Origin of the sequence: Acetobacter fabarum (genome assembly GCF_040702925.2) — a bacterium.
GTDB lineage: Bacteria > Pseudomonadota > Alphaproteobacteria > Acetobacterales > Acetobacteraceae > Acetobacter > Acetobacter fabarum_B.
Window position 1 is genome coordinate 1 of the sequence record NZ_JBFCXX020000022.1, and the last position, 40775, is coordinate 40775.

Below are 40775 nucleotides of genomic sequence, written 5' to 3' on the forward strand. Positions count from 1 at the left end.
AGCAGGCGCTGGGCGGGGGCGGGCAGGCCGTCCTGCTCAAACGCCAGCCCGGCACTGGCCGCAGCCTGCTTGGCTTCCCACAGAAAGGAAATGAAGGACGAATCCCACGCCGTAATGCCTGTCGTATCCATACTCAGGCTGGTCGCGCCCGGTGGGGAGGGCGGAATATCCGCCGCCGTAAAGGGCATGACCCCGCCGTGGGGCACAGTCCACGCCCCCCGCACGCTCAGGCAGGGGCCATGCGGCCCGGTCTGCAGGGACCATGCAGGGCGCGCGGCAGGGTCTGCCGGGGCGGTGGGGGAGGAGGGGTCTGTTTGCTGGGTCATCGTTTGGGACAATGTTTAAGACACGCCACACCGTGCTGACTAGTCCCGACATGGTGAGTGCTGGCCCGCATGGTACGCTGTGCGGATGATGTGCGCCGCCTTGGTCTTGAGTTTGCTAATAATTTCCATGGTCAGGCATTTTCGTCAGCCCAGCATTGCATGGGCGCATTGCAGGGGGGCGCATGCTCGGCTAGATGCAGCCCTTGGTATGCGCCGGGTGGGTCCGGGGCGGTAACCGGGAGCTGCGCAGGCCAGCATGGCGCGCGCTCCCCCGCATACGGGAGTTGATATGCGACGCAGACGCGGGCGGCCACTTAACGGCTGGCTTATAGTGGACAAGCCCTCGGGCATGACCTCCACACAGGTGGTAGGGCGGGCCAAACGGCTGTTCGATGCGCAGAAGGTGGGCCATGGTGGCACGCTGGACCCGCTGGCGACCGGGCTTTTGCCGCTGGCTTTTGGCACGGCCACCAAAACCGTGCCTTATGTTATGGACGGCACCAAGGTTTACCAGTTTACCCTGCGCATGGGTGACGCGCGCGATAGTGATGACGCCGATGGCGCAGTGACCGCCACATCGGATGTGCGTCCCACGGATGAGCAGCTCCGCGCGGCGCTGCCTGCGCTTACGGGCGACATCATGCAGGTTCCCCCGGTGTATTCCGCTCTCAAGGTGGCGGGCGAGCGGGCCTATGACATGGCGCGTGATGGCCGTCCGCCAGAACTGCCCCCCCGCCCCGCCCGTGTGGACCGTTTTGAGCTGATCGCCCGCCCCGATGCGGATACGGCGGTGTTTGAGGTCGAATCCGGCAAGGGCGTGTACATGCGCGCACTGGCGCGTGATGTGGCGCTGGCATGTGGTACTGTTGGCCATATTGCGGTGCTGCGCCGCCTGCGCGTGGGGCCTTTTACCGAGGCCGATGCAATTATGCTGGACAAACTCGCGCCAAACGACGACAACGCGCATGCTTCTGCGGAACTGCTTCTTCCGGTCGAGACCGCGCTGGCCGACATCCCGGCGCTGGCCCTGACTGAGGAGGAAGCTGTTCTTCTGCGCCACGGGCGGGCTCTGAGCCTTCTGGATCTGATGGGACGTATCCCCCAGACCGATGCCTCGGGGACCGTGCGTGTCATGGACGCAGGGCGTGTGCTTGGCCTTGGCCGCCTGGAAGATGGGCAGCTCAGGCCAGTACGCATTCTATGACATTTTTCTGATGGAGACATGTGATGTCGATTACCGCTGAACGCCGCACCGAGGTTATTGCCGAATACCAGACCGCCCAGGGCGATACGGGTTCGCCCGAAGTGCAGGTTGCAATCCTGACCGAGCGCATCAACAACCTGACCGACCACCTCAAGACCCACGCGAAGGACTTCCATTCCCGCCGTGGTCTGCTGATCATGGTTGGCCGTCGTCGCCGTCTGCTGGACTACCTGCGTGGTAAGAGCCAGAGCCGCTACGAAGCGCTGATCGCGCGTCTGGGTCTGCGCCGCTAATTTCCGGTTTTTGTCCGCCAGTCCGGCATCCTGTCGGGCCGGGGGGCAGGCCGGGTGGTCTGTGGGGGTTTTTGTGCTGGTCATATGGCCGCCAAACCCCCATATACCGTTGTATGCCACAGGCTTTGGCACGCGGGCTCTGATGTTCCGGGTAAGGCCACGGCGTTTCCGACCACATGGCGCCTGGGCGGTGCTGCCGCCAGTCTCCATGCCGTCCGAGGCGCTGTCCGCCATTCGGTTCTGTCCCGCTGTTTGCCGTGGTTTTGAATAAAAACTGTGTCAACAGAAGATGAGAAGACAGAATGTTTAACTACTTCCGCAAAGAAATTGAGTGGGCAGGTCGTCCGCTGGTGCTCGAAACCGGCAAGGTTGCCCGTCAGGCCGACGGCGCGGTGCTGGTCACGTATGGCGAAACCGTGGTCCTGTGTACCGCTGTTGGCGCGCGTGACGTCAAGCCGGGGCAGGACTTCTTCCCCCTGACCGTCAACTATCAGGAAAAAGCCTACGCGGCAGGCAAGATCCCCGGCGGGTTCTTCAAGCGTGAGGGTCGTCCTTCCGAGAACGAAACTCTGGTCTCCCGCCTGATCGACCGCCCCATTCGCCCCCTCTTCCCCGAAGGGTTCCGCAATGAGGTGCAGGTCATCGCCACGGTGCTGACCCACGACATGGAAAACGACCCGAGCATTCCCGCCCTGATCGGCTGCTCGGCAGCACTTACCCTGTCTGGTATTCCGTTCTTCGGCCCCGTGGGTGCTGCCCGCGTTGGCTTTGCGGATGGTGCGTTCATCCTCAACCCCACGCTGGAACAGCTCAAGGAAACCGACCTTGATCTGGTGGTGGCCGGGACCGCCGAAGGCGTGCTGATGGTGGAATCCGAAGCATCCGAACTGTCTGAAGACGTGATGCTCGATGCCGTGACCTTTGGCCACACCGCCTTCCAGCCCGTGCTGGACGCCATTATTGCGCTGGCCGAACACGCCGCCAAGGAACCGTGGGACCTGCCGAGCGAAAGCAAGGAAGAAGCCGCTCTGCGCAAGCAGGTGGACAAGCTGGGCCGTAAGCTGATCGCCGATGCTTACAAGGAAAAGCAGAAGCAGACCCGCTACGAAAAGCTCAAGGCCGCGCGTGACGCCATTGTGGAAAAACTGACAGCCGCCGAGCTGGACGTGTCCGCCGCCAAGCCCATGATCAAGGACCTTGAAGCCGATGTGGTCCGCACCTCGGTGCTCAAGACCAGCAAGCGTATTGACGGGCGTGATCTTGTAACCGTGCGCCCGATTGTGCCCGAAGTGGGCGTGCTGCCCCGCGTGCATGGGTCCGCCCTGTTCACCCGTGGCGAAACGCAGGCTCTGGTTGTGACCACGCTGGGCACCGGTCAGGACGAACAGGTGATTGATGCGCTGGAAGGCGAATACCGCACCAACTTCCTGCTGCACTACAACTTCCCTCCCTACTCCGTAGGTGAGTGCGGTCGCGTAGGCTCCCCCGGCCGGCGTGAAATCGGGCATGGCAAGCTGGCATGGCGCGCCCTGCACCCGCTGATGCCCAACCGCAAGGAATTCCCCTACACGGTGCGTGTTGTTTCCGAAATTACGGAAAGCAATGGCTCCTCCTCCATGGCGACCGTTTGCGGTAGCTCGCTGGCCCTTATGGATGCCGGTGTGCCCCTCAAGCGCCCTGTGGCCGGTATTGCCATGGGTCTGATCAAGGAAGGCGACAAGTTTGCCGTCCTGTCCGACATTCTGGGTGATGAAGATCATCTGGGCGACATGGACTTCAAGGTCGCCGGGACCGAAGAAGGCGTGACCGCGCTGCAGATGGACATCAAGATCACGTCCATCACGCCCGAAATCATGAAGATCGCTCTGGGTCAGGCGCGCGATGGCCGCTTGCATATTCTGGGCGAAATGAGCAAGGCGCTGACCGAAAACCGCACGGCTGTCGCCACCACGGCGCCGCGCATCACCACCATGAAGGTGCCGCGCGAAAAAATCCGTGATGTCATTGGTTCAGGCGGCAAGGTTATCCGCGAAATCGTGGAATACTCGGGTGCGAAGGTGGATATCGGGGACGATGGGACAATCACCATTGCCGCCACCGCCGAAGACCAGACCAAAAAGGCGCTCGAACGCATTAACGGCATTGTGGCCGAGCCCGAACTGGGCCGCATTTACGATGGCAAGGTCGTCAAGACCGCCGACTTTGGCGCGTTCGTCAACTTCCTTGGTGCGCGTGACGGGCTGGTTCATATTTCCGAACTGGCGCAGGGTCGCGTCGGCCGTACTTCCGATGTGGTCAAGGATGGCGACGCCGTGAAGGTCAAGGTCATTGGTTTTGACGATCGCGGCAAGGTCAAGCTGTCCATGCGCGTTGTTGATCAGGCTACGGGTGCCGATATTACGGAAACCGTAGGCGAAAAACCTGCCCGCGCACCGCGCCGGGATGCCGAATAAGGCGCTTCCTCTGTGGAGGGGGCTTCCGCACCCCTCCACGTCGCGGACCAGATACAGGTATCTTAGAGAAACGACAGGATAGTCATGAAGGCGATTAACACGCTTCGCATGGGAGGGACGGATGTTCTGCCGCTGGTAGAGGGCGGTAAGGGCGTTTCCGTTTCCACAGGTGCATCGGCCGGGGCATGGGCGGCTGCGGGGGGTGCGGGGACGATCTCCATCGTCAATGCGGACAGCTATGACGAGCAGGGTCACCCGGTGCAGCAGATTTACCATGGCCGCACCCGCCGGGAACGGCATGAGGAGCTTGTGGACTACGCCATTCGTGGCGGCATTGCGCAGGCGCGCATTGCGCACGAGGTTTCTGGTGGCAAGGGGCGCATCCATGCCAACATCCTGTGGGAAATGGCTGCCTCCGAACGGGTGATTACCGGCGTGCTCGAAGGAGCCAGGGGTATGATCCACGGCCTGACCTGCGGTGCGGGTATGCCCTACCGTCTGGCCGACATTGCCGCCCAGTTTGGGGTGTATTACTACCCTATCGTTTCTTCCGCCCGGGCCTTCAATGCGTTGTGGAAGCGTTCGTACAGCAAGGCGTCCGACCTGCTGGGTGGCGTTGTGTACGAAGACCCCTGGCGTGCGGGCGGGCATAACGGCCTGTCCAACACCGAAAACCCCTTTGCGCCGGAAGACCCCTACCCGCGTGTGCTGGCCCTGCGGCAGGCCATGCGCGGCTTTGGGCTGGACAATATCCCCATTATCATGGCCGGTGGCGTCTGGTGGCTGGAAGAATGGCAGGACTGGATTGACAGTGCAGAACTGGGGCCGATTGCCTTCCAGTTTGGTACACGTCCGCTGCTGACCACTGAAAGCCCGATCCCCGAGGCGTGGAAGCGCCGGTTGCTGACCCTGAAAAAAGGCGATGTGTACCTCAACCGCTTCTCCCCCACGGGGTTCTACTCCTCCGCTGTGAACAACGGCTTCCTGCATGAACTGCGCCAGCGCACTGAACATCAGGTTCCGTTTGCAACCGAAGCGACGGATGAACTGACAGCGCCTTACGGTGTTGGCCCCCGCAAGCGCGAAGTGTTCCTGAAGCCCGAAGACGTGGCGCGCGTGCAGCAGTGGGAAAGCGAAGGCTTTGTTGAAGCCCTGCGCACCCCCGATTCCACGCTCATTTTTGTTACTCCCGACCGGGCTCGCATGATTGTGGCGGACCAGACGGACTGCATGGGCTGCCTTTCGGAGTGCAAGTTCTCCAACTGGAGCCAGCGTGGCCCGAGCTACAGCAACGGCCACCGGGCGGACCCACGCTCCTTCTGTATCCAGAAAACGCTTCAGGCCGTGGCCCACGCCTCCGGCCCGGATGCGGACAAGGTGATGGACGAAAACCTGATGTTCGGCGGCACCAATGCGTGGCGCTTTGGCACCGACCCGTTCTATGCCAACGGGTTTGTGCCCACGACCAGACAACTGGTCGAACGGATCATGACCGGCAGGTAAGGCCATCCCTCTGCTCCGGGCGGAGGGGTGTTCCGGGGGCATGGGCCGTTTGGCTTGTGGCCCCGCCGTTTTCCAGAATCCGTTGCGCAGACCGGGCCGCGCTGTCCGGTTATTCCGTTTTTGCAATAAGACCGCGCCTGCCAGGAATGGGGCAGGAAAACGCAGCACGTTATCTATATTCCATTGTATATATACGCCGTCTTCATTATGTTCAGGACGCTGATCTGGCATGAGCGGATTGAGGCAGCTTGAAGCGTGGCTGTATGGAGCAGTTCCGGCCGGGTCATTGCGGGCATTTCAGCAGGAATGTTGGGAAAATATTGACGCAAAAGGGTGTCGCGGATCCATGGGCCATCATTATCTGGAATTACGCCGGTTTTTTTCCGGCCACCGTCTGGGCGGTTTTCTGGTTTCGCCGCCTCTGCTGGTCATGCTCATGGGAACTGGCCATGCCCAGACGGACCCGGCGGTGGAACATATTACCGTAACCAGCCCGCTCTCCTCACGCGTGGCGGATTACCGGGTTCTGTCCACAACGCTGGACCCTTTTCACAGCGCGTCAAAGGTTGAGGTACCGTACGCAATTGATGCGGTGCCAGAGGCGCTCGCCCGGAACCAGTCCTTGCTGGACGTGCAGGAGGTGTTCAGGTTCATTCCATCCGTTCAGGGCGAAAACATCCGCCCCCAGTCACGGGGTATGCAGGCCGGGGTGGTGCAGAACACCTTTATAAACGGGCTGAACATTGCCGCGACGACGGATTACCCCATGGAGCAGTTTGAACGGATAGAGGTTATGAATGGCCCCACCAGCGGGCTGTTCGGGGCGGCCAGTCCGGCGGGTACGTTCAATTATGTGCTGAAGCGGCCGACCGAAAAAAGCCTGCGCCGGGTGCGGGCGGAATATCTGTCACGCGATGACTGGATGGGCCACATTGACCTTGGTGGTCATTTTGACCATGCGCACCGTTTTGGATACCGGCTCAATCTGGTTGAGCAGGACGGGACATATTACGCCAAAGACAGTCAGCTCAAGCGCGAACTTGCAAGCCTTGATCTGGATTTTCACCTCACACCCCAGACCACGCTGGAAGTGGACACCAGCGCCTACCATTATGTTGACAAGGGGCTGCCCGGCACGTTTGCGCTGGCAACGGGGGTGGTGTTCCCCAGTGCCCCATCCCCCCGGACGGTGGGATATGGGCAGTCCTATGCCGGGGACAATAATCTGACGATCCTGACCCAGGGGCATATTACCCACAAGATCAACAGGGACTGGACAGTCTCAGCCGGAATTCTGCACGAGACGAATGACCGCGCCTCCACGGCGGTGACCAATACGCTGCTGAACAACGCAGGGCGCTACCGCACGACGGCTGCCAACACAACCTACAGTCTGGATGCGGTTCTGAGCAATAATGTCTATCTCAACGGCCGCGTGCGCACAGGGCCTCTGGTGCATGATCTTGTTGTGGGGACAACGGGTTTTTCGTGGGATAGATATACGCCCTACAAAACGGGGGCCATTACGCTGGGTACTGCATCCCTGTCTGACCCGGTGGCGTTCGCGGAGCCGGATTTTCCGGATTTCCGCAATCGGTACCGCTCTGTCCATACGTTCCAGCAGTCCATTACATTTGGCGATAAAATCAGTTTTGGTCGTCACTGGAGTGTGCAGGCAGTTGCAAACCAGAGCTGGATAGACACCAGCAATTATAGCAAAACCGGTGTGCGCACCAGCCGCTACACGGCCAGTGGCATCAGCCCGACAGCGAGCCTGATCTACAGGCCGACCGAGAGCATGAGCGCATATTTTACTTACGCCAACAGCCTGCAACAGGGGGATAATGCCCCTGCGGGTTCGGCTAATGCGGGGCAGAGTCTGGTCCCCTATCGCAGCCAGCAATGGGAGCTTGGCTATAAGGTCCAGCTTGGAAAAGTTGACCTGCGCACGGCCTTTTACCAGATCGAGCGGCCTTACGCCTATATTGGGGCCAATAACGTGTTTGCCCTTCAGGGGAACCAGAAGAACCGTGGTTTTGAGGTCATGGCCAGTACTGTTATTGCGCGGTCCCTGACCCTGTTTGGCGGTATTGCGGTGCTGGACCCACGCCTGCACGATACGGGCTCCGCGGCGACGGAGGGGCGGAAAGTGCTCGGTCTGGCCCCGGTGGTTCTGAATGCGCTGGCGGAATACAACCTTCCGTTCTACCGGCCGATAACCCTGACTGCCGATGTCAACTATTCCGCGCGGCGGCCGGGCAACTATACAAACACCATGTACGCATCGGGCTACCTGATCGGTAACATGGGGCTGCGCTATACACGCCCTATTCTGGGCAGGACGGTAGTCTGGACGCTTAATGTCAGGAATATCAGCAACGCCAGTTACTGGGCGAATATTACCCCAAGCAGCCAGAGCGGCTATAACAGTACGGGGAGCGGCACAGGAACACTGGGCGCACCCCGCTCCATAAGGCTTTCCGTGCAGGTGGATTTGTGATGGCTCATTTCTCTCCTCTCCGGCGTTTTGCAGGCCGGGCCTGTCTGCTGGTGGGCGCATTGTGCGCTTTTGCGCCTGCCCGCCCCGCACGGGCGGATGCGGGCGGGCCGCTGGCTATTGCCGCCGCAGGCAGCCTGCGCGGGGCGCTGGATGATATTGCGCGGGAGTTTACGCAGCGCACGCACGTTCCGGTCAGGCTGACTTATGGCCCGGCAGGCCAGCTCAGCCGCCAGATTGCGGGGGGAGAGCATGCCGACATGTTCCTTTCCGCCGATACGGCGTATCCGCGCCAGCTTGTGCAGGCGGGGCTGGGGCGGGCATCTTTTGTGTTTGTCAGAAACAGCCTGTGCCTTATCGCGCCAGCGCAGTCGGGCCTGACAACGCGCAACAGTGCTGCGCGCCTGCTTGATCCGGCGGTGCATATTGGCATTTCAACACCGGGAAATGATCCGGGGGGAGATTACGCCTGGCAGGTTCTGTCCAGACTGGAGCAGGTCGAACATCTTGCTCCGGGTTCTGTCCTGTACAGGGCGCGCGCGCTGGTGGGGGGAGCCGTGGTACCACCCGTACCGCCGGGGGCCAGCCCTGTGGCCTATTACCTGCGCTCGGCGCAGGTGGATGTGTTTCTGGCGTACTGTAGCCAGCATTCCTTAAAGCCGTCGCCCGATCTGTCCTACACGCCCTTGCCAGACAGGCTGAGCGTGCCCGTGGAATATGCGGCGCTCATTCTGGATAAAACCCGCCACAGAGCAGAGGCTGAGGCGTTCGGGAAAACTTTGCTGTCACCAGAGGCGCAACGTATTTTCCGGCAATATGGATTTATCAGTCCCGGCAATGCTGTGGCGGGGCAGGGGATGCCCTCCGTCTCCGGTCCATACGGAGGAACTCCCTGACTCTGGCTCTGGCGCGTAGCTAGCGCCGTATGCGGGCGATTTTCTGGTCCGTTGTGTACTGGCTCAGCGCATAAACCGACCAGATGGCCGCCGGGACCCAGCCAATAAGCGTGACCTGCAACACAAGACAGGCAAGGCCCGCAAAAGGGCGACCAATGGTAAAGAACTGCAACCACGGCAAAAGCAGGGCAAGGATAAGGCGCATCGCGTGCAAACTCCATGTGATGGGCCATGATGGGCACAGTCCCCCGCAAGGGGCAAGGGCGTGTGTGGAGGTGGTGGTTTTATGCGGGGCAAAAAGCTGCCCGACGCTAGGAGTTTGCGGGGTTTGGTGCTAGAAAATACACCGCACCGCGGCAACCGGTGTTCAGGTGGATTTGGCGGGGCGTGCGGGCACTAGCCCACACAGCCGCGCAGCATGACAGAACGGATGAACCTTGACCGAGATTTCTGACCAGACCGGATCACCGCAGCCTTCAGACCTTGTGCCCGTGACCATTGAGGAGGAGATGCGCTCCTCCTACCTTGCGTATGCGATGTCGGTCATTGTCAGCCGTGCGTTGCCTGATGTGCGAGATGGTCTCAAGCCCGTGCACCGGCGTATTCTTTACGCCATGCACGAGAGCGGCTTTACCCACGACAAGCCTTACCGCAAGTCCGCCCGTGCAGTGGGTGAGGTCATGGGTAAATATCACCCCCATGGCGACAGCTCCATTTACGAAGCCATGGTGCGTATGGCGCAGTCCTGGTCCATGCGCGTCAAGCTGATCGACGGGCAGGGTAACTTTGGCTCGGTGGATGGGGACAGCCCCGCCGCCATGCGTTATACCGAGGCGCGTCTGGCCCGCTCCTCCACCTTTCTGCTCGGTGACATTGACCGCGATACGGTCGATTTTCAGCCCAACTACGATGAAAGCGAAAACGAACCCACGGTTCTGCCCGCCGCTTTCCCCAACCTGCTGATCAATGGCGCAACCGGCATTGCCGTGGGTATGGCCACCAACATTCCCACCCATAATCCGGGGGAAGTGGTGGACGCCACACTGGCCCTGATCGCCAGACCGGACATGACGCTCGAAGAGCTGATGGACATTGTGCCCGGTCCGGATTTTCCCACAGGCGGCACCATTCTGGGGCGTTCTGGCATTCGCAGCGCCTATGCTACGGGGCGCGGCTCCATCATCATCCGCGCCAAGGCCGATATTGAGGAAATCCGCAAGGACCGCAAAGCCATTGTGGTGAGCGAGATCCCCTATCAGGTCAACAAGGCCACCCTGCAGGAGCGTATTGCCGATCTGGTCCGCTCCAAGCAGGTGGAAGGCATTGCCGATATCCGCGACGAGTCCGACCGCTCGGGCATGCGCGTGGTGATTGAAATCAAGCGTGATGCCACGCCCGAAGTGGTGCTGAACCAGCTTTACCGCTTTACCCAGCTCCAGACCTCCTTTGGCGTGAACATGCTGGCCCTTGATGGCGGCAAGCCCCGCCTGATGGGCCTGAAGGATGTGCTGGAGGCCTTTATTGCCTTCCGCGAGGAAGTGATTCTGCGCCGCTCGCGTCATGACCTGAACAAGGCGCGCGACCGGGCCCATATTCTGGTCGGGCTGGTTATCGCGGTTGCCAATATTGATGCCGTTATTGCCCTTATCCGCGCAGCGCCAGATGCCGCTACCGCGCGGGAGTCGCTTATGGCGGCGCAGTGGAATGCCGCGGATGTGGAGCCCCTGCTGGCCCTGATCCACGATGAAGGCAACGTGGTGGTGGATGGCAAGGTCCGCCTGACCGAAGCGCAGGCGCGCGGGATTCTGGAGCTGCGCCTGCAACGCCTGACCGGGCTTGAGCGGGACAAGATCCAGAACGAACTGTCCGAAGTGGCGGTGCGGATTAACGAACTGCTCGAAATTATCAGCAGCCGCCCCCGCCGCATGGAAGTGCTGTGCGAGGAACTGGCCCGCGCCCGCGCCGAACTGGTAACCCCGCGCGTAACCGACATTACCGATTATGACGGGGATCAGGATGATGAAAGCCTGATCGAACCCGGCCAGATGGTTGTGACCATCACGCGGGAAGGCTTTATCAAACGCACGCCGCTGGATGTGTTCCGCGCGCAAAACCGTGGTGGCCGTGGCCGCACCGGGGCAGGAACCCGCGGGGATGATATTGTGGTGCGCTCCTTTAACGCGCACACGCATCAGTGGGTCATGTTCTTCTCCTCCGGTGGCAAGGTGTACCGCCAGAAGGTGTGGCGTCTGCCAGAGGCAGGCCCCGCCGCCAAGGGCCGCGCGCTGGTTAACCTGCTGCCCGACCTTGGAACAGACACCATTACCGCCGTGCTCCCCCTGCCGCAGGATGAGGAACTGTGGGAAAGCCTGCACCTTGTCTTTGCCACCGCCAGCGGGGGTGTGCGCCGTAACCGGCTGAGCGACTTCCGCAATATCCGTGTTTCCGGCATGATCGCCATGAAGCTGGATGACGGCGACAGCCTGATCGGCGTTGCCACCTGCCGCGACGGGCAGGACGTATTCCTTGCCACCCGCAAGGCGCGCTGCATCCGCTTCCAGATTACGGATGAGACGGTGCGTGTGTTCGCCGGGCGCGGGTCGTCGGGTGTGCGCGGGATCCGTCTGGCCGAGGGCGACCGGGTGATCAGCCTTGCCGTGCTCAACCATGTTGAGGCCACGGTGGAGGAACGCACAGCCTACCTGCGGATGGCCAACGCCAAACGCCGGGCCGAAAATGCAGCCGACACCGAGGATGATGCCGACATATCCGTGGTGGATGGGGATGAGGATGAAGGTGCAACCGGCACCGAAGCCCTGACCCCCGAACGCTTTGCCCAGCTTGAAGCGGCCGAAGAAGTGCTGCTGATTGTGAGTGATGGCGGATTTGGCCGCCGCTCCTCCGCCTATGATTACCGCGTAAGCGGGCGTGGCGGGCAGGGCATTACCAACATGACCTTCTCTGCCAACAAGCGCGGGACGGAGGTTTCGGCCACCCTGCCGGTGTTGCCGGGTACGGATGTCATGCTCGTGACCGATGCTGGCCGCCTGATCCGCGTGCCGGTTGATCAGGTGCGTATCATGGCCCGTCAGGCCAGTGGGGTGACCCTGCTGCGCCTGAATGATGCGGAACGCATTACCAGTGTGTTCCCGGTTATGGATGATGGTGAGGACGAAGCAGGCGAGGCGGAAGATGCGGCCCCCCGGCAGTCCTCGGATGATGGTGCCGGTCCCGCAGCATGAGCAGCCCTGCTGCCGCACCCAAACGTGTCGGGCTGTACGCTGGCACGTTTGACCCGGTAACAGTCGGCCATCTGGACGTGATCGAGCGGGCAAGCAGGCTGGTGGACCGGCTGATTATCGGGGTTGCCCGCAACCCCGGCAAAAGCCCGCTCATGCCGCTTGAAGAGCGGATCGAATGTGTGAGCGAGGCCCTGCCTGCCATCAAGGCGCGTACAGGGGGGGAGATGACGGTTGTCTCCTTCCACTCGCTTCTGGTGGAGGCGGTGCGGGCCAATGGGGCTACGCTTATTTTCCGTGGCCTGCGCGTTCTGTCCGACTTTGATTACGAAGTGCAGATGACGGGCGTAAACCGGCGGCTGGATAGCGGGATAGAAACCGTGTTCCTTATGGCGTCGGAGCGCACGCAGTTTATTTCTTCCCGTATGGTGAAGGAAATTGCGAGCTACAACGGCGATATTTCGGAGTTTGTAACACCCTATACCCAGGCGCGCCTGCTGGCCCGTCTGGCTGAACGCACGGGCTGAACCGCGTATTTGGGCGGGTGTTGCCTTAACAGGAGAGTTTCTGATGTCCACAGAAGATAAAAAAGACCTGATTTACATGGATGTGCCCGCAGGCCGCGTGGTTATCCGTCTGCGCCCCGACCTTGCCCCCAAGGCCGCCGAACGCCTGCGCACGCTGGCCGAACAGGGTTTTTATGACAACGTGGCTTTCCACCGCGTTATCCCCGGCTTTATGGCTCAGGGCGGTGACCCCACGGGCACAGGTATGCACGGTTCCGACCTGCCGGACCTGCCTGCCGAATTTACCAACAAGGCCAAGTTTGAACGTGGCACCATTGGCATGGCGCGCACGTCTGACCCGAACAGCGCGAACAGCCAGTTCTTTATCATGTTCGAGCCCTCCCCCCATCTGGATGGCCAGTACACCATTGTCGGTGAAGTGGTTGAAGGTATGGAGAACGTGGACAAGATCAAACGTGGCTCCGGCTCCTCCGGCGTGGTGAACGAGCCCGACCGGATTGCCAAAATGGTCCCGGCGGACAAGGCGGAAGCCTGATCCCACGCAAACGGCCCGCCCTGACCCGGCGGGCCGTTTTTGTATGAGCCCTTGCGAGACATGGCCGCTCATTGCGCCCGCGATAGGTCTGATGTGGCACAAAGAGGCGGAAAAATGCCTTTGTGTGCTTGACGCAGGGGGTTAATCCGGTTAGGAACAGCCCCATCACGCACGGTCTCTGACCGCCCGCGTGGTTTCATGTGTGAGCCGGTAGCTCAGCCGGTAGAGCATTCGACTTTTAATCGAATGGTCGAGGGTTCGAGTCCCTCCCGGCTCACCATTTCTCCCCAAAAAGCGCTAAAAACTGCCAATCCGCTCCGGGTTATAAAATCGCGCTGGTGAACGACCCACCTTTACATATCTGGGTCCATCTCTTTTCCCGCCTGCACCTCGGGGTCATTTTCAAAACTGTGGAGGACGGCAGACCAGAATGCCCGCAGGGTTGGAAAATTGCCCCAGTCAGGTGGTTCTTCAACCTCTTCAGTGGGACTTATGGCGATCAAAGCAAAGCTCGCATGATTGAGTTCCGCATCATTGCAAGCCAGTAAATTCTTTAATTCGTTGACTGTTTGTTGTTTGAACAGCAGGTCATGACCTTGTGGTGCATTTTCAATAACTTCTGCCAACGTATCGCCAAAGATATCAGCATCCTCGCCGAAGGAACCGGCGCCAAGATTTTTTATACGCGGGAATATGTCGCGAATATCATTATTTGTACATTCTAGCAGTTTGGACATAGTAAACTAACCCATTATGTTCTTTTTTGATAATTGTAATGCGAATATACCGTGCAGTCTTACGCAGACGATCGGCTTTTTCAATGACAACAGTCCCCATTTCAGAGATATTTTGGTCAAGCAGCATTTCCACTCCATCTTTGGCATTCCTGAGCCAGGTATCAATCTTGGAGGCGTTATTTCTGAGTACTTTGTGAATAATACGTTCGGATGCTTCCTGTGTAGTAAAGAATGAAACTACTGGAAGTTTTTCCTTTGTAAACCGACGTTCAATATATTCGTCGGTGAGAGCGGCGTGTTTTCGTAGTATATGGCCACCTACCTTGAGATTATGCGGTCGTGATTCATTACGGTCGCCATCAAAACATACTTGGGTCAATCTCTTTTCCTGCCTGTACCTCGGGGTCATTTTCAAAACTGTGGAGGACGGCAGACCAGAATGCCCGCAGGGTTGGAAAATTGCCCCAGTCAGGTGGTTCTTCAACCTCTTCAGTGGGACTTATGCGGATCAAAGCAAAGCTCGCATGGTCGAGTTCTGCTTCATTGCAAGCCAGTAAAGTCTTTAATTCGTTGACTGTTTGCTGTTTGAACAGCAGGTCATGACCTTGTGGCGCATTTTCAATAACTTCTGCCAACGTATCGCCAAAGATATCAGCATCCTCGCCGAAGGAGCCGACACCCAGATCGGCTAGACGCGGGAATAAGTCAATAATATCAAATTTAGTCAAGTCTAGCAGTTTGGACATAGTAAACTAACCCATTATGTTCTTTTTTGATAATTGTAATGCGAATATACCGTGCAGTCTTACGCAGACGATCGGCTTTTTCAATGACAACAGTTTCCCTTTCAGCGATATTTTGGTCAAGCACCATTTCCGCTCCCTCTTTGGTATTTTTGAGCCAGGTATCGAGCTTGGAAGCGTTATTTCTGAGTACTTTATGAATAATACGTTCGGATGCTTGTTGTGTGGTAAAGAATGAAAATACTGGAAGTTTTTCTTTTTTAAACCGACGTTCAATATATTCGTCGCTGAGAGCGATGTGTTTTCGTAGTATATGGCCACCTACCTTGAGATTATGCGGTCGTGATTCATTACGGTCGCCATCAAAACATACTTGGGTCAATCTCTTTTCCTGCCTGTACCTCGGGGTCATTTTCAAAACTGTGGAGGGTGACAGACCAGAACGCCCGCAAGGTTGGAAAATTGCCCCAATTAGGTGGTTCTTCAACCTCTTCAGTAGGACTTATGGCGATCAAAGCAAAGCTTGCATGGTTGAGTTCTGCCTCATTGCAAGCCAGTAAAGTCTTTAATTCGTTGACTGTTTGCTGTTTGAACAGCAGGCCATGACCTCGTGGTGCATTTTCAACAACTTCTGCCAACGTATCGCCAAAAATATCAGCATCCTCGCCGAAGGAACAGGCACCCAGATCGGCTAGACGCGGAAATATAGTGCGAATATCATGGTTTGTACATTTTAGCAGTTTGGACATAGTAAACTAACCCATTGTGTTCTTTTCGATCATTGTAATACGGATATACCGCGCAGTCTTGCGCTCCATCTTGGGCATTCTTGAGCACTTTGTAAATAATATGTCCGGCGGGCTTCCTGCATAATAAAAATGAAATGACTGGGTATTTTTCCTTTTTTAAACAGACGTTCCATATATTTGTTGGTTGGAGCGGCTTATTTTAGGAGCATATAGTCACCCACACTTGAGAGTGTGCGGTCGTCTTCTGAGGGGGTATCCCTCGTGTTATGGTCAGGTTTGCGCGGTGGGTATTGTTGCTGGGATGTGTGGCAGAATAAAAAACAGTGTTTATGCGCGCAAAGTGTGGCATAGGTTTTTTATCGTCGCCTGTTCTGCGCCCTTTGGGGCAATGCCGTAGCGTTACGCCAGACACGCAAGACACCCCTTTTACCCCTGCCGCTTTATACCCCTTGCTCACCTGTTCCTGCCTGTCAGGGGCAGGTTTTTTGTGTTCAGGGTATGGAAGAATTCCATGCGCGGCATGCGGGGTGTGGCCTTGGGTCTGGCGGGCAGTGGGCAGACGATCAATCCGTCAAATGGAGGTTCTGAGCATGGCCGATACAGGCCACAATGTGCCCGCTATGGGGTCCGTCACGCGCAATACAGCCAAGGTTGCTGCGATTATTGCTTTTATTCCCTCGTTTTTTTCTGTTCTGCCACAAAACGTGGCGCTTGTTATCTGCGCAGGTATGGTCACCTGTGCGGCCATAACGGCTGCTGTGCCCGCCCCCGTGCACGGGCGACTGCTGGTTGCGCTGTACCAGATGGTGCGGGTAACAGGGCTGGGAGTGCAGTACGCTATGCCGTATATGGCTACTCATCTGGTCAAGACCCCATCTGCCAGCGAGCCCGCTGCGGAGGCTGATGCTGCGGCCACGGAATGTGTGGTTGCAGAGAAAACCACACCGTAAAAATTTTCCTTTCAGGAACAATAAGTATGAAAAATCATGTCAAAGCGGGCAGCCTTGTGGCGCTGTGCCTGCTATGTTCGTGCGCGCAAACCGCGCAGGGCAAGCTGCGTCAGGCGGTGTATGATACGGCCAGTGCGTACCACCTGCTGGCCAGCCCCATGCCCGATGTTATGGCAGGGCATGTGCCCGGCGTAAACCTGAGTGCCGGGCAAAAAGCCCTTGCCCGCAAGGCCAGCCAGAGCGTGTTGGACGAACTGAGCGCGCTTGAGCAATCCATACAGGCCGGGAATACGCTGGCCGAAACAGCCGTTGCTGCCCTGCAGGCGGATTTTGCCGCGTTTTCCACCTGCTGGAGCGGGCTTACCGGGGGGAGCACTCCGGCTGCGTGTACTATGGCCACGACTACAGGCACGGCAACAGACACGACTACCGTGACGACAACCACGCAGACCGATGCGGATATGTCCGTATCCACCAATGGGAAGGAATGAGCCATGACCGCAGCAGAAATTAGCGTCATACTGGGGATTGTGGGGACTGTGGTCTCTCTGGCAGAAAAATACGGCCCCGAAGCGTATGACACGGTTTTGAGCGCCATTGAGCAAAGCAAAAGCGGTACAGGCCCGAGTGATGCGGATATTGCGGCGCTCTTTGCCAAATGTCAGGCTGACAACACGGCTATTCAGGCATCATGAGTGTGGATTTTGAGTGTGGCATGATGCTGGGCGGGGGGCTTGTCGGGCTGGTGGGGGTTGCGCTGGCCGTAACACTGCGCCTGCTCGCCCAGCGTGAGGATAGCTGGCCAGATTAGGTGTTTAGTCCCGGGTTTTGTGCTGGAAGGGCTGTCTTGGCGCGTGAAAAAACATCCGCATGAATGGCCGCTTATCGATAATTCCATGCAGAATAGATCAATTTTGCGAATGTCCTTTCAGGAGGATGAGTGTATGCCTTGGGAATATAGCCACTCTACAGATGTTCTAAATTCAACAACACCATGACTGTTGGTGGTCATGCAGGCATAGGAATAGGAAAAAAACCAGCCAGACAACGAGGCGGTTCATAACACTGGTCCTATTCCTTGTGGTCCGTACTCCATTGGGAAGACATTTCGTCAGGCGCATATAGGATGCGCCTGACTCCTATAAACGGCACCAATGTTTACGGAAGAACGGGATTTATGATCCATGGAGAGAGTGCAGGTCATTCTGGAGAAGCATCAAATGGATGTATTATCGTCAAACCTGATTCGTGGCAGCGGATGTGGAGCAGCAATGATCATATTATAAGAGTAGTAAGATGAAATATTTATACTTGTTTCTGTCTTTCGTATTCACAAATTATGCTTATGCTCAATCCCCACCAGCTTGTGAGCATTGGCCAAAAACTATGGCCCTTATGGGTATGAAGAATGCAGGAATTGTTGATCCAGATAAGATAAATGAAGATAGGACAAAAGTTGTTCTTTTTGCATACTAAGATATACTAAACTGTATTTTTAAAGTAATATATAATATCACTTATTTTTTCAATGATGGGAAGCATATATTTGAAGTTATTACTTCGCGTGAATCTTCTTACGAAGAGTGTTCTATGTCTGATGTTACGACATTTCTTATTGCTGGACACATAGAGTGATTCTTGGCCGGTTCGTCAGTGCAAAGCGATTGGGTTGACGAAGATGGTCCCGCTTAATACGCAGCACTCATCCACGCGAGGCTTCGCGTGGCGTTACCTCAAAGGCTGTTGTTGGCGTTCCAGCAGGTCACGCACGGTTTGTACGATCTCGCCTATGCTTTCCTCGCAGTAACGGTGCTGGTCGGCGGCAAAGGTGGTGTTGGTGTAAAAAGGCCATTGCAGGCTGTGGCTGGCCGCGCGCAGGTGCAGGATGGCCTGCTCGTAACGGGCGAGTTCCTGCGCCGTGGCGCTGGGCAGCGTATCGGTGCTGAACAGGCCGCGCCGGGCAGCATGGGTATAGGCATCGACCTGCGCCGCGTGGCGGTGGTCGGGGCAGGGCGTGTGCGGCTCCAAAGTGTTCTCCCTCAACAACACGTGGTCAGTATGTGCGTAATAAACGCACAACGCAAGACCTGATAACACGCATATGTGCGTGGGGGAGTGCGCGCTTATGGGGGGCTGAATGTTACTTCCATGTCCATTTGCCCACAACGCGGCCGTTAATGCTGATTTCGTCCAGTGTGAGTTCGTAGGTGGAGTAGGCGCTGTTAATGCTCATGATCCGCACCCGCCGGGGCTCCTCCATGCCGGGGATCAGTTCCAGACGTTTGAGCACAAGGCCAAACCCGTCCCATAGAACGTACACTCCGGGAGGGGAGGGAATACGGTGGGCTGTGTCCACCAGCACCCTGTCTCCGGACTGGTAATCCGGCTCCATGCTGTCCCCTGCCACGCGTACAATGGCCAGCGTGTCTGGTGTTTCGGAAAAAGCCGCAACGTAGCCACGTGGCAGGGTCCAGTGTTCCACCGGGCGCAACCCGTCCTGCGGAGCGCACAGAACCGGCACACAGCCCGGCCCGGCCGATGTGATGACATCATATTCAGGTATGGCAATGCGGCCGGAGCCCGCCGGGGGCCGAGCATCGGGCTGGGGGGGGGCTGGTGCGGGGGCAGGCTGGGGAGCCACTCTGGCTACAAGGCCGGCTTCTCCCATGCTCACCCCGGCAAGGCTCCATACCTCGTTGGCGGTAATGGGTGGGTCCCCCCGGCCATTTAGCAGCGGCACCATGGATTTGACCATGGGTAAGGGCAGCACATCCTTTTTGTAGGAGGTCTCGTACATGCGGTAGGAGGAAAACTTCTCTCCGTACCCCAGGTTGCGCGCAAACTCACGAATCGTATAACCGGCGCGCTCGCGCAGGGTTTTAAGCCTGTCCGTGATCCGATTCTGGTTCATGTCTGCATTGTGGTCAAAAGTGTCGTGCATGTCAGTGCGTAAAAACCGCTTGCAGTTTGTATTTTTAATACGCACATTATGTGCATGAACAACGCACATATCAGTCTGCCGGATGTGGTGCAAGAGCCGCCCCGGCCTTTTCCCGCCCCAATGACCCCACCGCAGAGTGATTTGCGGGGTCTGCCCTTTATGCCGCTCGATACCTGCCGCCTGCTGGATAGCGACCTGTTCGCCCTGAGCACGGGGGACGGGTTTAAATGCGCCGTAGCCCTGTGGTGCAAGGCATGGCAGCAGGTGCCCGCGGGCAGCCTGCCGCATAACGACCGGGTTCTGGCGCATCTGTCCGGCGCGGGCGGGCGGTGGCCCACGCTGCGCACGGTGGCCCTGCATGGGTGGGTCGTCTGCTCGGATGGGCGGCTGTATCACCCCGTTATTGCGCAAAAAGCCAATCAGGCCTGGAAGGCCCGTCTGGCGCAGCGTGCCCGTGCGGCCCGGCGCTGGGGGCATGCGCCGGACGAGAGTGCATTCCCCATACCGGCTCCCGCATGCCACGGCACAGCCCACGCAGATGCAAGGGAGAGGGAGAGTGAGAGGGAGAGCAAGAGTCGCTCACTCCGTTCGCGGGGAAGTAATCAGGCGGATTTAGCGCGGGGGCGTGCCAGCAGGGCGCATGTGCCACACCCGCTGGAGGAGCAGGCCGCGCGGTTGAGGCAGCGTAGTGCGGCTCGCAAACAGGGGCGGGAGGCAGCGCGTAACACGCCGGAGGCGCAGCCCCAGATGGCGGGTGATGACAAACCCGGTAGTGCGGAATGTTGAGCCTGAACGCGCAGGGCCACGGCATGGCGGGCCTGCCCCGGCCCAGTCCCGCACTGGCTGGTCAGCTGGAGGCGTTTCGCCCCGGAGGGTTCGCTCCCCCCGCAGTCCTTGTGGGCGAGGCACGCGCCCTCCTGCCAGCCTATACCCGCGCCCTGTCCCCTCTCCCTGAGCTGGAACTGACCAGCAGGGTAGAGGAGTTTGCCGAAATGCTGAACGCAGGCGTGGTTAACCCATTGCCCGGCGTGGCCCTGCAACTGCGTTGCGTGGCGCTGGTTACAGCCTGCGCCACTGTGCCTGCACTGGCATGGAGCGAGGCCACTGTGCGTCGTGCCCTTGTGGCGTTTACGTTTTTTCCATCCGCGGCACAGTTGGTGGCGCTGCTGGAGGCACAGTGCGGCGAGGCCCGCGCCACGCAGGGCCGGTTGCGCCTGATGGTGGCAGAGGCCGACCGGCGCATGGCGCGCGCACAGGCGCAGGAACTGCGCTGGGCACAATGGGAGCAGCACCATGCGCCACAGCCTGTGTACAACCCTGTGGATAATGTGGATTGTATGCAAAATCAGACCTGATTGCGCACCACTTTACAAAAAATTGAACAGTTTATGGCCCGTTTTCCCCAAAAAGGTGGAAAAGGCAGGGCAGGCAAGGATTTTATGCAAATGAACGCATCCTACACGCAGGTTTCCAAAAAGCAGGGTGGTGTACCGCATGCGGGTCTTTTATCCGCGCAGGCAGGGTGCCCGCCCACGGCCGAGCGGATGGAAAAATCCGTATTTACGGTGGACACGGCAACGCCAGGCAATCCGTTGCGGGTGCTGGGTACGGTGCAGGCGCTGCTGAATGCGCGTGACATTACCCAAGATGCCGCCAATGCAGCGGAACGCTGGTATAGGGACTGGGTGTTTGCCTATGTAGGGCATATTGAATACCCCGCAAACCATACGCCCAATACCCTGACCCGGCATGATGATGTGTCCTGGCAGATGACGCGCGCCCACGCCGCTGGCCGTCTGGCTGATGTGCGCCACGCCCTTGGCCTGTGTGCTGATGTGCGGCTTAAACTGATGCTGGTGGATGAGCTGTCATTCATGCAGATGGGGCGTGTGCTTTTTCCGCATCTGTCAGATGCGCGTGCGCGGCTCAAGGTTTCTGCCCAGTGCGCCATGCTGCTGGAGCAGCTTGAAGGGTTTTATAACAGCCTGCGCCGTGCAAACCAGAACCGTAAAAAACCGCCTTCCGGTGTGGCGGCAGGCTAGGCATGTCGGGAAAAAAGCCGGAACAGGATATGGGTTTGTAAAAAATATGCACAATGTGCGTTTTTTTAACTTGCCATGTGCGCGCAGCCTGCGTATGTAAATACCTACATTGGAATTCCTGCGCCAGACCGCAGCAAGCCGCCCCACCGGGCGGCTTTTTTTATGGGCTGGGCGCTACGCGGTACACAGGACCGTATTCCCCATTTGTGGAAAAATCATGATCCAGTCAGTCAGCTATGCCGATGTGGTGCGCCTGCACCGCACGGATGCCGTGTGTGTTGGCCTGCGCGCGGGCCTGCCCTTACTCTGCTTTTTGGTGCCCGAGTCGGAAAATACACGCCACAGGGCCGATGTTCCCCTTTCGTGGTGCGAAAGTGCGCAGGCCAATCTGCCGCCAGAGGTGCGCGTGCGCTGTGTGGTGCGCGAGCGGGCGGTGCGTGGGCCGGTTGTGGGGCAGCTTCCCCAGCCTGCCATGCAGCGCATTCACGCCATGATCGCGCGCGAGCGTACCAGCCAGACGGTGGAAGGAGGCTGGCCGCACAGGACCACGCCCCACAATAAGGCCAGCACCCATGCCTGCATGCAAAAAAACACCAGCTCCCGGTACGGCACTGCCCGAACCGGCTATTACGCCTGAGGTCTGGGAGCATATCTTCAGTCAGGCGGAGGAAGGCCATACCCTGCGCCAGATCAGCACGGGGGAGGGCATGCCAACATGGGAGCATATGCGCGCCAGCCTGCGTGCAAGCCCCACACTGGCCAGCCGCTACGCCCGCGCCCGGGTGCTGGCGGCAGAAGCGTTTGAAGACAGGCTGTTGCAGGAGGTTCATAGCATTAGCGGGGAAGATACAGCCGCCATGCGCCTGCGGATTGATACCCTCAAATGGATCATGTCCAAGCGTGCGCCCGGCCGTTACGGCGAAAAAGCAGCAGGTGAACCACAGGAGCCCCCCGCAGTCCGGCCCGATGGCAGGCCCCGCACCATTCGTCGTGTGATTGTGGACCCGCAGGTGCGAGAAGCAGTAAAAAATGAGCAGACCAAGCCTTAAAATTCCCACGGCAAGGGTGTTCGCGCCCCTGCTGGCTCCATGTCGTTACAAGGGCGCTTATGGGGGGCGGGGGTCTGGCAAGTCGCATTTTTTTGGCGAATGCGTGGTGGAGGAGCATCTGCGGCTGGCAGGGCACCGCACGGTGTGTATCCGGGAGGTGCAGAAATCCACCCAGTTGTCCTCCCGCCAGTTGATTATTGATAAAATCAGCCAGTTTAACCTGCAACAGTATTTTGATGTGCAGGACAGGGCCATTCGCACACCGGGGGATGGGTTGATTGTGTTTCAGGGCATGCAGAACCACACGGCAGAAAGCCTGAAGTCGCTTGAAGGGTTTGACCGGGCATGGGTGGAGGAGGCGCAGTCCGTCTCCGCCCTGAGCTGGCGCATGCTGCGGCCCACTTTGCGCAAAAAAGGGGCGGAAATCTGGGCATCATGGAACCCTCACGCCCCAACCGACGCGGTGGATGCGTTTTTCCGGGGTGCAGGCTCAGACCGGACGGACCTTGTGGCCGTGCGGGCCAACTGGTCGGATAACCCGTGGTTTGATCAGGGAACCTTGCCAACAGAGCGGCTGGAGGACCAGCGTACCCGTCCCGATGAATACGGGCATGTGTGGGAAGGGGATTACCAGAGTTTTTCCGCGGCCCAGATTTTTGCAGGCCGGGTGCGGGTGCAGGACTTTGCCGTGCCGGAGGGTGCACGGTTTTACTACGGTGTGGACTGGGGTTTTGCCAAAGACCCACTGGCCGCCCTGCGCTGCTTTATTGCGGGCAATATAGTGTATATCGACCATGAAGCCGGAGGCATTGGCGTGGAGCTCGATGCCATACCCGCCGTGCTGGGGCAGGTTCCCAATGCCGGGCAATGGCCATGGAAGGCCGATGGCGCCCGGCCGGAAACCATAAGTTTTCTTGCCCGCACATATGGTTTTCGCATCAGTGCCGCCAAGAAATGGCCCGGCAGTGTGGAGGACGGCATAGCCCGGCTTAAAGCGTTTGACGCCATTGTGGTGCACCCGCGCTGCAAACGGGTTGCGGAGGAATTTCGTTTGTATTCCTACAGAATAGACAAGGACACAGGGGATATTCTGCCCATTGTGGAGGACGCGCATAACCATTGGATAGATGCGCTGCGCTATGCGCTGGACGGGGTTATTCACAACCGGCGCACCATGCCCCGCTTTAACGCCGGAACGCTCCGGCACATTCTGCACGCCAGCAGGGACGGAAAAAACGGATGACAAACTGGTTGGCCCGCCTGCGTGGGCATTCAGGCGCAAACCCTGCGCAGGGTGGGGGAGTGCGCGCGCCCATGGCGGCGCAACGGGGCAAGGCGGGACGGATGGAGCCATTTTTGCCCCATAACCGGCCTGCTGCGACCCCGTTGTCCCCCCGCGCGCCCACTCGCCCGCACACAGGGCATGGCGGGGGTCAGCGGCGTTTGGGTTTTAGTGCCCTGTCTGGCTTTGGTGGCCACACTCTGGAGGAGCCCACCCCCACCTTACAGGATCGGGCGGCGGTACTGTTCCAGCCCTACCAGCCTCCACGTGGTGTGCGCGGGGCAGGGGCGGCTGCTCTGGCCATGGATGAAGGGCTGGGGGCGTATGCCAGCGCACAGTATGGTATGGTCTCGAGCTTTGTGGAGCAGGGGCTTGCCTTTAAAGGTTACCCCACTCTGGCCGCCATGATGCTGCGGGCCGAGTTTAGAAAACCCGTGGAAATTATTGCGCGTGAGGCAACACGGGCATGGATCCGCTTCCGGTGCAACGGCGTGCAGGCCGATGCCGCCCAGACAGCCGAGCACCTGCGTGCGGTGGAGGTGGAGTTCCAGCGCCTGCATGTGCGCGATGTGGTGCGCCGCCAGATTGTGCATGGTCTGGGCTTTGGCGTGGGCCATATATGGATTGGCCTGCGCGGCGTACCCCTGAACGATGCAGGGCAGGCCGTGCCCTTGTGCCTAACCCCGCATGGCATGGCGCGTGGCCAGCTTGAGCGGCTGGTGAACATAGACCCCATATGGACCACACCCAACAGCTATAATGCGGATAACCCGCTGCGGGCGGATTACTACCGCCCGGCGGACTGGTGGGTGCAGGGGGTGCTGGTCAACAGCTCGCGCCTGCTGAGCGTGGTGCCGTTTGAAGTGCCGGATATTCTCAAACCCGCCTTCAACTTTGGCGGTCTGGCCCTGCCGCAGATGCTGGAAACCTACGTGCACAATTTTTTGCGCACGCGGCAGTCGGTATCGGACATGGTGAGCAACTTTGCCACCAAGATTCTGAAAACCGACATGAGCGGCACCATGCAGTCCGATACCGGCGTGCAGTATGCCGATATTGATGCCCAGAGTGTTACTGCACGCGTTGCGGCCATGAATGCCTGGCAGAGCAACAACGGTACGTTCGTGCTCGACCGCGAGAGCGAGGATTTTGACATCAAGTCAGCCCCGCTCAGCGGTCTTGCGGAGCTTCAGGCCCAGTCGCAGGAGTTCATGGCTGGTATTCCCGGTATTCCGCTGGTCAAGCTGTTTGGTATCCAGCCGCAGGGTCTTAACGCGTCCTCGCAAGGAGAAATCAGGGTTTTTTATGACGAGATCGCAGCTTTTCAGGAGGCGCACATGGCCCCCGTGCTGCGGGCTCTGTTTCACCTTGTCCAGCTTAACCTGTGGGGGCGCATAGACCCCGATCTGGATTTTGAGTTCGTTCCCCTGTGGCAGATGTCCGAGCAGGAAGCCGCCGCGGTGGAAAAAACCAAAACCGACATGGACACGGCCAATATCCTCTCGGGCAAGATCACCCCGCACGAGGCCCGTGCGCGTGAGGCGGCGGATGCCCGGAGCCTGTACCGCACCGCAGGGCTTGCCCAACCCATGCCCGGTGGTGGGCCGGATAGGGATTTTGTCAAAACGCCACAGGCAAAAAGAGCAGAACAGTATGAATGACACACTCGCCCATGACCGCATGGGCTCGGTCCGCATGACCGATGAGGACGGACGCCTGCATGTGGCCGCAACCCCCATAAGCAAAGCGTGCGTTAACGCCTATTACGGGCGTGAAATACCCGGTGCGGATGCGCTGGGCCTTGCCCCGGACAGGCTGTACAACCTGCTGCGTGACCCTGCGGAACTGGCCCGCGCAGCCTCCAGCTTCAATGCTCTGCCGGTGCTGGCCGAACATGCCCACGTTACCGCCGCCGCCCCACGGGCCGATCTGGTTGTGGGCACCACGGGCACCAATGCGCGTTTTACCAGCCCGTATCTGACCAATTCCCTGGCGATCTGGAATGCCGGGGCCATTCATAACATCCGCTCGGGCGCGCAGCGCGAACTTTCCTGCGCGTACCGCTACACGCCGGTCATGGAGGCAGGCCAGTTTGAAGGCCAGCCCTATGACGGGCGCATGACCAACATTCGCGGCAACCACGTGGCCCTTGTGCCCAGCGGGCGTGCCGGGCCGGATGTTGTGGTGGCGGATGCCAAACCAAAGGACATTGCTATGGTTCAAACACACGCAGCCCCCACGGCGGGGCAGGTTTTTGCCCGTCTTGGCACGGCTTTTGCCACAGGCGCACTGGCCATGACCGCAAGCCTGAACGAGCTGGAAACATGGCTCAGGCACACCGGCATGGCCAGTGCGCAGGGTATGCCAGAAGGGGCGGCCCCCCCGGTGCCGCCGGATAATGGCGAAGCAGAGGCAGGGGGGAGTGGTACTGGCCACGCAGCCCATACCACCGCAGGCAGCACCTCCTCATCCCCGGAGCAGATGCCCCTCCGTTCGGTCACCGAGCAGGACCGGGCGGCACAGCCTGCCACTGCGCAGGACAGTGCGGTGCAGAGTGCCGTTGCCGCGGCTCTGGCCGCCGAGCGCACCCGTGCCGCAGGCGCGCAGGAAGCCCGTAGCCTTGTCCGCCCGCTGGTGGGCGATGTGCTGGGTATGGACAGTGCTGCCGATATTCTGCGCTACGCTCTGGCCGAACAGGGTGTGGGCACGGAGGGCGTAAACGAGCCGGGGCTCAAAGCTCTTGTGCTGGCCTGCCTTGGCACGGCGGCTCCCCCCGCCGCATCCGGCATGGGGGACCGCGCGGGGTATGCGCTGGGCGCGGCCGATCATGCGGCCCCCCATGCGGCGCATCTGGCAACCCGCTTTGGCGTGCCTGCGCCGCGCAAACTTTAAAACAGAAAGGAAAAAGCAATGCCTTTTCCCAATACAGTGCATTATGGCTGGCCTGCCGGGTTCCCCGGTGCATGGGCCAGCCAGAACCCCCAGCGCATGGTTGTGCCCGGGGCTAACGGGTTTTGTGCCGGGGCGGGGGGTGTGGTTGTGGCCGCCTTTGCCTGGGTACAGGCTGACGGCACCACTGTGCTGAACAAGCCTGACCCGACAAACCCCAAGGCAGCACCAACAGGTTTTGTTGTGCGGGCCCAGCAGGGGCAGGCCACACAGTACATGCAGCAGAACACCATGACCATTGCGCAGGGCTTTATGGTGGGGCTGGCCGAAGGGGGGGATGTGTTCGCTCAGGCGACTACGGCCTCGGCCACGGGGCAGGCGGTTTATGCCTCCCTCAGTGATGGCACGCTCCAGTGTGCGGCCGCAGGGGCAGCCCCTACCGGTACGGTGGATACGGGCTGGTCGGTGGCGCAGGGGGCGGCTGCGGGGCTGCCGTTCATTATCACCGGCCCACTTGCGGGTGCGCGTAGCGCGCTGCCCTCCACCTCTGGTACAGGGAACTAACAGGGTATGAGCACTTTTTTCCGGAACGATGCACCAGCCCTTGCGCGGGACTGGGGGATCCATCTTGGCGGTGTCAGCCGCTATTTTTCCGAACTGGCGCAGGATGCGGCCTTGCCTGCCAATATGGCGGTGACCGCGCCCAATAGCGGTATTCCCGCCCTGTTCACCACTTACACAGACCCGGTGGTTATTCGCGCTCTGGTAACGCCCACCCGCTCGGAGGCCATTTACGGCACCGCCCGTAAAGGGGACTGGACAACCGATACCGCACAGTTCCCGGTTGTGGAACTCTCCGGTTATGCCGCGGCGTATGATGATTACAGCCCCGCGGGCACGGTGGATTCCAACGCCAACTGGGTGCAGCGCCAGTCTTTTTATTACCAGACATGGACCCGCTGGGGCGAGCGCGAGGTGGAGCGCATGGGGGCCGCAAAGATCGACTGGGTCAACCAGAAAAACCTTGCCTCTGCCTCGGTCCTGAACCGTAACCAGAACCAGATCAACCTGTTCGGCGTTGCCGGGCTGGAACTGTATGGTGCGCTTAACGATCCCAATCTGCCCCCCGCCATTGCCCCCACGCCCAAATTTGCGGCGTCCGGCACGGCGGCAGCGGGCAACACATGGGCGGACACAACAGACCCCGTGCAGGTTTATGCTGATATTCTCAAGGCTTTTGGTACGCTGTCCGCGCAGATGGGTGGCAACCTGACGCTTGAATCGCCCCTTACGCTGGTTATTCCCACCGAGCGGCAGCAGTGCCTGCTCTATACCAACCAGTATCAGGTCGCGCTGAGTGACCTGCTGAAGAAGAACCTGCCCAACCTGACCATCCAGACCCTGCCCGAAGCCGGGGTTACGCTGGGTGGCGGGCAGGTGGCCACCACGCTCATGCAGCTGTTTGTCAGCGAGGTGGAAGGCCAGCAGGCCGTGACCACCGCTTTTACCGAAAAACTGCGTGCCCATGCGGTGGAACGGTATTCCTCCAGCTTCCGGCAGAAAAAATCGCAGGGCACATGGGGGACCATCTGGTTCTACCCGCAGGCCTGCGTCACCATGGCAGGGGTTTAAAACCAATGGCAGCAGCATCTTCCAATGCCTCCCGCGCAGGGGGCACGGTTACGGTTATCTGCCGCATGCCCGCAGGGCTTGTGCTGGACCTGTATGACACGGCCGAACTGGCCGCGCGGGCCCGTGCGGTCACTCCGGTTATGGCGCCCCCCAAACCCAGCGCGCGCGTGCGGCTGAATGGAGCCAAGGCAGACCCGCGCTACCATGCGCGGGATAACCTGTTGCTGGGCATGGGGGGGCGTACACAGGTGGATGCCAGTTTCTGGCAGGCATGGCTGGCGCAGAACCCCAATTTTCTGCCGCTCAAAAACGGACTGATTTTTGCCCAGCCCGATATGGATGCCGCCGGGGCGGAACTGGCCGAACGTGGCCAGCAGCGCACCGGGCTGGAAGGGCTGGAGCCCACCAGCCTGCCCGGTGTAACACCCTTTGCCCGGGATGCCGCCTGATGCCCGATGCCACCACAACCACTGTGTCTGCAACGGCGGCCACCATAACAGATGCCGCCATGCCGGGCGTGGTCGTGTTTGATTACACGGCCTGGTCGGCCCGGTTCGCAGGGCTTGCAGCCAGTGTGGGGGCAGCGCAGGCACAGGCCTGTTTTGAGCAGGCTACGCTGTACCTGCCCAATACCCCCACAGGCCCGGTGCCCGATACAGGGCGGCGTGCGCTGCTGCTGGGGTTGCTGGTGGCCCATATTGCTACGCTTGAACTGCCACAGGAGCAGGGAGGCAATGGCGGTCTGGTGGGGCGTTTGGCCTCCGCCAGCAGGGGGAGTGTGTCGGTCACAACCGATTACGCCACCCAGACCGAGCGCGCGGCATGGTTTGCCCAGACCCAGTACGGGGCGGCCTTCTGGGCGGCCACGCGGGGGCTGCGGCAGGCACGCTACGTGCCCGGTGGACCGCAGATGCCGCGGATATGGCCCTGATTTTTGTGTAACCGGAGTGTTCCGCCATGCAGATTTTTGCACTGGCTGGTCGGCTGAGTGGTGCGGTCAACCCCTGTGTTGCGGCAACCCTGCTGGCCAGCACGGGGAGTGTAACCAACCCCGATGGTAGCCAGACCCCCACCTACACCGCACTGGATTTGCAAATAGAGGTGCAGGCCGTAGCGGGGGAGGATCTGCAACAGGTGCAGAATATTGCCCAGCAGGCGGACAGGCGCGTGGTGTACCTGCCTGCCGCCGCCCGTGCGCTTAACGGCGCATTGCAGTGTGGGGGCGATATTTTGCAGTTTTACGGAGCGGACTGGCTCATTACCCAGTCCCTTGAACAATGGGGGGAGGGGGAATGGTCCAAGGTTCTGGTTATACGGCAGAACAGCCCATAGGCGTAACCTTCCCCGATGATGGGCAGATTTATGGGGCTGTGCGCAACTGGCTGCTCAGCACCCTGCCCTCATGCGTGCAGGTAGTGCAGGGCCAGCAGAACCGCGTGGCCCCACCTTTAGCTCCTTTTATCACCATGACTCTGGTGGAACGCACACGCCTTGCCACCAATAGCTGGAGTTACACCCCCACCACGCGGGAGGTGCGCGAACCCGTAAGGCTGGGCGTGCAGCTTGGCGTTTTTGGCTGCGGTGCGGGGAGCTACGTGCAAACCATAGCCGCCCTGTGGCGCGACCCGCAGGCCGGTGCCTTTTTTACGAGTCTGCCGTTCCCGCTTGCCCCGCTGGATGTGGAGGCCCCCACCCAGTACGGCTTCAGGGACGCCGAACATCAGTATGAAGAAAACTGGACTGTAACCCTGCACATGCAGGTCACATTCAGCCTGAGTATTGCTCAGGATTTTGCAACAACCCTTTCGGTCATCGCACTGAGTGCCGATGTATCCGACCCGCCAGAGGAGTAACGCTGTGGCTGGCATTCCCATTTCCACCATTGTCAAGGTCACCCCCGGTGTACTGGCCGCCGGTGGCAGCCTGAACGCCCTGACCGGCCTTGTCCTGAGCACCAATGCCGCTGTTGTGCCCGTGGGCACCGTAAAGGACTTTACCGCCGCGGCCGATGTGGGTGCGGCATTTGGTACGGAGTCCGTAGAATACCAGATGGCCTGCGTATATTTTGCAGGCTACACCAATGCGGCCCTGACGCCCGCCCATCTTCTGTTTGGGGGGTACGCAAACCCCGCAACCGGGCAGAGCGTGGCCGGGCAGCTGACAGCCCTGCGCGCCACCAACGCCGCGTGGAATGCCCTGGCCCCCGCTTTTGAGCCTGATCTGACGGACAAGCAGGCCATGGCCCAGTGGGTGGCCACTCAGGGGAACACCGTATGGGCCGTGCTGTGGGATACGGACACCCAGGCCACCACCCAGAACAGCACAACCGCATTTGGCGTATGGCTTAAAAACCAGAACCTGAGCGGGGTCAGCGCTGTGTACAACGACCCACAAACGGCGGCACTCTGCCTTGGGTGGATGGCTTCCCTCTCCTTTGGTACAACGGCGGGGCGGCAGACGCTGGCCATGGTGCAGGATGCATCGGGGCTGATTGTGCCGCCTGTGGTGGATGGCACAACGGCCGCAACACTGCTGGATAACGGCTACAATTTTTACGGTGCGTATGCCAATGGTTCCAGTACGTTCCAGTTCATGCGGCCCGGTTGTGTGTCTGGCCCGTTCCTGTGGGCGGATAGTTACGTCAACCAGATCTGGCTCAATGCCAGCCTGACCTCGGACCTGATCACCCTTTTGCTCAATACCGGGCAGATTCCGTACAATACGGAGGGCGATACCCTGGTGGCCGCCGCCGTGCAGGGCACCATTACGCAGGCATTGGGTTTTGGGGCCATTCAGCCCGGTGTGGCGTTAAGCACGGCGCAGAGGCAGCAGATCAACAATGCCTCGGCCGTGGCGACGGCGGCGGACAGCGTGGCCACGCGAGGGTGGTATTTTATGCCCAACGTGTCCAGCGCTGCCGCGTCCTTCCGTGTGGCGCGCACCACCCCGCCCGCGCGCCTGTGGTACGCGGATGGCCAGAGCGTGCAGGCCATTACCCTGAACAGTGTTGAGGTACAGTAATTATGGCGCTCGATATTTCGGCAGCCAATGCCATTTTCACCATAACCGTGCCGGGCCTGTACAATGCGCCGGTCACACTCAAGAACTTTTCAACCGACCGGGCGTGGGATGTGGCGGAGCAGAACTGCGCACATACCCAGATGTCGATAGATGGTTACCTGAACGCGGGTTTTGTGCCCGAACCCGTGGAGCAGTCCATTACGCTTTCTGCCGCAAGCGAGAGTGTAATCGTGTTTGAAGCTATTATGACTGCCCAGCAGACCGCGCGCACGCTCTACCGTCTTGGGGCGGAAATTACGCTCACCGGCACAGGTCGCAAATACACACTGGTCAATGGTGTTCTGCACGGTGTCTCTCCCATGCCCAGTGCCGGGCGTCTGCTGGCAGACCGGCATTTTGCCGTAAGCTGGCAGGCCATTTACCCGGCGGGGCTGTAATGGCTATCCGCCAGATCAGCGTGACCGTCCCGCTTGAAGGGGCGGATTACGGCAAGGTGTTTGTCATTACCCGCATGTCCGCCATGGAGGCGGACCAGTGGGGGCGGCACTGCCTGCAGGCGGCCATTGCTTCGGGCGCGGATATTCCGGGGCTGGAGGTGGATGCCGGGCTGGCCGGGCTTGCAGCCGTGGGGCTGGGCATTTTTGGTGCCATGGACCCCGAGCGGATGGACAGCCTGCTGGACCGGCTCATGCGCTGTGTGAGCGTACAGCCCGACCCGCGCAACGCCGCCGTGCGCCGCCCGCTGGATGAGAGCGATCTGGAGGAAATCCCCACCGTTGGCTGGCTCCAGAAGGAAGCTTTTGCCCTGCATGTGGATTTTTTCAAAGGCGTCGGCCCGTTGTTTTCCCTTCTGTCGGCACTGCTTCAGACAGAACCCGGCGCGCCGCCGCCCGATGCTCCAATGTAAGCGAGCGGCACGCGCTGGTCATGCTCGAAGGGCTGGCCAGCCTGTGCGAGCTGCAAACCGTTTATGACAGCGAGGATTTTGAAAACCTGCTGGAAATGGCCCTTATCAAACGCTTTAACAGGTAAAACGCAATGGCAACGCTTACACAGTGCCTGACTGCTGTCTTGCTAGCCCGGTATTCCGGTGGGGCAGGCGTGGTGCCGGTGCATGCCGCAATGGCGCGGATCGTGCTGTCTGTGCTGGTGGGGGCGGGGCAGCGCGGGGCCTCTGCGTTCAGGCCGGGGGGTACACATGGGCGGGGTGTGGTGGCAGCCCTTATGGCCACGCTCCCGATGGTGCGGGCAGAAGGGGCCGGGCTGGCCGGGGCACAGGTGCCGGGTACGGCAGCCCTTTCCCCCGGAATGTCCCTCCCTGCGGTGCAGCCATTGACGCAGGTTGGTAAGAGTCCGTCCGCGTTAAGCAGCTTTTTGCAAAAATGGTGGCAGGCCCCTACGGTATCGCATGCCCTGTGGCAGATGCCGGAGCGGCCTGTGGCACCAGATGGAGCGGTGCAGGCTGGGGTAACCCGGCAGGGCGTGGCCTTACCCGGTATAGCCCTTACCGGGGCTGTGCCGCAGGGGGCAGGCGTGCGCAGAAGTGTTGTGCTGCTGGCCTCCCCCGAGCAGGCATTTGTGCAGTCCTCCGCCTCTCACCAGTCTTCCATTCTGGTGCCTGATGCCGCAGAGGGTAGGGTTATGCGCGCCCTTGCAGGCGGTCATGGGCAAAAGATTTACGTTCCGGCCGGGCATGGCGTGGCCATGCTGCTGGGGCATATGGCGGCGACACGGACACAAAAAAATGCGGCGTTTGGGGCAGTGCGCAGGATGCACGGCGTTTACGGCACAGTGCGCGCCATGCCGCACCATGCCGGGCTGATGGCGGGTGTTCTGCACCATGCTGGTGTGTCTGGGGGGCTGGAGGGAGCAGCACAGGGGGAACTCCCTCATGTGCCGGATTACCTGCGTGCAACCAGCCGGGCCGTGGGGGTTGCCAGTATGGTGCTCCCTTCCACGGCTTCCGTCCCTGCGGTGCAGGCACAGATTACGGTCAACGCCCCCAACAGCACCCCACAGGCTATCGGGAATGAGGTCGCCCACCGGATGAGCACACTGCGCATGCAGGCGCGGCAGGCCAATATGGGGCAGTTCTAGGCTCTGGGCCGTTGAGCGGTGCAGGGTGCTGGCATGGTCTATCATGCGGACAGGAAACTGGTTTATGGTGCGCCCCATGCGTGCGGTACTGGCTTTTTTTATAGGGTGTTCTGTTGCTGTTCCCGCTTGGGCGGAAGAGGAACAATGCCAGGCATTCGGGGTGAATGCCCAGTTGCCAGCACTGACCAGCCTCCAGTTGGAACAGGGGACGACCCTGCTGTGTAACCGTGGGTATGCGGCCCTTGTGTCCACCGTGTCGCACGGGCCGTTATGGGCGGCGGAACACCTGCGGGCGAATGATCTGGCCGCTGCGGCCGACCTGCCGCGTAAAGGGCATTTTTATGCCGACCCGCGCTGGCCCGGTGGTGCCGCGCTGAGCGATTACAGGCGCACAAAACCCTATGACCGCGGGCACATGGCCCCCAGTGGGGATCAGCCAACCCTACAGGCCCAGCAGGAAACCTACGCCCTGTCCAACATTGTTCCTCAGGCCTCTGCGCTCAACAAGGGGATCTGGGCGCGCATGGAGCACGAGGTGCGCCTGCTGGCCGAGCGCGAGGGCGAACTGTATGTGGTCACTGGTCCGGCTTTTCATTTACGCCCCATTGCCACGCAGGGGCATGACCATGTGTATGTGCCAAGCTCGGTATGGAAGGCCGTTTACTCCCCCACGCGGGGCAGGGCGGGGGTGTATGTGTGCAAAAACCGGCCCGTTCACCCCCATTGCGACCAGGTAAGCGTGCAGACCCTTACCCGCAATACGGGGGTGGACCCGTTCCCCGCCGTGTCTGCGCAGGTCAAGGCGCAGGAGTGGCGTCTGCCTTCCCCCTGAAGGTTTTGCCGCCCTCCAGCCTTTTGGAGCAGGGCGGGCAATATGGTCTGTAACCCGTATCAGGCGGCCCATAATGGTCGTTTTTTTGTTGCGCTCACTCTTGCCACCCATTCCCACGGCCTCGTGCCTCGTGCCTCGTGCCTCGTGCCTCGTGCCTCGTGCCTCGTGCCTCGTGCCTCGTGCCCTCCACACGAGTACACTGGCGCAGCCCTTTTCCCCTTTGTTTTTGTCATTCCACAGGATGGAGTTTGCCATCATGCCCATGCTTCCCATCAGCCTGCCTCCCATATGGGATGTGCCCGTGGCGGCAGGGGTGCCTGCCCTTCTGGGCCAGTCGGTTAAGGCAGGGGTTTCGGCCTCGGCCTCCACAGCCGTGGCAACCATGCTGAATGCCGCTGTTCTGGCGCAGGCCGAGCGGCAATGGGGTGTTTTTACGCCCGATAACAAACCGGTCCTGACATCGGGGCATGTGCGTGCGCTGGATGTGCAGAGCCAGTGCCGCATCGCCACTGCCCCGCTGGAGAACGGGTCCTTCCTGTCCTACAACAAGGTGCGCATGCCCGGCCAGTATGGGGTGGAAATGCTGTGCGATGGGTCCAGCATGGAACTGGGCAGTGCGAGTGTGCTGGGGGATCTGCTCAGCACGCTGGGTATGCCCGCCCTTTCTGGCGGGTTGCAGGCGCGTGCGCTGTTTGTGGCGGCACTGGATGCATTGGTGGCCGACCTTGGCCTTTACCACATTGTTATGCCCGAGGCGGTTTACGCCAATGTCAACGTAACCGGCTATCGGATCCGGCGAGATGTGCATGCAGGGGTTAGCATGCTGGTGGCCGAACTGGTTGTGCAGGAGGTGCGGCTGGGGGCCAGCACGACATATGCGGGCACCGCCACCCCACAGGGGCAGGCTGTGCGGAACGGAGGGCACGTGCAGGCCCTTGCCTCCAACATGAGCGTGGCGGGGTTTTTGTAATGGCGGTTGTTATTCCCCTGAGCGCGGTTGCCTATCAGAGCCTGCGCGTGCCGCTTTCGGGGCAGGCATGCAGGCTGGATGTGCAGCAGCGCAGCACCGGCCTGTACGCCGCCCTGTGGGTGGATGACAGCCCCGTACTGGCAGGCGTGCTGTGTCAGGACCGCACATGGCTTGTGCGCCAAAGTGCCACCACCTTGCCCGGTGACCTGGCCTTTGCAGATACGCAGGGCACGCAGGACCCCGATTACACCGGCCTTGGCAGCCGTTTTGTGCTTGTTTACGCGGAGGACGCCAATGGCTGAGACTGTACAGGACGGCACGGTAGCCGCCGGGGGTACGCTGGGGGAGCAGGGGGGCGCACAGCCAGTCGCCTTGGTCAACCGGCAGGTGGACGTGGTGTTTACTCTGGCGCAGGACGGGTTTGGTCCTGCCGGGGCAGAAACAATAACCCTGAGCGGCTATTGCGTGCACTGCCAGATCATGAGCACGGGGCTGGAAAGCGGGATGACCTGCGCCTTGCGGGTGGAAGGGCTGGCGCAGCCTCTGCTCAACCGCCTTTCGCTCATGCAGGCGGGCATGGCGGCGCAAACGCGTAACACGGTGACCATTATGGCGGGGAACGGTGCCGCACAGGGCAGCCTGCCGGTTGTGTTTTCGGGCGGCGTGGTCGAGGCTTTTGTGGATTACGCCAACAGCCCCGATGTGGCGTTTGAGGTCCGCGCCCTCTCAGGCGCATTGCCAGCGGCCGTGCCGGTGACGTCAACATCGTTTGGGGGAGATGTGCCCGTTGCTACGGTCATGCAGGCATTGGCCAGCAAGGCGGGGCTGGGTTTTGCCAATTATGGCGTGCAGACCCTGCTGCGCGGAGGGGTGTACTACAAGGGGTCCGTGGCCGAGCAGGTGGATAGCTGTGCGCGCGCGGCCCGTATTTCCTACCAGATCGGGGTGGGGGTGCTGGCCATATGGCCTGCGGGTATGGAGGCGGATGGGCCGGTACACCCTGTCAGCGTGGCGACCGGGCTGGTGGGTTACCCGAGTTACAGCCAGTACGATGTGGCGTTCCAGACCGTGTTCAACCCCGACATCCGGTTCAGGGATACGGTTAGCCTGCAAACCGGAGCCTCCATGCAGGCTACGGCAGGGGGGACCACGGGCCTTGCCTCCACACAGGCCGGGTCTGCGCAGGCCAGCCAGACGCGCACTGGTGGCGGCACACTGCCCACAAGCGGATTGTGGGTTGTGCAGAACGTGCACCACGACCTGCAAACCGAACAGCCCGATGGGTCATGGTTCACAACAGTAGAGGCGGCAAGGCCAGACTTTGCCGGACAGGCATTTGCAAGATAAACTGGTAGGCTCCCTGCGCGCCGAGGATGGGGCAAGTGCGTTTAACGCCACCAACGCGGCCATTCGGCGGGTGCTGGCCATGCTGGGAGCTACGGCTCTTGTGCAGGTACGTGCCGTGCGCGGAACAGGGCTGGAGCCGGTGGGCATGGTGGATGTGCAACCCATGGTCCACCAGCAGGACGGGGCAGGTCGCACCATGCCGCACGGGCTGATCCACAACGTGCCCTACCTGCGTCTGCAAGGGGGCCGCCGTGCGCTGATCTGTGACCCGGCGGTGGGAGATATCGGGGCCATTATTGTCTGCGGGCGGGATATTGCCAGCGTAAAAAGCACCCGCCAGCCAGCAGCCCCCGGCTCCTACCGCCAGCATGATTACGCAGACTCCCTGTATATTGGCGGGTTTTTAAATGCTCCCCCGCAGGAATACGCTGGCTGGGTGGGGGAGGATTTTGTGCTGAGTACTACAGGCCGCTTTGTAGTGAATGCCAGCCAATGCCAGATCAACTGTGCAGTACAGGTGCAGGGTGGGCTGAGTGCACAGGGGGATGTGCAGGCCGGGCAGATCAGCCTGCAAAACCATACCCATGCAGGTGTGCAGCCCGGTGCAGGCAAAACGGGTGCTCCGCAATAAGGCGCATGTGCGCGCAATAGACACTGTTTTTTGTAACGTACCGCCCCATTGGGCGGTTTTTTTATTGGGGCACCATGAACACGCTGCTGCTTGACCGGACCACATGGGACCTTCTGCCCGATGCCAGTGGCAATATGGCCGTGGCATCGGGCTCTTATGCCGTATGCCAGAATGTTTCTTCTGCCATAAGGGTTTTTATGGGTGAATGTTACTACAACACCGCAACCGGACTGCCCTACCGCCAGCATATTCTGGCCCATATGCAGGCTGCTCCCGTGTTTCGGATGCAGGCGGAGCAGGCAGCCTGTGCCGTGGCCGGTGTGGCCGCCGCCCGGTGTGTGCTGACCGGCATTGCCGCCAACCGCCAGTTATCTGGCTATGTTCTTGTATCCACCACTTCGGGAGATGTGCAGCATGTCGGGTTCTAACACAGTAGGGACTACTGCCGTACCCGCCCCAACCATGACCGATGCGGGGTTTGTGGCTCCGGCGGAAAGCGATATTCTGGCCGGTATTCTTGATGATATGAACGCCGCTTTTGGCAATGTGCTCAATACCGACCTGTCCACTCCGCAGGGCCAGCTTGCCATGTCCCTTACCGCCATTGTGGGCGATGCGTATGACCAGATGCTTGCCTTATTCAATGGTGTGGACCCCGCACGAGCGGCAGGGCGTATGCAGGACGCCATTGGCAACCTGTATTTCATGACCCGTAAACCCGCCACGGCTACGGTGGTCACCTGCCAGTGCTCGGGTGCGGCGGGTACTGTTGTACCACAGGGTACACTGGTGCAGGACGGGAGCGGCAACACCTATGCGGCCGATGGCGCCATAACGCTGGATGCCACGGGGTATGGGGTGGGCACGTTTTCGTGCACTGTTACGGGGGCGGTGGAATGCCCGCCGCTGAGTCTGGGCGTGTACCAGTCTGTTGTGGGGCTGACCAGTGTGAGCAACGCCGCAGCAGGGGTGCCGGGGCAGGCGGTGGAAGGGCGGCAGGCGTTTGAACTGCGCCGCCAGCAGACCGTAGCGCACAATGCCATGGGGCCGCTGGATGCGCTGGCGGGGGAGGTATTATCCACCCCCGGTGTGACCGATGTCTATGTAAGCGAAAACAGCACGGCAAACCCTGTAACCGCAGGTGGGGTAACGCTGCCCCCGCACAGCCTGTACGTGTGTGTGAATGGTGGGCTGGATACGGATGTGGCCTTGGCCATCATGCGCAAAAAAACACCCGGCTGTGCAAGTGTGGGCACAAGCAGTGTGGTTGTGGCGGACCCCAATGCAGCTTATGCCAAACATCCACAATATACCGTGCAGTTTACCCGTGCGCAGGCAACACCTGTTTATGTGGCGGTGGTGCTGGCGGGTGGGGTTGCCGTGCCATCTACAGCCGTGGCGGATGTGCAGGCCGCCCTTGTGGCGGGGTTTGAAGGGGCCACAGGCACGCAGCGTGTGTCCATTGGTGGCACGATTTACGCCAGCAATTTTTATTCCAGTGTCAGCGGAGTGGGGGACTGGGTTAAAATTGTCGGCATAACCGTAGGACTTTCTGCCCAGCCCGCCGCCTCCACCGTGCAGGTCAATATTGATCAGATCCCTGTTGTTTCAGCCGCAACAATTACTGTGCAGGTGCTCTGATGGAGGGCGTGCAACAGACTTTTTTATCCCAGTATGCCAATGCGCCGCGTATGCAGGCACTGGTTGCAGGCTGGAACCAGATGCTCGACCCCGCAGCCCTGATTGACCAGTGGTACAGTCAGGTCTGGGACCTGCACACCGCACAGGGGTATGGGCTGGACATATGGGGCCGCATTGTTGGGGTTTCCCGCGTGTTAAGTCTTTCTGCCCAGTCCTACCTCGGGTTTTATGAAGCCTCGGACCTGACGGAGGAAGGGTTTGCCAACGCACCATGGTACCGGGGGGTGGAGGCAACCAGTAATTACCGTCTGTCTGATGATGGTTACCGCCAACTGATATATGCCCGTGCGCTGGCCAATATTTCCGGCGGGTCGGTGTTTGAGATCAACCAGATTCTGACAACGCTTTTTGCCGGGCAGGGCGACGCCTATGTGCGTGACAATAACGACATGAGCATGACCTACGTATTCAGCTTTGTGCCTACTGCCGTGCAGGTCAGCATTATCCAGAACAGTGGTGTTTTGCCCCGGCCCGCGGGTGTTTCCGTATCCTACCAGATTCAGGGTAATTGATCATGAAAAGCACAGATGACCGCAAGCTGTTTGGCACGCCCATAGGGGCGGCAGCCGTTGCGGGCAATATTGCGGTTATTCCGCAAACACAGGCCACGGTGGGCGATGGCACGGCCTCGGTCGCACTTGGCTTCCCACCCGAAACCTTTATTGCCCGCGCAGCCGGGGGCGAACCACCCCGTGGGCAGGACATGAACGGCCTGCTCAACCTGCTCTCCAGCGCCATGCAGGTGTTGCAGGCAGGCTGGGTCGGGGCGTTTGATGCAGGCTTTGCCCAGTCCATCGGGGGGTACCCCGCCGGGGCCATTGTGGCGGGGGTTGTGCCCGGCGCATTCTGGGTCAGCATGGCGGATGCCAATGTTTCCATCCCCGGTGCAACCGGCGCGACCTGGCAGAGTCTGTTCAATGGCTATGCCACGCAGACATGGGCCAACGGGCAGTTTCTGCAACTCGCCAATGCTGCAGTGCAGGCGGTAACCGGGCCTGTTACGTTCTCTGGCATAACCACGGTGCCAACGCCTACGGACTACACCAAGAAGCAGGCCATCGGCGCGTCTGATGCGGACGGACGGTATGGACGTCTATCTTCTGCCAATACGTGGACTAATAGTCAGATTTTTAATTCATGGATAGCTTGCTCAAATGCTTTAGCAATAAATGTAACATCACGAAATAAATGGATTAACTTCTATATTGATAATAGCGATAATGTTACAATAGATCTGAATGCTGGAACAAATGCAGTTTCAGGAATAAATCTAGGGTGGCTCCGGTTTAATGCACAAGGACATATCGCGACGCCGATTGGGTCTGTAGCATTCCTGTCTGACATCTCCCAAACCACCCATTCAGGAAATGCCGGAGATGCGGGTAGTTTTGCCATTACTGTGTACACAGACCCGTCCACACCAAGCGGTCGGCGTTACCGCATTTCGGGGCAGACGGCAGCCTTTACGGGGGAAAGTCGCCAAACCATATCGTTGCCCCTGACCCTGAATGGCATTCTACCTGGAGCGTGGGGGGCTACCACGTTCTGGAACGTCAATACATCTACCTTAGGGAATGACCAATTTGCACAGATCATTGGAGCCCCAACGGTTTCGTCGATTACTGTTAATATGGCTGTGACTGCGGACCCCTCGCTGACGTGGCCATGTTACGCAACATGGTGGGTTGA

General features: G+C 59.9%; 47 protein-coding genes, 1 tRNA gene and 2 pseudogenes. 41 read left to right on the forward strand and 9 right to left on the reverse strand.

Annotated features, from left to right (window positions below; translation table 11 throughout):
• A pseudogene (locus AB2L51_RS12695) lies at nucleotides 1-326 on the reverse strand (ABC transporter permease); the annotation flags it as partial.
• 289 nt (nucleotides 327-615) lie between these two features.
• Between AB2L51_RS12695 and truB the strand changes: the two are divergent.
• From truB to modA, 6 genes are all read left to right on the forward strand, one after another.
• Nucleotides 616-1530 carry a tRNA pseudouridine(55) synthase TruB gene (truB, locus tag AB2L51_RS12700; protein ID WP_395582883.1) on the forward strand — a complete coding sequence of 305 codons (915 nt, stop codon included), beginning with the start codon at nucleotides 616-618 and terminating at the stop codon, nucleotides 1528-1530.
• A gap of 23 nt (nucleotides 1531-1553) precedes the next feature.
• Nucleotides 1554-1823 carry a 30S ribosomal protein S15 gene (gene rpsO, locus AB2L51_RS12705; RefSeq protein WP_166113406.1) on the forward strand — a complete coding sequence of 90 codons (270 nt, stop codon included), beginning with the start codon at nucleotides 1554-1556 and terminating at the stop codon, nucleotides 1821-1823.
• 302 nt (nucleotides 1824-2125) lie between these two features.
• A complete protein-coding gene (gene pnp / locus AB2L51_RS12710) occupies nucleotides 2126-4276 on the forward strand; it encodes a polyribonucleotide nucleotidyltransferase (protein WP_166113403.1) in 2151 nt (716 codons plus the stop codon).
• Nucleotides 4277-4360: 84 nt separating this feature from the next.
• Entirely contained in the window at nucleotides 4361-5779 is a 1419-nt protein-coding gene (locus AB2L51_RS12715; RefSeq protein WP_395582884.1) for an NAD(P)H-dependent flavin oxidoreductase, read from the forward strand.
• 346 nt (nucleotides 5780-6125) lie between these two features.
• Nucleotides 6126-8279, forward strand: a complete 2154-nt coding sequence (locus tag AB2L51_RS12720) for a TonB-dependent receptor (protein ID WP_395582885.1) — start codon at nucleotides 6126-6128, stop codon at nucleotides 8277-8279.
• Complete coding sequence (gene modA, locus AB2L51_RS12725; RefSeq protein WP_395582886.1) at nucleotides 8279-9172, forward strand: molybdate ABC transporter substrate-binding protein; 894 nt, start codon at nucleotides 8279-8281, stop codon at nucleotides 9170-9172. Before AB2L51_RS12720 ends, modA begins: the two co-directional genes overlap by 1 nt.
• Nucleotides 9173-9191: 19 nt before the next feature.
• Here the strand turns inward: modA and AB2L51_RS12730 are convergent, their stop codons facing one another.
• The gene (locus AB2L51_RS12730) at nucleotides 9192-9377 is read right to left on the reverse strand and encodes a YqaE/Pmp3 family membrane protein (protein WP_395582887.1); all 186 of its coding nucleotides are present in this window, start codon (nucleotides 9375-9377) and stop codon (nucleotides 9192-9194) included.
• A gap of 232 nt (nucleotides 9378-9609) precedes the next feature.
• Here AB2L51_RS12730 and gyrA point away from each other — a divergent pair, with 232 nt between their 5' ends.
• The 4 genes from gyrA (at nucleotide 9610) to AB2L51_RS12750 (ending at nucleotide 13753) form a co-directional block, all read left to right on the forward strand.
• Nucleotides 9610-12414: a DNA gyrase subunit A gene (gene gyrA / locus AB2L51_RS12735; protein ID WP_395582888.1), complete on the forward strand. Its 2805-nt coding sequence runs from the start codon at nucleotides 9610-9612 to the stop codon at nucleotides 12412-12414.
• A complete protein-coding gene (gene coaD / locus AB2L51_RS12740) occupies nucleotides 12411-12938 on the forward strand; it encodes a pantetheine-phosphate adenylyltransferase (RefSeq protein WP_395582889.1) in 528 nt (175 codons plus the stop codon). The genes gyrA and coaD overlap by 4 nt, the downstream gene beginning before the upstream one ends.
• A gap of 43 nt (nucleotides 12939-12981) precedes the next feature.
• Nucleotides 12982-13473: a peptidylprolyl isomerase gene (locus tag AB2L51_RS12745; protein ID WP_166113394.1), complete on the forward strand. Its 492-nt coding sequence runs from the start codon at nucleotides 12982-12984 to the stop codon at nucleotides 13471-13473.
• A 204-nt stretch (nucleotides 13474-13677) separates the two neighbouring features.
• Nucleotides 13678-13753, forward strand: a tRNA-Lys gene (locus AB2L51_RS12750).
• Between the two features lie 73 nt (nucleotides 13754-13826).
• On the opposite strand, the gene AB2L51_RS12755 is transcribed toward AB2L51_RS12750, so the two are convergent.
• From AB2L51_RS12755 to AB2L51_RS12775, 5 genes are read right to left on the reverse strand one after another with little or no spacing between them, the layout of a single operon-like run.
• Nucleotides 13827-14210 (reverse strand): hypothetical protein, encoded by a 384-nt coding sequence (locus AB2L51_RS12755; protein ID WP_395582890.1) that lies wholly within the window; start codon nucleotides 14208-14210, stop codon nucleotides 13827-13829.
• Nucleotides 14182-14589 (reverse strand): RNase A-like domain-containing protein, encoded by a 408-nt coding sequence (locus tag AB2L51_RS12760; protein WP_395582891.1) that lies wholly within the window; start codon nucleotides 14587-14589, stop codon nucleotides 14182-14184. The genes AB2L51_RS12755 and AB2L51_RS12760 overlap by 29 nt, the downstream gene beginning before the upstream one ends.
• Nucleotides 14570-14956 carry a hypothetical protein gene (locus AB2L51_RS12765; protein WP_395582892.1) on the reverse strand — a complete coding sequence of 129 codons (387 nt, stop codon included), beginning with the start codon at nucleotides 14954-14956 and terminating at the stop codon, nucleotides 14570-14572. Before AB2L51_RS12765 ends, AB2L51_RS12760 begins: the two co-directional genes overlap by 20 nt.
• Nucleotides 14931-15335: an RNase A-like domain-containing protein gene (locus AB2L51_RS12770; RefSeq protein WP_395582893.1), complete on the reverse strand. Its 405-nt coding sequence runs from the start codon at nucleotides 15333-15335 to the stop codon at nucleotides 14931-14933. Before AB2L51_RS12770 ends, AB2L51_RS12765 begins: the two co-directional genes overlap by 26 nt.
• Entirely contained in the window at nucleotides 15316-15702 is a 387-nt protein-coding gene (locus AB2L51_RS12775) for a hypothetical protein (RefSeq protein WP_395582894.1), read from the reverse strand. Before AB2L51_RS12775 ends, AB2L51_RS12770 begins: the two co-directional genes overlap by 20 nt.
• A gap of 590 nt (nucleotides 15703-16292) precedes the next feature.
• Here AB2L51_RS12775 and AB2L51_RS12780 point away from each other — a divergent pair.
• The 4 genes from AB2L51_RS12780 (at nucleotide 16293) to AB2L51_RS12795 (ending at nucleotide 17952) form a co-directional block, all read left to right on the forward strand.
• Nucleotides 16293-16652 (forward strand): hypothetical protein, encoded by a 360-nt coding sequence (locus AB2L51_RS12780; protein ID WP_395582895.1) that lies wholly within the window; start codon nucleotides 16293-16295, stop codon nucleotides 16650-16652.
• Between the two features lie 26 nt (nucleotides 16653-16678).
• Nucleotides 16679-17143 (forward strand): hypothetical protein, encoded by a 465-nt coding sequence (locus AB2L51_RS12785; RefSeq protein ID WP_395582896.1) that lies wholly within the window; start codon nucleotides 16679-16681, stop codon nucleotides 17141-17143.
• A 3-nt stretch (nucleotides 17144-17146) separates the two neighbouring features.
• A complete protein-coding gene (locus tag AB2L51_RS12790; RefSeq protein WP_395582897.1) occupies nucleotides 17147-17347 on the forward strand; it encodes a hypothetical protein in 201 nt (66 codons plus the stop codon).
• 431 nt (nucleotides 17348-17778) lie between these two features.
• Nucleotides 17779-17952, forward strand: a complete 174-nt coding sequence (locus tag AB2L51_RS12795; protein WP_395582898.1) for a tlde1 domain-containing protein — start codon at nucleotides 17779-17781, stop codon at nucleotides 17950-17952.
• Nucleotides 17953-18380: 428 nt separating this feature from the next.
• On the opposite strand, the gene AB2L51_RS12800 is transcribed toward AB2L51_RS12795, so the two are convergent.
• Together AB2L51_RS12800 and AB2L51_RS12805 are read right to left on the reverse strand one after the other, a co-directional pair.
• Nucleotides 18381-18680, reverse strand: coding sequence for a hypothetical protein (locus AB2L51_RS12800; protein WP_395582899.1), 300 nt, complete (start codon nucleotides 18678-18680; stop codon nucleotides 18381-18383).
• Nucleotides 18681-18792: 112 nt separating this feature from the next.
• Nucleotides 18793-19593, reverse strand: a complete 801-nt coding sequence (locus AB2L51_RS12805; RefSeq protein ID WP_400922234.1) for a S24 family peptidase — start codon at nucleotides 19591-19593, stop codon at nucleotides 18793-18795.
• 54 nt (nucleotides 19594-19647) lie between these two features.
• Here AB2L51_RS12805 and AB2L51_RS12810 point away from each other — a divergent pair, with 54 nt between their 5' ends.
• The 27 genes and pseudogenes from AB2L51_RS12810 to AB2L51_RS12940 all read left to right on the forward strand — a co-directional run.
• On the forward strand, nucleotides 19648-20379 hold the full coding sequence (locus AB2L51_RS12810; protein WP_395582873.1) for a DUF1376 domain-containing protein: 732 nt from the start codon (nucleotides 19648-19650) through the stop codon (nucleotides 20377-20379).
• Nucleotides 20373-20948 (forward strand): hypothetical protein, encoded by a 576-nt coding sequence (locus tag AB2L51_RS12815; RefSeq protein ID WP_395582872.1) that lies wholly within the window; start codon nucleotides 20373-20375, stop codon nucleotides 20946-20948. Before AB2L51_RS12810 ends, AB2L51_RS12815 begins: the two co-directional genes overlap by 7 nt.
• Before the next feature lie 90 nt (nucleotides 20949-21038).
• The gene (locus tag AB2L51_RS12820) at nucleotides 21039-21635 is read left to right on the forward strand and encodes a hypothetical protein (RefSeq protein WP_395582871.1); all 597 of its coding nucleotides are present in this window, start codon (nucleotides 21039-21041) and stop codon (nucleotides 21633-21635) included.
• A 217-nt stretch (nucleotides 21636-21852) separates the two neighbouring features.
• Nucleotides 21853-22272 (forward strand): hypothetical protein, encoded by a 420-nt coding sequence (locus tag AB2L51_RS12825; RefSeq protein ID WP_395582870.1) that lies wholly within the window; start codon nucleotides 21853-21855, stop codon nucleotides 22270-22272.
• A complete protein-coding gene (locus tag AB2L51_RS12830) occupies nucleotides 22208-22684 on the forward strand; it encodes a terminase small subunit-like protein (protein WP_395582869.1) in 477 nt (158 codons plus the stop codon). Before AB2L51_RS12825 ends, AB2L51_RS12830 begins: the two co-directional genes overlap by 65 nt.
• Nucleotides 22665-23927: a PBSX family phage terminase large subunit gene (locus tag AB2L51_RS12835; protein WP_395582868.1), complete on the forward strand. Its 1263-nt coding sequence runs from the start codon at nucleotides 22665-22667 to the stop codon at nucleotides 23925-23927. Before AB2L51_RS12830 ends, AB2L51_RS12835 begins: the two co-directional genes overlap by 20 nt.
• Nucleotides 23924-25627: a phage portal protein gene (locus AB2L51_RS12840; protein ID WP_395582867.1), complete on the forward strand. Its 1704-nt coding sequence runs from the start codon at nucleotides 23924-23926 to the stop codon at nucleotides 25625-25627. Before AB2L51_RS12835 ends, AB2L51_RS12840 begins: the two co-directional genes overlap by 4 nt.
• Complete coding sequence (locus AB2L51_RS12845; protein WP_395582866.1) at nucleotides 25620-26858, forward strand: DUF2213 domain-containing protein; 1239 nt, start codon at nucleotides 25620-25622, stop codon at nucleotides 26856-26858. The genes AB2L51_RS12840 and AB2L51_RS12845 overlap by 8 nt, the downstream gene beginning before the upstream one ends.
• 18 nt (nucleotides 26859-26876) lie before the next feature.
• Nucleotides 26877-27419, forward strand: coding sequence for a structural cement protein Gp24 (locus AB2L51_RS12850; RefSeq protein WP_395582865.1), 543 nt, complete (start codon nucleotides 26877-26879; stop codon nucleotides 27417-27419).
• A 6-nt stretch (nucleotides 27420-27425) separates the two neighbouring features.
• Complete coding sequence (locus AB2L51_RS12855) at nucleotides 27426-28487, forward strand: DUF2184 domain-containing protein (RefSeq protein ID WP_395582864.1); 1062 nt, start codon at nucleotides 27426-27428, stop codon at nucleotides 28485-28487.
• Between the two features lie 5 nt (nucleotides 28488-28492).
• Nucleotides 28493-28936: a hypothetical protein gene (locus AB2L51_RS12860; protein WP_395582863.1), complete on the forward strand. Its 444-nt coding sequence runs from the start codon at nucleotides 28493-28495 to the stop codon at nucleotides 28934-28936.
• Nucleotides 28936-29418 carry a DUF4054 domain-containing protein gene (locus AB2L51_RS12865; RefSeq protein ID WP_395582862.1) on the forward strand — a complete coding sequence of 161 codons (483 nt, stop codon included), beginning with the start codon at nucleotides 28936-28938 and terminating at the stop codon, nucleotides 29416-29418. Before AB2L51_RS12860 ends, AB2L51_RS12865 begins: the two co-directional genes overlap by 1 nt.
• A gap of 26 nt (nucleotides 29419-29444) precedes the next feature.
• Entirely contained in the window at nucleotides 29445-29819 is a 375-nt protein-coding gene (locus AB2L51_RS12870) for a hypothetical protein (protein WP_395582861.1), read from the forward strand.
• Nucleotides 29780-30340, forward strand: a complete 561-nt coding sequence (locus tag AB2L51_RS12875) for a phage neck terminator protein (RefSeq protein ID WP_395582860.1) — start codon at nucleotides 29780-29782, stop codon at nucleotides 30338-30340. The genes AB2L51_RS12870 and AB2L51_RS12875 overlap by 40 nt, the downstream gene beginning before the upstream one ends.
• Nucleotides 30341-30344: 4 nt before the next feature.
• Nucleotides 30345-31508 (forward strand): DUF3383 family protein, encoded by a 1164-nt coding sequence (locus AB2L51_RS12880; RefSeq protein WP_395582859.1) that lies wholly within the window; start codon nucleotides 30345-30347, stop codon nucleotides 31506-31508.
• Nucleotides 31509-31510: 2 nt separating this feature from the next.
• Nucleotides 31511-31945, forward strand: a complete 435-nt coding sequence (locus AB2L51_RS12885) for a phage tail fiber protein (RefSeq protein WP_194300270.1) — start codon at nucleotides 31511-31513, stop codon at nucleotides 31943-31945.
• Complete coding sequence (locus AB2L51_RS12890; RefSeq protein ID WP_395582858.1) at nucleotides 31945-32415, forward strand: hypothetical protein; 471 nt, start codon at nucleotides 31945-31947, stop codon at nucleotides 32413-32415. The genes AB2L51_RS12885 and AB2L51_RS12890 overlap by 1 nt, the downstream gene beginning before the upstream one ends.
• A gap of 131 nt (nucleotides 32416-32546) precedes the next feature.
• Entirely contained in the window at nucleotides 32547-33605 is a 1059-nt protein-coding gene (locus AB2L51_RS12895; protein WP_400922249.1) for a hypothetical protein, read from the forward strand.
• A gap of 64 nt (nucleotides 33606-33669) precedes the next feature.
• Nucleotides 33670-34437, forward strand: a complete 768-nt coding sequence (locus tag AB2L51_RS12900) for a DNA/RNA non-specific endonuclease (protein ID WP_395582856.1) — start codon at nucleotides 33670-33672, stop codon at nucleotides 34435-34437.
• 256 nt (nucleotides 34438-34693) lie between these two features.
• A complete protein-coding gene (locus tag AB2L51_RS12905) occupies nucleotides 34694-35407 on the forward strand; it encodes a hypothetical protein (protein WP_395582855.1) in 714 nt (237 codons plus the stop codon).
• Nucleotides 35407-35709: a phage baseplate plug family protein gene (locus tag AB2L51_RS12910; protein ID WP_395582854.1), complete on the forward strand. Its 303-nt coding sequence runs from the start codon at nucleotides 35407-35409 to the stop codon at nucleotides 35707-35709. Before AB2L51_RS12905 ends, AB2L51_RS12910 begins: the two co-directional genes overlap by 1 nt.
• Nucleotides 35702-36754 carry a baseplate hub protein gene (locus AB2L51_RS12915; RefSeq protein ID WP_395582853.1) on the forward strand — a complete coding sequence of 351 codons (1053 nt, stop codon included), beginning with the start codon at nucleotides 35702-35704 and terminating at the stop codon, nucleotides 36752-36754. Before AB2L51_RS12910 ends, AB2L51_RS12915 begins: the two co-directional genes overlap by 8 nt.
• Nucleotides 36744-37385, forward strand: coding sequence for a baseplate assembly protein (locus AB2L51_RS12920; RefSeq protein ID WP_395582852.1), 642 nt, complete (start codon nucleotides 36744-36746; stop codon nucleotides 37383-37385). Before AB2L51_RS12915 ends, AB2L51_RS12920 begins: the two co-directional genes overlap by 11 nt.
• A gap of 74 nt (nucleotides 37386-37459) precedes the next feature.
• The gene (locus AB2L51_RS12925) at nucleotides 37460-37813 is read left to right on the forward strand and encodes a hypothetical protein (protein ID WP_395582851.1); all 354 of its coding nucleotides are present in this window, start codon (nucleotides 37460-37462) and stop codon (nucleotides 37811-37813) included.
• Nucleotides 37800-39026: a baseplate J/gp47 family protein gene (locus tag AB2L51_RS12930; protein WP_395582850.1), complete on the forward strand. Its 1227-nt coding sequence runs from the start codon at nucleotides 37800-37802 to the stop codon at nucleotides 39024-39026. Before AB2L51_RS12925 ends, AB2L51_RS12930 begins: the two co-directional genes overlap by 14 nt.
• A complete protein-coding gene (locus AB2L51_RS12935; RefSeq protein WP_395582849.1) occupies nucleotides 39026-39598 on the forward strand; it encodes a DUF2612 domain-containing protein in 573 nt (190 codons plus the stop codon). The genes AB2L51_RS12930 and AB2L51_RS12935 overlap by 1 nt, the downstream gene beginning before the upstream one ends.
• A 2-nt stretch (nucleotides 39599-39600) precedes the next feature.
• Nucleotides 39601-40775 (forward strand): annotated as a pseudogene (locus tag AB2L51_RS12940) (hypothetical protein); the annotation flags it as partial.

What these genes read in the sequence shown, in the direction of transcription:
- modA (WP_395582886.1), top strand. Translation starts at nt 8,279, where the DNA reads ATGGCTCATTTCTCTCCTCTCCGGCGTTTTGCAGGCCGGGCCTGTCTG.
- AB2L51_RS12805 (WP_400922234.1), bottom strand. Translation starts at nt 19,593, where the DNA reads ATGCACGACACTTTTGACCACAATGCAGACATGAACCAGAATCGGATC.
- AB2L51_RS12905 (WP_395582855.1), top strand. Translation starts at nt 34,694, where the DNA reads ATGCCCATGCTTCCCATCAGCCTGCCTCCCATATGGGATGTGCCCGTG.
- AB2L51_RS12785 (WP_395582896.1), top strand. Translation starts at nt 16,679, where the DNA reads ATGAAAAATCATGTCAAAGCGGGCAGCCTTGTGGCGCTGTGCCTGCTA.
- AB2L51_RS12935 (WP_395582849.1), top strand. Translation starts at nt 39,026, where the DNA reads ATGGAGGGCGTGCAACAGACTTTTTTATCCCAGTATGCCAATGCGCCG.
- AB2L51_RS12755 (WP_395582890.1), bottom strand. Translation starts at nt 14,210, where the DNA reads ATGTCCAAACTGCTAGAATGTACAAATAATGATATTCGCGACATATTC.
- AB2L51_RS12720 (WP_395582885.1), top strand. Translation starts at nt 6,126, where the DNA reads ATGGGCCATCATTATCTGGAATTACGCCGGTTTTTTTCCGGCCACCGT.
- rpsO (WP_166113406.1), top strand. Translation starts at nt 1,554, where the DNA reads ATGTCGATTACCGCTGAACGCCGCACCGAGGTTATTGCCGAATACCAG.
- AB2L51_RS12840 (WP_395582867.1), top strand. Translation starts at nt 23,924, where the DNA reads ATGACAAACTGGTTGGCCCGCCTGCGTGGGCATTCAGGCGCAAACCCT.
- AB2L51_RS12790 (WP_395582897.1), top strand. Translation starts at nt 17,147, where the DNA reads ATGACCGCAGCAGAAATTAGCGTCATACTGGGGATTGTGGGGACTGTG.
- AB2L51_RS12825 (WP_395582870.1), top strand. Translation starts at nt 21,853, where the DNA reads ATGATCCAGTCAGTCAGCTATGCCGATGTGGTGCGCCTGCACCGCACG.
- AB2L51_RS12730 (WP_395582887.1), bottom strand. Translation starts at nt 9,377, where the DNA reads ATGCGCCTTATCCTTGCCCTGCTTTTGCCGTGGTTGCAGTTCTTTACC.
- AB2L51_RS12925 (WP_395582851.1), top strand. Translation starts at nt 37,460, where the DNA reads ATGAACACGCTGCTGCTTGACCGGACCACATGGGACCTTCTGCCCGAT.
- AB2L51_RS12715 (WP_395582884.1), top strand. Translation starts at nt 4,361, where the DNA reads ATGAAGGCGATTAACACGCTTCGCATGGGAGGGACGGATGTTCTGCCG.
- AB2L51_RS12895 (WP_400922249.1), top strand. Translation starts at nt 32,547, where the DNA reads ATGGCAACGCTTACACAGTGCCTGACTGCTGTCTTGCTAGCCCGGTAT.
- AB2L51_RS12910 (WP_395582854.1), top strand. Translation starts at nt 35,407, where the DNA reads ATGGCGGTTGTTATTCCCCTGAGCGCGGTTGCCTATCAGAGCCTGCGC.
- truB (WP_395582883.1), top strand. Translation starts at nt 616, where the DNA reads ATGCGACGCAGACGCGGGCGGCCACTTAACGGCTGGCTTATAGTGGAC.
- AB2L51_RS12855 (WP_395582864.1), top strand. Translation starts at nt 27,426, where the DNA reads ATGAGCACTTTTTTCCGGAACGATGCACCAGCCCTTGCGCGGGACTGG.
- AB2L51_RS12780 (WP_395582895.1), top strand. Translation starts at nt 16,293, where the DNA reads ATGGCCGATACAGGCCACAATGTGCCCGCTATGGGGTCCGTCACGCGC.
- AB2L51_RS12815 (WP_395582872.1), top strand. Translation starts at nt 20,373, where the DNA reads ATGTTGAGCCTGAACGCGCAGGGCCACGGCATGGCGGGCCTGCCCCGG.
- AB2L51_RS12835 (WP_395582868.1), top strand. Translation starts at nt 22,665, where the DNA reads ATGAGCAGACCAAGCCTTAAAATTCCCACGGCAAGGGTGTTCGCGCCC.
- AB2L51_RS12870 (WP_395582861.1), top strand. Translation starts at nt 29,445, where the DNA reads ATGCAGATTTTTGCACTGGCTGGTCGGCTGAGTGGTGCGGTCAACCCC.
- AB2L51_RS12820 (WP_395582871.1), top strand. Translation starts at nt 21,039, where the DNA reads ATGAACGCATCCTACACGCAGGTTTCCAAAAAGCAGGGTGGTGTACCG.
- AB2L51_RS12795 (WP_395582898.1), top strand. Translation starts at nt 17,779, where the DNA reads ATGCGCCTGACTCCTATAAACGGCACCAATGTTTACGGAAGAACGGGA.
- coaD (WP_395582889.1), top strand. Translation starts at nt 12,411, where the DNA reads ATGAGCAGCCCTGCTGCCGCACCCAAACGTGTCGGGCTGTACGCTGGC.
- AB2L51_RS12875 (WP_395582860.1), top strand. Translation starts at nt 29,780, where the DNA reads ATGGTCCAAGGTTCTGGTTATACGGCAGAACAGCCCATAGGCGTAACC.
- AB2L51_RS12900 (WP_395582856.1), top strand. Translation starts at nt 33,670, where the DNA reads ATGGTGCGCCCCATGCGTGCGGTACTGGCTTTTTTTATAGGGTGTTCT.
- AB2L51_RS12885 (WP_194300270.1), top strand. Translation starts at nt 31,511, where the DNA reads ATGGCGCTCGATATTTCGGCAGCCAATGCCATTTTCACCATAACCGTG.
- AB2L51_RS12810 (WP_395582873.1), top strand. Translation starts at nt 19,648, where the DNA reads ATGAACAACGCACATATCAGTCTGCCGGATGTGGTGCAAGAGCCGCCC.
- AB2L51_RS12850 (WP_395582865.1), top strand. Translation starts at nt 26,877, where the DNA reads ATGCCTTTTCCCAATACAGTGCATTATGGCTGGCCTGCCGGGTTCCCC.
- AB2L51_RS12845 (WP_395582866.1), top strand. Translation starts at nt 25,620, where the DNA reads ATGAATGACACACTCGCCCATGACCGCATGGGCTCGGTCCGCATGACC.
- AB2L51_RS12865 (WP_395582862.1), top strand. Translation starts at nt 28,936, where the DNA reads ATGCCCGATGCCACCACAACCACTGTGTCTGCAACGGCGGCCACCATA.
- AB2L51_RS12775 (WP_395582894.1), bottom strand. Translation starts at nt 15,702, where the DNA reads ATGTCCAAACTGCTAAAATGTACAAACCATGATATTCGCACTATATTT.
- AB2L51_RS12930 (WP_395582850.1), top strand. Translation starts at nt 37,800, where the DNA reads ATGTCGGGTTCTAACACAGTAGGGACTACTGCCGTACCCGCCCCAACC.
- AB2L51_RS12860 (WP_395582863.1), top strand. Translation starts at nt 28,493, where the DNA reads ATGGCAGCAGCATCTTCCAATGCCTCCCGCGCAGGGGGCACGGTTACG.
- AB2L51_RS12830 (WP_395582869.1), top strand. Translation starts at nt 22,208, where the DNA reads ATGCCTGCATGCAAAAAAACACCAGCTCCCGGTACGGCACTGCCCGAA.
- AB2L51_RS12915 (WP_395582853.1), top strand. Translation starts at nt 35,702, where the DNA reads ATGGCTGAGACTGTACAGGACGGCACGGTAGCCGCCGGGGGTACGCTG.
- pnp (WP_166113403.1), top strand. Translation starts at nt 2,126, where the DNA reads ATGTTTAACTACTTCCGCAAAGAAATTGAGTGGGCAGGTCGTCCGCTG.
- AB2L51_RS12745 (WP_166113394.1), top strand. Translation starts at nt 12,982, where the DNA reads ATGTCCACAGAAGATAAAAAAGACCTGATTTACATGGATGTGCCCGCA.
- AB2L51_RS12890 (WP_395582858.1), top strand. Translation starts at nt 31,945, where the DNA reads ATGGCTATCCGCCAGATCAGCGTGACCGTCCCGCTTGAAGGGGCGGAT.
- AB2L51_RS12765 (WP_395582892.1), bottom strand. Translation starts at nt 14,956, where the DNA reads ATGTCCAAACTGCTAGACTTGACTAAATTTGATATTATTGACTTATTC.